The following is a 57,671-nucleotide window of genomic DNA, read 5'->3' as shown; positions in this document are numbered from 1 at the left end:
CCCGATTCCAACTATCTCGCCTTTGTGGAGACTGATGTTAACATTCTTTAATTTGTCGCCGTAATTGATATTCTTACCTTCTAATGCAACCTCTTCCTGAGAAGTAGCTTCGAAGTCAGTTCTGTAATAATCCCCCTGAAGCTCACGTCCGATCATGCTTGTTCGGATTAAATCGTCATCGAATTCTTCTTTTTCAAATGTTCTAATCAACTTACCATCACGAAGCACTGTCAATGTATCGCAAACAGTAGTGATTTCTTCTAAATCGTGGGAAATAAAAATAACTGATTTATTCTCTCTTTTAAGTCTTTTGATAAGTCCATACATCAATGTTCTTCCATCATGTGACAATGCTGTACTAGTCTCATCTATTACTAAAATGTCAGGCTTTTTCATCATGACTTTCGCAATTTCAACAAGCTTTCTTTCCTGGAAATCAAGACTTCCCATTAAGTCACTAGCCTTTACATTTTTGATTCCAATTTCCTGTAAAACTTTACCAGCTTCTTCATAAAGCTTTTTCTTATCAACAAGTCCAAACTTATTTTTAAAAAGCTTTAACTCTGCTAAGAAAATGTTTTCCGCTACAGTTATTCCAGCAATAGTACCGCTTTCCTGAACAACCATACCTATTCCACCCGTTAAGGCATCTATCATGCTCTCTGGATTCCACTCTTTGTTCTTGAAAATCATCTGTCCCTCATTTGCCTTCTGCATACCAGCAGCTATAGAGGATATAGTTGATTTTCCCGAACCGTTTTCTCCAATAAGACCTCTTACCTCACCTGGATAAACTGTAAGTGAAACATCATCAAGGGCTATAACGCTACCAAACCTTTTTGAAATATTTTTCATTTCAAGTATTGGTTCACTCATAATCATCAACACCTTTCTCCTTACTTAACTTGCAAGTTGATTATAGAATCATTTTTGCCCTTTAATAATTAACAATATTGTTCAACTATATTGACCTATTTTGATGTATATGAATTATATGAAATATATTTTTGATTTTTTTTGACATAGAACCCTTTTTGAGCTATCATCATCTTCATGGACGCAAAAGCATTAAGACAGCATATCTACGATATGACGGAAACAGAAAAATTCTATAAAGAATATTACTTAGCAAGAAGCAATCAGAAAGAACTTAACAAGTTTCTTGCTAATCTGAATATGGACGAGGTTTTCAAAAAGCATTTGTTGATTTTGGAAATAGAGGAAACCATTCCCGAAGTTTTCGAGGATTCATTTTTCTTTGACTTGTCAAATAACGACAGTATTGTTGTGCAGAAGCACGAAAGATATAGTCCTGCCATTGAACATAGTCATACTTTCTTTGAAATCACTTATATTTTTGATGGACAATGCACCCAGGAAATATCAGGAAGCACTATCAATATGCGAACAGGGGATTTTTGTATTATTCCTCCAGGTATTAAGCATTCTATTTCCATTTTTGACGACACAATTGCCATCAATATTATGCTTAGAAAAGATACTTTACACTCCATGTTTTATGGCTTTTTGAATACACCAAATATTCTTTCATCATTCTTTCTAAACAATATCTACGCTAAAAAAGCAAATGATTATATTATGTTTAGAACCGGAAGTGACGAGTCCTTAAATATATCTTTTATATGGATGTTGGCGGAAAGCACAAACAAACAAGAATACTACTATCAAGCAATAACCAATACTCTGCTATTAGATTTTTACATGATTATCAGAAACTACTCTGAATCAGTACAAATGCCCTTGTTCGACAGTAGAGTTGATGTTCAAAGATACGCTCTTATTCAATACATTCAGGAGAATTATAAAGAGATTACTCTTTCAGATTTGGCTAAGAAGTTCCATTACTCAAATGAATATACCTCGCGTTTGATAAAGGAATTGACTGGCATGAATTACACTGAGATTCTTAGAACTGTAAGAATAGAACACTCACAGGATTTGCTTGCAAACTCTACTATGTCTGTAGCAACAATAGCAGAGGCAATTGGATATGATACTGCCGAACACTATATTCGACAGTTTAAGAAACATACAGGCATGACGCCATCAGCATTCAGAAAACAATCTGCATCAACCAGAAATAGATAATTCGACTTAACAAGTTCTGGCTCAATTAGGTTGAACGATAGTCACTATTCTTCCAAGAACTTCTTTCAATTTCATTATTTTCTGATTACTGCCCTACTCTTTTCAAAAATCTTTTGTTTGAGATATGTTTCCTACTGAATCGGGTGCAGAAATTCTTAAATCAGTCGTGATGTTTGACATAACTAACTTCCTATGGTAAATTTCTTTCACATTGTTAGTTGATTCTAACTTTAGATAGATAAGATATGGAGGATTAATTTTAATGAAAAAACCATTACTAGCTTTATTGTTATCTACTTCGATTTTTGCATCATTTATTGGTTGCGGTTCTACATCACAGAAAGCAGAAACAGCTACTTCTGAGACAACAGCAGAAGCTGATACTCAGTTTCCACTTACTATTAAACACGCTTTTGGTGAGACAGTTATTGAAAGTAAGCCTGAACGAATTGTAAACCTTGGATGGGCTAATCAAGATACAACACTTGCACTTGGTGTAGTTCCAGTTGGTGTGTCTGCAGCAAATTATGGTCTTATGACTGAAAATAAACTTCATCCTTGGACTGATGATGCTTTCAAAAATTTAGGTGAAACTTCTCCAAATGTTTTCAATGATGAAACTGGTTGGGATTACGAAGCCATTGCTGCCTGTGAACCAGATGTTATCATTGCTTCTTACTCTGGATTCACCGAAGAGGAATATAATCTTCTTTCTGAAATCGCTCCAGTTGTTCCTTTCTTGGAAGTTGCATGGAAGACAAACTGGCGTGAACAAACTATTACAAACGCTACTGCAATGGGACTTAAAGAAGATGGTGAAAAGCTTGTAGAACAGACTGATGCATTGATTGCAGAAAAGCTTGCTGACTACCCTGACCTTGAAGGAAAAACTGCTGGTTACTTCTGGATATCACAAGATGATATGAGTACATTTTATGCATATCTTCCAAATGACCCACGAGCTTCTTATCTTAATGATTTAAGCTTGGCTACTCCAGAAAGCATTCTTTCTTTGGCAGAGACTTCTGATGATTTCTCGGTAACTATTTCACGAGAAAAAACAGATATGTTAAATGACGTAGATATTATGGTTGTGTATGGTGATAAAGGACTTTTGGAAGCACTTCAGGCCGACCCACTTATGAGCCAGATTCCTGCTGTAAAAAATGGTGCAGTTGTATTAATTGATTCAACAACAGCCTTAGCAGCAGCAACAACTCCATCAATTCTCTCTATACCATATGCAGTTGATGATTATCTTAAAGTATTAAATGAGGCAGCACAAAAAATTGAAGCAAAATAATAAGATTAAAACAATAACTTTAATAGGAATATTATTACTGTTTATATCAGTTATCTTGTCAATAACCTACGGAGCAAAATCCGTAGGTTTATCTGATGTTATAGATGCATTACTTGGCAGAAATCTTGAAGACTACAATGTGAATGTAGTTCAGGCACGACTACCTCGCACACTCTTTGGAATTATAGCTGGTGCGTCTCTTAGCATTTCTGGTGTATTGATGCAGTCTATTACCAGAAACCCAATAGCTGATCCAAGTATACTCGGAGTTAACACTGGTGCCTCCCTTTTTATAGTATTTGGAATATCATTTTTTAATATTCAATCCAAGCTATCATATATTGGACTTGCCTTTGTAGGGGCGCTCCTCACTTCCATATTTGTTTATCGTCTGGCAAGTCTTGGTTATAGTGGGGCCACGCCAATTAAGCTTGCTATTTCTGGGGCAGCTATTAGCACCGCTCTATCCAGTCTTATAAGCATAATTGTTATGCCAGATTCCAGTGTAATGACATCCTTCAGATTTTGGCAGATAGGCAGTATTGGCGGCACATCTACTGATGACATCTTATTGCTTCTCCCATTCACTGTTTTGGCTATCGTGGTGAGTTTTCTTCTATCAGACAATCTGGACACAATGCTTCTTTCAGAAGAAACTGCAATAGCTCTAGGACTAAACATTGGTCGTACTAGAATTTTGGCAGCTCTTTGTGGCGTATTATTATGTGCTTGCACCACAGCACTAGCAGGACCAATTAGCTTTATCGGTCTTATGATTCCTCATCTTATCCGCTCTTCTATTGGATCCAGCCACAAACCACTTATTATTCTAAGTGGAATATATGGTGGTGCTATTCTTATTATCTCAGATGTGCTTGGACGAATCCTTGGTGCTCCAGGTGAATTGGAGTCTGGAATAATGACAGCACTTATTGGAGCTCCAGTATTTATTTACATTATTAGAAAGGCGAAGCTTCAGAGCTTATGATAAAAAACGAAATCATTTTTCACGGAATAAAAAAAAGACAGAAACACTACCATATTGCAATCTTTATAATGTTTGTTATCCTTGCAATACTTGTTTGTCTCAATGTTACAATTGGCGAGAAAAACTATACTCTTGCCGAAGTAGTAAGCATCATTTTAAATGGTGAAAACAACTATATCATAATGAAGCTTAGGTTACCTCGAACTATAGCAGGTATTTTTTGCGGAATTGCCTTTGCCATTGCAGGAAACACATTTCAGACCCTTCTTGGCAATCCACTGGCAAGCCCTGATATTATCGGAGTTTCCTCTGGATCAACAGTAGCTGCAGTTTTCTGTATTTTATTTTTGAATCTAAACAGAGGGATTGTCTCTATCATCTCCGTTGTTGCCGGATTACTTGCAGCGTTTACAATCTACAAGCTATCCTGTAAAAATGGATTTTCTAACAGCAGGCTTATTCTCACAGGTATTGGGGCCCAGGCATTCTTTACAGCCCTTATAAACTGGATGGTAATGCGAGCTGCAGAATATGATGTTCCAACAGCCATGAGATGGATGGCAGGCAATCTCAACGGAATCACAACAGATACACTACCTCTCCTTGTGATTGTGGTAATCCTTGCTTTTGCGATAATGATTTATTGTAATCAAAGTATCCGGTCTCTGGAATTAGGCGAACGATATGCAACAATCCTAGGAGTAAATGTTAGTGTAGTTAGAACACTCCTCATGTTTTGCTCTGTTGTGTTGATTGCATTTGCTACCTCAATCTCTGGTCCAATTGCTTCAATTGCTTTTTTATCTGGACCAATTGCGACCCGTATATGTTCAAACAACCAAACCAACTACACGTCCTCAGCATTAATTGGAGCAATTCTTGTAATAGCAGGAGACTTTATTGGACAAAATCTTCTTCCAACTAGATATCCAGTTGGAATTGTTACTGGACTTCTAGGAGCTCCATACCTTGTATATCTTCTAATCAGACAAAATAAAGGAGGCGTAATTTAGTGAAAGCCCATTCTCTTAAAGCTGAAAATTTAGTTGCCGGATATGGCGACGATATCATATTAAACTCTGTGAATATGAAAATTCCAGAAAATAAAATCAGTGTCATTCTCGGTTCAAATGGAAGTGGCAAGTCTACTATGCTTAAAACCTTCTGCAGACTTTTGGCTCCAAAATCCGGCTCGATTCTCCTAGACGACAAGTCTATCAATTGCATTAGAAGCAAGGACATTGCCAAGTCCATAGGATTACTTCCACAGGATTCTATAGCACCAGCTGGAATCTCTGTAGCTGAGCTTGTTGCCAGAGGACGCTTCCCTTACAGGAAATTTATGGCACCTCTTACAAAAGAAGATTACATCGCAATTGAGGAAGCTATGGAAGCAATGAATATATGTATGCTTGCAGACAAAAGTGTAGATGAATTATCAGGCGGGCAACGTCAACGTGTCTTTATTGCCCTAGCACTTGCCCAACAGACAGATATCCTGTTTTTAGACGAACCTACAACTTACCTAGACATTGCTTACCAAATAGAAATACTTGATCTTTTAAAGGATTTAAACAAAAAGAAAAAGACCACCATTGTGATGGTCTTGCATGATATAAATCTTTCTAGCAAATATGCTGATTATATTTTCGCCATGAAAAATGGTCATCTTATCAAAGAAGGCGAACCAGCTGATATTATTACCCCTGAAACTATCAGGGAAATCTATGGACTTAAAAGTGTTGTTGTGACAGACCCTGTCTCCAACAGTCCTATGATTATCCCTATAAGCTCTCACGATGAGATTTCTGGAGTTTCTTAAAGGCTCCTGGGGATAAACCACACCATTTTTTAAATGCATTATAGAAAGCAGTTTGGCTATGATAGCCGACTGCTTTTGATATTTCTTCAAAGGTATCCGAATCGTTTAAAATGAGCCATGCCGCTCTACTCATCCTAATATTATTTTGAAAATCCCAAATAGTCTGTTTGTAATAATCTAAAAAACCATACTTCAGCTTTTGCTCACTTATACCCACTTCCTGCGCCAACATGGGAATAGTTTTAAATTCATATGCCGAAGACATAATTATCTCATGAACCTGATTTATCTTGCGCAAATCTTCTGAATTAATCTTTATGTCTCTGGCCCCAGCTTTGATAGTGCGCAGGCTTTTATCCCCTTCTGCGCTGAAAAGCTTTCGTGATGGTGGACTAAGAAGTAGTTCTACAAGCTCCACAGCCGCTGCCTGGGCTATATGCTCTGTCATAATCCTATTTTGCATATACCCTTCCAGTTTGGACAAAACGGCAGTAATCTCTGGTATCAAGATTGTATATCTGGTATTAATTCTAAAAAAATTAAACTCGGAAATGCTCCTGCCAATAGAAGGTAAAAGACTATTCACCAAATAATCATAGTTAATAGAAAATTCTATTCCTTTAAAATGTTGCTTTGCCCTCCATGCACCTATTCCTCTATCCATTTTTTCTAAGGACATAAATGACGATGGAATTGACTGAGCTATTATATCCCCATCTTTAACAGAGTACGTCACTCCTGCATAAATAATTCCAAAATGCAAAAACTGAGTGTCATACTGATATTCAATAGAAAAATCATCCTCTATTAAATAGTCACCAATCCCGCATTGGATTGTATCAGGATTTCCATAGCTTACTATCGTTCCCAATGAATCGTTTTTATAGATTGTAAAGCCATCTTCCTCGTTCACATATTTAATCCTTGCGAGCTTATGAAACAACTTCTGATATTCAGTTGATGAATGTGCGATTTCACTTTTCATTTCCATTAGCAACCTTTTCTTCCACTCTTGTGATCTTCTATTGAACAAGCATTAGCAGTGCCATATTCAATCAATCCTGCATCGGCAGGATCAATAGACACTCTACCATCCTCAAATACAAAAGCAGGAATACCAACATCGCCTATTTCTTTACAGTGATCAAAAACAGAATTGGTATCACGTAGTCTGGTGAACGCTCCCATATTTCTGATGTTCTCACCTATATTGATATATTCAAATTCTGACTCTCTACCCTTAATCTGCTCATGAATGTAATCACAATATGGACAAGTTGGCATTCCGTATATCTTAATCATAGGCTTTCCCCTCCATTTTCTATAATCTTCTTACCATAACCCGATTAAAATAACCTCTCCTCTAGAAATTCTTTTTCAAATTGATTTCTGTAGGTATGATTGGCCAAAGTATTATATCCATAGAAAGAATTGATGTCCTTTGGACCATGTTTCCACAAAAGCCATCCAAACAAAATCATAATACCTGGTATAAGCAATCCATTGATTAGCATAAACCACCAGAAAAACATAACAGCTCCTCCAAAGCAAATGCTTTTATTTGTACCCCTTCAACTGCTCTTCTATCTGTTAATTCTCATCTTCCATTGCAAGGAACCAAGGACTAACCTTGGTTGGATAATATTATTTATCTAAAAAGGAATCCAAGTGGATCTATATCAAAAAACATACAGGCAAAGACTAGCAACCAACAAATGGCAATGGTTCCAATAATCACTTTTATCAGTATGTCATTCCTAAGATGGTAAAACGGAATCTTTCCTAATCCTATAAGAAGAACCCAAGCACCAACTATGATGTGAATCCAAGGAAATAGATTAAAAAATAAGTTTCCAGTACCTAGTGAGCCTATAAAAATAAAGGTACCAACAAACAATAGTAATGCACCTACTAATCGTAAGTAATATCCTTGTCTCCAACCTATATAAGCATGGTTCCATACACCTAGTCGATAGGAAAACCCTTTATCTGTCAAATAATGCTCTATTATTGAAAAAAGCTTTTGCTCGTCGTGGTCAATAGTAGACCAGTCTTTAACATCCACCTTTTTCCTCCACTTCAGATTATCATTGGCAGTAACAGAATACACCCCTCTAGACTCTGCTGACATAGGTGGCTTGTACTCATCACAGTGGACTGTCATTTCCCCGCCATAAAATGTTCCGTCTGCACGGAGCTTATATTCTACAGAAAAGGGACGATAACTTTTTGAATTAGCACTTCCAGGAATCTCCTGAGTCTTCCATCTTCCAACAATAGTGTTTCCTTTAACCTCTATAACAAAAGGATATTCCTCTGCATTTAGATCTCTAAGAATGGCTTCTTTTAACTCATCACGTTCCATAACATTATTCACCTATTTCAAAATAGTCTTTTACATTAAAAGTCTCTCCAGTAGGCTCCTCCTCATCAGTAATGCCTGAAACATATTCTGTTATGTAGGTTTCTCCTGTGGCTGTATCAATGTAAAAACGAACACTCGCTGCAGTATAGGATCTAAATGCAACAACTATCTGCTTGTCAACACTAGACTCAATATTCCAGTAAACCTCATACTCTCCAGACTCTTCTAATTCTTTTACATCAGGATAATTCTCATAGCAGTAGTTTTTTATAGCATTTAAAGCCTCATCATCAGTAATTGAATCTGCACTGCTCTCATCATCTTTTGTTGAATCCGATTCTAAAATAATACTTGTAGGCTCATCTGCCCCACCAATTATCTCATCACTCTGCTTATTTCCACAGCCCACAAGCATACAAGCCAATAATAATGTAACTAACGTCTTTTTCATAAATAATCCCTTTGCTATATTTTTTCTTTCTAATATATCACAGAAGGGTATTTGATTATATCATTTACTTAGGATTCTTTATTTTATCCTGTACAATTCAGTAGTCGCAGATTGCCCCACCTATAGCCAATGTATAATCTCTATGTAAAACTCCATGTTTTACTTCCGTCATCCTTGTGGTCATTTTCAAAATTACTTACCATCCAACACAGCAAGTCGATTGTTGATATTCTTACCGACGATAGCAAATATTTTTAAAAGGACTTTTTAAGTCTATAGTCGCAACAATCATCACCTTCTGCGACTGATTTAGTCCTCTTGTAATCAACTCCTCTAAATCCATTCATATATTCCTTATCCATGCAACAAATCATCTGAATAGCGTTTGGTGTGCCTAGTTCAAGAGCCTTATCAGCCGATGGTTCTGCATCCTGTAGTTTGACAAATTCGGATTCAGCATTATTCCACATTTCTTTTGCCATGGCAGACCCATAGTTATCCTCTAATACCTTATAGAAATTCCTGAAAATAAAAGATTTGTTCAAATTATTGCCCATTCCTCTAATTCCCCACTCTCTTCTAGTTTTATACTACCACCTCTCGTTAGATGTGTCTAACTTAATTTTAAAAATATAGAAGCTCTCACACTCGAAAGCTCCTAAATATAAGATAGCAACTTTGCATGGCATTTTATTGGACGCCCTACTCCATTGATTTTAAAGGCAATTTTTTTATAAAAAAGACTACTGTTTTTTTACAGTAGTCTTTTCCATATACATTATTCTATCCACACTATTTCATAGGTACAACAGCTAGAGTCTTGCCCAAGGCTGCCAACAACTTAATTATTGTTTCAAGCTGCGGATTGCTGGTTCCATTTTCGATTCTTGCTATAACAGGCTGCTTAACACCGCTTAGTTCTTCTAATTTACGCTGAGATATTCCTTGTTCCTTACGAGCTTTAATTAACTCACCCATAAGAGCAACCCTTAAATCACTTTCCGCAATTTCTTCAGGTGTGAACAATTCACTTCTTACTTCATTCCATGTTTTACTCATATCTGTTCATTCCTTTCCAAATAATCCGCCAGCTCTCGCTTTGCTTGCTCTATCTCGCGCTTTGGTGTCTTTTGTGTTTTCTTAGGAAACTGGTGTAATAAAATAAACTTGCCATTTACCAATGCTGCAAATAAAATTCTATTACTTAGCGGTCTTAATTCCCATATTTCTCCGTCAAGATGCTTACAAACAGGTTCTCCTATATATGTACCATAGGTTGCTAATGATTGAATATAATCATTCACTTTATTTGCGTTAATTCGTGCAATATTTATTCCTCTTCCTAATGATAACTTATTCGTTATCTAAAGTTATGATAACTTATAGATTATCAATTGTCAATTGGAATATTCGCAAATCGTTCGCAAATCATCTTTTATAATCCGCTGATACATCAAAAAACGTCCGCACCCCTGAGATGTAATCGTCATAAGCTGTTTCTGCGTCTTTTCCATGAAACACTTTGCAAAGCCCACACATATCGCAATCTGCAATACATGGAAATCTTTGCTTTATATAATCGCGCCGTTCTTGTTCTGTTGAATTTATAATATCTGGAGCTTCTTTCATAAATATACCTATTTTATCTGCCTATCCTGACGGTACATAGACATATAATCCTTATTAATATCACTAATTTCCCGTTTACCATCTATATAGTCCTGATAAATATTCCACGGACTACCGCCACCAAGCCAACAAGAAGAACAGTTTTCACATCCGCCACCACAATCAAGAGATGCTTTTATAATCTCCTCGCGCTCCTCTCGTGTTGTATCTTTAATAAGGATTGATTTCATAGGCCTTTACCCCGCTAACATTTCCTTGTTAATAGTATCCTCACTAGCAGCCATTGCTTGCAATGTTTTATCTAACAAGTCATTAAGCTCCCAGCCAAGCTGATTTGCACCACGTTCTATAACCTCTCGTGAACATCCTGCAGCAAATCCTTTGCTTTTATATTTCTTCTTAAGAGATTTTAGTTCCATATCTTTAGTACTCTTAGATGGTCGCATCAGAGCCGCCGCCCAAATAAGTCCTGTCAACTCATCAGCTGCAAAGAGTACTTTTTCCATCTCTCTTATTGGCTCTACATCTATAGTTTCTCCGCAACCAACAGTAATACCGTATCCGTGTGAACATACTGCATGAATAATATCATCACTCACACCGCCCTCTTTTAATAATTCTGGAGCTTTTAAACAATGTTCATCTGGATACAATTCAAAATCTATATCATGTAAAAGTCCAACAATTCCCCAATATTCCTTTTCATCTGCATAACCAAGTTCATTTGCATACCATTTCATAACAGCTTCAACGGTTAATGCGTGTTGAATATGAAAAGAATCCTTGTTGTATTTTTTCAATAAGTCGAAGGCCTCATCTCTTGAAATCATTTGTATTATCCCCCTTCTCTTCTTTTTCTAAAAGCATACTCCTTTAGTAGGTAAATGGCAATCTCTATATTACATAGGAGAATGCCATCCTCAAACCCAGCAGACTTGATACAATTTGCCTTATCAGACACCGTTGCAGAACCTGTAAATTAGCATTCCTTTTTTAAGCAGTCTCGTTAATTTTGATAGAAACTTCTAGTTGAATAGTTGTGTGCGATATATTCTTATTTCTAATTTCTAATAACAATCTATACATGGCTTCGATGCCCAAAGAATATTTAGAATAATCGATTGAGGTTAATCGTGGAGCACCCATCACACCATTCAGTGAAAATACTCCAAGTATCAAAATATCTAAAAACCCTAGTCTTTCACTAGTCCTGAGATGATGAGGCTTTTTCGGATCTATGTAAACTGAGATTCTGTTCCATATCTATTTCTCCAATAAAAATATGAGGCGGACAAAAAGCCAGCCTCATCTCAAGTATTATTTACAAAGTTCAGCAACAATCATATTGATAGCTTTACCATCAGCCTTTCCCTTAAGAGCAGGCATAACTTCTTTCATGATTGAGCCCTTATTCTTAGTTGCTATAACGTCAGCGAATTTCTCCTGAAGGAATGCTCGAATCTCATCATCGCTCATCATTGCAGGCGCATATTCTTTAATAACATCATATCTAAACTGGTACTCTTCCTTTAAATCTGTTCTCTCAGCTGGACATGTATCAAGCTGCTCCTTGGCTGTCTTTAAAGACTTAAGAATAACCTGATCTACCAAATCATCCGCAATGTTATCTCTTGTTCCAGCATCAATGGCTGCCTTCTTAACATCAGATACAAGTGAAGAAATAGCATCTTTTCTAGCCTTGTCTCTAGCCTTCATTGCTGCAACCATGTCTTTTTGTAATGTTTCAAACTGCATTTTTCCATATCCTCCTCTTATTGTAACCAAAGGTCTAAATCTACATTACCTTTGATTCCCTTAACTGAACCTTTTTCTGAATACTGCCAAAGCTGATATTCATATGGCCAGTAAAATTCTTTGTTGTATCCTGCAAACCACTTTGGATACTCTGTAAGCTGTGTCAAATCGATAAGCATAGCGCCCATCTCAGTGTTATGGTAAATCATTCCATCATATCCAGCATTCTTGATTGAATTAAGGAATCCGATGGTAAGATTTGTTCTGTCTTCAACAGAAAGTGTATTTGTGCGGGCCTCGCTGTCGCTTACCTTTTCCACATCAAATACGATTGGAAGCTGAAGCTCATATCCTTTTAGCAGATCTATTACTGTAGAAGCTTCTTCTAAAACCTCATCCTTTGAAATAGCCTGTGAGAATACATAAACACCAACATCGATTCCGGCGGCCTGAGCGCCCTCGATGTTTTCGATGCATTTCTCATCTACAACAAGCTTTCCTGTGCCATAACCACGGTAAACTGCACGGATAAAAGCAAACTCAACGCCATCCTCAGCTACAGCCTGCCAATCGATATCTCCCTGATGAGAGGAAACATCTATACCAAACTTAGAAGTAACCTTACCATCTTCTACATAGCTGTATCGTCCAGTCTCCTCATCCTCAACAAGATTATCAATGTTAAAGGCACTCTTTGTAAGCTCCTCATTAATTGGAACAAAGTTGTACTTTTGATTTGCAGCTACAACGATATATTCAGGATAGAAAGATTTTAAAACAGAAATTATCGTATTTCCGTTTTCAAGAGATTCTCTCAAAGAATCAAGAACAGAAATCCTTCCCTCTTCCTTTGCCTCATCAACAAGAGCCTCCACCTCGGCAGAAGAATAAGTCTGTCCCTCTTCTACCTTGTCCACCTGAATGCGGCCCTTAGTATCAATCACTATGTAAATAACACCCACCGCTATTAGTGTCACTATTATCGAAATAATAGATATTAAAAAATATCTGATTGCTTTTCTCATCTTATATTCTAAGTGTCATATCATCAAGCGAACCAATCTGCTTGCGATACCACACTATTCCCTTCCATTTTCCAAATTTGTAACCGATATCTTTGAAATGCCCAACCTCTTCAAAGCCAAGTGCTTTGTGTAAGGCTATGCTAGGTTCATTATCGTCAGTAATAACACCGTACATGAATTTGTAGCCCATTGCGGAGAGTCTTTCCTCAAGAGCTGTATATAATTTGCTGCCGATTCCCTGACGCTTTGGAGCGTCGTTTGCAACATAGATAGTAGTCTCAACAGAAAATTTGTAAGCATCATGATGTCTAACCTGTCCGCCATATGCCATGCCAAGCACCTTACCAGACTCATCACAGGCTACTATGTAAGGATACGCCTTCTTCGTATCAATAATACTCTGTCTGTATTCCTCCACAGAAGGATTCTGTTCTGTAAAAGTAACTGCTGTGTTTTCAGCATAATATCCGTAAATATCATGAATAGCCTTAGCATCAGCTTCGACAGCATCACGTATAATAATATTCATAGCATTTCTCCGCAAAAACTAATATAAAAAAATGATAACAAAGCCACATGTATAATTCAAATAAAATAACAACTATTTGTCCATTAATTATACTATCACTCTTTACAAATCCCATAAATTCAACTATAACTGAGGATTAGAAATCAAAACATTTTTATAGGAGCTAAACATGAAATACGAAGCAATATTATTCGATTTGGACGGAACACTTTTATATACTCTGGAAGATTTGACTGATAGCATTAATTATATGCTGGCAAAATATGGTTTTCCTACCCATTCTATAGATGACGTTCGAAGATTTGTAGGCAATGGCCTTAGAAAGCTCGTGGAACGTGCTCTTCCTGAGGGAGCTAATTATGAACATTTTGAAGAATTCCTTAAAGAATTCATTGAATACTATAACTGCCATAATCTCATTAAGACAAAGCCTTACGATGGTGTTATGGAAACCACCGGAAAGCTTGTAGAAATGGGCAAAAAAATGGCTATCGTAACCAATAAAGGTCAGACAGCCAGTGATTCATTAATTGATGATTTTTTCGCGCCAAACATCACTATCGTGGTAGGCGATGATGGCATCCACAAAAGAAAGCCTGATCCAGAGCCAATCGAAATCGCTTTGAAAAAGCTCGGAATCAGTGATAAGTCAAAAGTACTCTATGTGGGTGATTCCGAAGTAGATGCAGCCACAGCAGAAAATGCAGGGCTTGATTACGTGCTTTGCACCTACGGCTTCCGCGATATGGATGTACTTCAGCAGTTCAATCCTATCGCATATGTGGATTCGTTCGATAAAATCATCGAACTTATTTAGCGTAAGTTTTATAAATATCTACATGATCATAGATACATCTCCATGAGGAGCTTGAGTGAGCGGTGCAGCATATATATTCTGTACCGCTTTCTGATATCATGGAGCTTACTGCACAGCTTCCCGATTCATCTACATATCCAGTCTTGGCACCCTCTATCTCACCACCAAATTCCTTATCCTCTATTCTACGCAAGAACCAGTTAGAAATGGTGATTCCTTCTGGATTAACGTTTGTAGCTGTAGAATTGTAAACCTTTGTAGTAATTACTTCCTTGCAAACCTCATTATCAAGGGCAGCCATCATAATAATTGCTATATCATAAGGGGTGCTATAGTGCTCCTTGCTATGGAAGCCTACCGGATTTGTGAAATGTGTAGTTTCACTAATACCAAGAGCTTTACACTCTTCATTCATCATTTTGACAAAGCTGTCGATATCACCTGCAACATAGATTGCAAGCTGAGCTGCAGCATCACCACCGGATGGAAGAATTGTTCCATAGAACAAATCTCTTACTGTAACTTCTTCATCCTCAACAAAGCCCGATGTGGAGCCACCTCCTGCATATGAATAGTCGATCGCCTCATGGCTCATAACGATCTTCTCATCAAGCTTTTCAGGTGAAATATGATTAGCTGCTACTAGAACAGTCATAACCTTTGTCATGGATGCAGGAACAATCTTTTCCTTGGCATTTCTAGTAGCAACAATTTCCTTTGTTTTATTATTTATAAGTACAGCGGACTGACTAACAACATCACCACCAATCTCAACCATCTCTTCTGATTCCTTGGCGGAATAATTGCCAGCTTTAGGTGTCGCTTCCTCTTCGATTTCTTTTGTCTCTTCAACATTTTCAGGCTCCTCCAATGTTTTTGAAGAAACCTTTAAGCCAGTTGCCTTTTCCTCAGAGGTTTCAGCCTCTGCCACAACCTTTTCCTCGGCAGCAACCTTTAAAGTACCATCATCTTTTCCTTTTATATGGGAAATAATAAGACAGCCTGTAACTATTATTGCAATAGCTATCAAAGCCATTTCAGAATAAACCTGAATTCTACGAATCAACTTCTTGCGTCTGCGATATGCTCTACGCTCGTCCTCAGACATATTTCTATTTCTAAAATTATTACTCATAACAATATACTCCATCTCCCCCATACCGATACAAAAAGTTTATCATTGATAAGTATCATAAACAATTCAGAACAAACTTTTCGTAACTATTGTCCAAATAAAAAAATCCAACCGAAGTTCAATACTTCGATTGGATTGATTTTAGTGGACTAGACGGGAGTCGAACCCGTGTCCAAAAGCCAATTCCCGGCCCTTCTACGAGTGTAGTTTGTATTTTTACATTCCCTCCACATAACTCCCACAAACAGGATTTATGCTTTAGTAGCTTCATAATACGCCCGCCATCTCAAAGCTTTGATAACGTCGTTTCCTACAAAGTCGAAGTCTGAGTCCTAAAGTGTAGGTGCTCTAGGTCAGACTGCCGCAACTAGGCAGCGTATGCTAAATTATCGTTAGCGTTTAATTTTAAGTTTGGCCATTTAACCCATCGCCGTGGGACTCGCTTCTTCCGCTGCATGACCCCTGTCGAAACCATGACTAGCCCAAAAACTAAATAAATGACTATACAGGTTTCTGATATTAAAAGCATTCATTTCATTCTGCTTTTAACATCACTATGTCGAAACCATGACTAGCCCTTATGAGCACTACACATTATATAGTACTCTGTATACTTTCGCAAGCGGTAATCCTACAACATTGTTGTAGTCTCCCTCAATGCCCTTAATCAATACTGCACCTAAGCCCTGGATTCCATAAGCACCAGCCTTATCCATAGGCTCCTTTGATGCGATGTAGCTTCTAATAGCCTCTGAAGAGTTCTCATACATTGTTACTTCTGTACACTCAGAGAAAGTCTTAACCTCTCCATTGGCTTCCACAATAGTAACTCCTGTATATACCTGATGCGCTCTTCCTGAAAGCTCTGTAAGCATTCTGAAAGCATCCTCTTCATCCTTTGGCTTACCAAGGATTTTATCGTCAAAAGCAACAACTGTATCAGCAGCAAGTACTGTCTCTCCCTGATGCTTTTTTGCTACTGCAAGAGCCTTCTGTCGGCTCAGGTTCTCAACAACCTTTGCTGGAAGTGTCTCCTCTGTAACCTCATCAATATCTGCTGGATCTACAACAAACTCAATACCAGCCTGTGATAATAATTCTTTTCTACGTGGTGATCCCGATGCAAGTACAATTTTCATTATCCTAAATTCCTTATCTTAAAGTCTCTCTCTGCCTCTCGCTTCATATCCTTCTTTTGAATATCAGCTCTCTTATCGTAAAGCTTCTTACCTTTTGCCAATGCAATCTTTACCTTTACAAGACCATTATTAAGGTAAACCTCCAAAGGAACGATGGTATATCCGCTTTCCTTAATCTTGCTTAAAAGTCTGTTGATTTCAGACTTGTGAAGAAGAAGCTTTCTTGGGCGAAGTGGATCTCTATTGAAGATGTTGCCCTTCTCATAAGGATTAACGTGCATCTGATAGATGAACATTTCACCGTTGTCAATTCTTACAAATGCCTCTTTGATTGAGCACTGACCCATTCTCATGGACTTTACTTCTGTTCCGTGAAGCTCAATACCTGCTTCATATTCCTCTTCCATAAAATACTCATGATAAGCCTTTTTATTATTAGCTATTAACTTTCTGCCTTCTTTATTCATGACTAAAACCTCTGAAACTCTTCTAGTATAAAATCTATCGTACGAGCCTGCTCGTCTACGCTATCGAGAACTACAGTGACAGGCTGACCAAGCTTGAAGGTACGTCCTGTACGCTCGCCAACAAGTGTAAGATTTTCCTCCACAAACTCATAATGGTCATCGTAGAGTGTAGATACGTGTACAAGTCCCTCCACAGTATTCTCAAGCTCTACATACATTCCCCAACCAGTGATTGAAGAAATGCTTCCCTCAAACTGCTGTCCGATGAATTCCTTCATGTACTGAACCATCTTAAGCTTATCTACCTCACGCTCACAATCTTCTGCTCTGCGCTCAAGCTTGCTAGTCTCGAGAGCTACCTCTGGCAAGATTGATTCGTAGTGAGAAAGCTTACGTTCGTTCATACGTCCACGCAAATGATCCTTAATGATTCTGTGAATCTGTAAATCAGGATATCTACGTATAGGCGAAGTGAAATGACAATAATACTGAGCAGCAAGACCAAAGTGTCCATTGCACTCTGTATCATATTTTGCCTGTTGCATACTGCGAAGAGTCATCTTTGTAATGACTGCTTCATCCTCATGCCCCTTCAAGGAATCAAGCATCTTCTGAATTTCCTTTGGATGGATACTGTCCTTATTACCCTTAAGAGAATAACCACAGGCTCCAAGGAACTTACCCAAGGTCTGCATCTTTTCTGGATCAGGCGCTCCATGAACACGATATACAAAAGGAGATTCCATAAGATTGAAATGCTCTGCAACTGTTTCATTAGCTGCAAGCATAAAATCTTCTATAAGCTTATGGGCATCATTTCTCTCGTAAGGAGCAAGACCAACCACCTTGCCATTCTCATCAATAAGAATGTGTGTCTCTGGAAAATCGAAATCGATAGAGCCTCTCTTCTTACGCTTAGCACGAAGAATCTTTGAAAGCTCATACATATTATCAATCATCTCCGCTACATCCGCGTACTTTTCACGCTCTTCAGCATCACCAGTCATTATGGCATAAACGCTTGTATATGTCATGCGGTGATTACTGTGGATTACAGATTCGCAAATCTCGTGATCCACAAGATTTCCCTTCTTATCAAAAGTCATGATGCAGGAAAGTGCAAGACGATCCTCGCCCTCGTTAAGGGAGCACATACCGTTTGATAAGGTGTGAGGAAGCATAGGTATAACTCTGTCTGCAAGATATACAGAAGTACCGCGCTTCAAAGCCTCAACATCAAGTGCTGAAGACTCCTGAACATAGTTAGTAACATCTGCAATATGTACGCCAAGGACATAATTATCCCCGTCCATAACAAGAGAAACACCGTCATCTATATCCTTTGTGTCCTCTCCATCAATAGTGACAACACACAAATCTCTAATATCATTTCTGCCTGCCATATCAGCCTCAGAAACAGGCTTTGCTACAGTGGATGCCTGCTTGATAACCTTGTCTGGGAACTCTGTAGTGATACCAAAAGCCTTTACAATTGAAAGGATGTCTACGCCCGGATCATTCTTGTGACCAAGAATCTCTGTGATGTGACCCTCTGGCTTGTGCTCGTCATCGCCATAATCATCTATATGACATACTACCTTATGTCCAGATACGGCACCCATACTCTTGCCTGATGGAATAAATATATCTCTAAGCATCTTCTGGCTGTCCGCAACAACAAAGCCAAAAGTACCGCTGTCTTCGTAAGTACCAACCACATCAGAAAAACCATGAGTGATAATTCTTACAACGCGTGCCTCCTGACGCTTACCTGGTGCTCCAAAAGTAAGAACAGCCGCGACTATATCATCCTGCATAGCGAAGCCTGTGTTATCTCTGCCGACGAAGTAATCTTCTTCCTGACCCTCCACCTCGATGAAGCCAAAGCCATCCTTATGGGAAATAAATCTTCCGATAATATCAGGCTCGATATTATCATCTGATGGTCGATTTGCACGCTTTGCCACCTGATTAAGAGACTGTTTCTTAGTGGCAGTCTCAGCCTTTGTTGACTTCTTTGACCTATGATCCTTTGTCTTAATGAACTTAGGGCGATTCTCTGGGATCTGATATTTGCCTCTTTTGGTAATCTCTACCTGTCCATCATCAACTAAATCCTGAAGTACCTCAGCAAATTCAGCCCTTTTGTTCTTCTCTACATCCAAAAGAATCTCAAGATCCTTCTTTTTCATAGGTATATAAGCCGGACTTTTAAAGACGTCCATTAAAAAATGTCTCTGTTTATCGAAATCTTTCATATTCCTCCTAAATAAAACTCTTATAACTAGAAAAGCCACCCATACGGGTGGCAATTAAAATCTTAATCCTAGAAGCTACCAATATTAAGAACAGCAGAAAGCACGAAGAAAAGGATAACACATACGCTTGTAAGCTTAACTAATAAGCCCTCGCGTGAACGACCCTTGTTACGGCTCCAGTATGAATCGAACTGCTGGCCTGATAAAGAACCAAGTCCGTTCTGCTTGCCCTCCTGGAAAAGAATGATAACTGTAAGTGCCACACAAATGACGATTAATAATATAATAAGAACATACTTTAATGCTTGCATAATTTCCTCCTAATTAAAAAGTGTTACGCTTCACGCAACAAATGAAGTATATCACAGGAACCCTATTATTTTCAATAGTTAATACACACTTTTATAAAAAAAGACTCCCATTAAACCTCTGCGTCGAAATTCATTCCTGCAAGCAATCCGCCATCTGCATTTTTTCTGTTTTTCTGATATGGATTTTCCTCATTAGGATACTTAATCTGAGTATGTGTTGTTCCGCCTGATACGTATGTCCTGCCACACTCTGGACATACTGCAGTATGGATGGATACAGTCGCATTGAGTACCTTTCCACCCTTCTCTTTAGCCTTGTCATAAGCATTGCTTACATGCTCTGCCTCGTGGCCTCTGACTCTGGCAGCCGCTGCCTGTGGAGATATATGCTGGGCAGACTTAAAAGAAACCTGCTCATCACTGCCATCCTGATACTTTCGGCTGGCACAGGTCTCACATTCAATAACCCCGGCTCTTTTAGCTGCACGCTCAGATGCATAATTCTTTGCTAAGTCAGTGCTTTTACCTTCGGCCTTTAATTCGTCTGCAACCTTTGAGGAACCATAATTAGATAAATCCAAAGATGGGCCATTTAGATATTGATTTTGCCCAACAGAATTAATACCTAACATAAAAACCACCACCCATAAAACTACATACCTATAGGTATTTGTATTTTAGCATTAAAATCGTAAATAACTATGAACAATCCCTATTATTCTTTAATTTTCTACTCACTTATCTTATACTAAAGTATCGGAGGGACAGAATAATGATTATCTGCAGATATTTTCTATATTTCATAATATATAGTTTCTTAGGTTGGATATACGAAACATGTTACTGTACCATTCATGAAAAGTCTTGGGAAAACAGAGGCTTTCTTTATGGGCCTTGCATTCCATTATATGGTGTAGGCGCCACTCTCGCTCAGATTCTATTTTTGGATTTACCTATACATTGCACCTCGTGCAAACCATCATATGTCACGATTTTTATAGGCTGTGCCGTTGGTTCCTTTTTCCTGGAATATGGAACTTCATACGTTTTGGAAAAAAGATTCCACGCCAGATGGTGGGATTATTCAGATTTTCCTTTAAATATAAACGGACGAGTTTGCCTTGTTTTCACTCTTTGTTTTGGTTTTGCGGGAATTCTGGTAACACAACTCATAGTGCCACCAATAGTTGAACTTATAGCCTTAATTCCTTCCGTTGTAATTGAGCTATTAGCCCTGATATTCATGTTTATCTTCGGTATGGATATGGCTCTAACAATATCGGCCCTTACCACTTTCGCCAAGGATTTCGAACGAATAAACGAGCAAATCAACAGTCAGATGGCTGAAAGAGTTGCTGCACTACAGACAAACTTAGAAGAATCAAAAATTGCTCGAATAGAAAAAGCTGCTGTTAAAAAAGAGGTAGCCCTTATGAAGAAAGAATTAAACGCAGAAAAACTAGCTGAAATAAAAGAACAGCTGTCTACTGAAGCAGTAAAACAATGGGTACTCAATGCTACGGAAACTCAACGTGGTCAGTTCCGTCACATTGCAAAATTTACACACCCTGTTGCCTCAACCAAAGCTTTGCTTGAGAAGGGCTCTGAATTCTTAAGACATAAAAAGAAAGAATAAAAAATAGGGATTTGGCAAAAGCCAAATCCCTATTTTAATTTTTTATTAATTATTTCTCTGTAGACTTAACAGCATCCTCAGGCTTCTCAACCTGTGCGATAGCGTTCTTAGTCATTGGAATACGGCAGTTCTTATTGCTTCCGAACTCTACGATTACTGTAGCGTCATCAGGAATAGCAATGATTACTCCGTAAAAACCGCTTGTTGTAAGTACTGTATCACCAACTGCAAGAGATGACATCATAGCAGTCTTTTCCTTCTGCTCCTTCTGCTGTGGGCGAATCATGAAGAAATACATGAATACGAAAAGAACCACTACCCAAATAATTAAGCTAATTGAACTATTCATTAAGTTATCCTCCTACTACGTGGCCTTTGCCACAAATCACTGACATTAATTTTATCTAAATTTTCCTTGTTAAGCAAGAAAAAAAGATTATTTAATGAAATTTTAAGATTAATTCTCTCCCTGAGCCATTGAATCAAGCTTACGTTTCTTATATGCAGCAAACTCACCTACATCAAGGGCATCTCTTATCTCTTCCATCATTGTGTTGTAGAAATAAAGATTGTGGAGAACACAAAGTCTCATTCCAAGCATTTCCTTTGCCTTAAGCAAATGACGAACATAGGCTCTTGAATAAGAACGGCAAGTAGGACATCCACAGCCTTCCTCGATTGGACGCATATCCTTCTCAAACTTCTGGTTGAAAAGATTGAGCTTGCCATGATTTGTATAAACATGACCATGACGTCCATTACGACTAGGATAAACACAATCAAAGAAATCTACGCCCCTGTCTACTGCCTCTAAAATGTTTGCAGGTGTGCCAACACCCATGAGATACGTAGGCTTGTTCTGAGGAAGGTAAGGTACTACGTGATCCAAAACATCATACATCTGCTCATGACTCTCACCTACAGCAAGGCCACCAACTGCATATCCAGGCAAATCAAGCTCAGAAATAATTTTCGCATGCTCAATTCTTATATCATTGAAAACAGCACCCTGATTAATACCAAAAAGAAGTTGCTCTTTATTGATTGTGTTCTCAAGACTATTAAGACGAGCCATCTCCTCCTTGCAACGATAAAGCCATCTGGTAGTACGTGCAACAGAATCCTCTACGTATTTACGTTCTGCAAGTGCTGGTGGACACTCATCAAAGGCCATTGCAATTGTAGAACCCAGATTAGACTGAATCTGCATAGATTCCTCTGGTCCCATGAAAATCTTGCGACCATCAATATGAGAATTAAAGGTAACGCCCTCTTCCTTAATCTTTCTGATTCCTGCTAAAGAGAATACCTGAAATCCGCCTGAATCAGTAAGGATTGGTCTATCCCAATTCATAAACTTGTGAAGACCACCAAGCTCCTTAATAAGCTTATCTCCAGTTCTAACATGAAGATGGTAAGTATTAGAAAGCTCAACCTGACATTTAATCTCACGCAAATCATCTGTAGAAACAGCACCCTTAATGGCTGCAACTGTTCCGACGTTCATAAACACAGGCGTCTCAATAACACCATGAACAGTGTGAAAACGTCCCCTTTTTGCTCTTCCCTCTGTCTTTAATAACTCGTACTTCAACTCTTATAAAACTCCTTAATATAATCAACTCTGTCAGTCATATGACTAAGCAAAGCATCACAAACTGTAATCGCACACATTGCCTCAACAACTACAACTGCTCTAGGAACAATTATAGGATCGTGGCGACCGTGAATCTCAATGTCTACCTCTTCTCCAGCTTCATTAACTGTATGCTGTGTCTTAGAAATAGATGGTGTAGGCTTTATAGCGGCTCTTAAGATGATATCGTCGCCATCGGAAATACCACCGATTATACCGCCACTGTGATTAGTAACCTTAACTACCTTTTCATTGTTTAATTCAAACTCATCGTTATTTAAACTTCCGACATTTTTGGAGGCCTTAAATCCATCACCAATCTCAACACCCTTAACAGCGCCGATTGAAACAACAGCCTGAGCAAGCTTTGCATCAAGCTTTTCAAATACTGGGTCTCCAATTCCGGCAGGAACACCTGTGATAACACATTCGATAACACCACCAGCACTATCGTTGTTAAGCATACATGCTGCCAGGTAATCAGCAGCTTCATCCGCAGCCTTTGAATCTGGCATGGCAAGCGGATTCTGGTCTCTATAGCCTAATTCAAAATCGGAAATAACAATATCTCCAATTGATTTCGTATATGCGAATACTTCTATTCCAAGCTCTCTTAAAAGCTTTGCACAAATTGCTCCTGCAGCAACTCGTCCAATAGTTTCTCTTCCAGAGGAACGTCCGCCTCCTCGGTAATCTCTTCTTCCAAATTTCTCATGGAAACCAAAATCAGCATGACCAGGTCTGTAAGTAGTAGCGATGTCACCGTAATCCTTAGACTGCTGATCTTTGTTTCTAACCATAAGCGAAATCGGAGTGCCTGTGGTACGACCTTCAAATACTCCCGAAAGAATCTCCACCTCATCACTTTCAGCACGTGCTGTAGTGAATTTTGACTGCCCTGGCTTTCTTCTATCCAAATACATCTGAATATCTGCAGCACAAAGCTTAAGACCAGCTGGAAAACCATCTATAACAACTCCAAGAGCTGCTCCGTGGGATTCTCCCCAAGTAGTGATTGAAATTCTATTACCAAATGTTGAACCTGCCATAATGATGCCCTCCTAAAAAGAAACCCTATATAGTAAAGAAAGGGGCTGCGCTTAACAGCCCCCGAACCACTCTTATTTAATCTTTACAACTATAATACTGTTTGGCTTAGCAATTTTGATTGGTGGATTCTGCATGAGAGAATGACCAGTCTTTTTATCAATTGTAAAGCTTCTGATTTCGTTTGTATCGTGATTGAGTGAAACGAAATATTTGTCCTTTGGAAGAACTGCAAAGCTCTTTGGATAATCACCACTGATAAAGTTGTGTGAGAAATATTCAATCTTTCCAGATCTAACATTTCTCTCGTACATGCAAACAGCATTAAGGCCATCTACGCTGGCGTATAAATATTTATCATCATCGCCAAACTTAACATTAGTTCCTGTAGAGATTTCCTCATCAACACCAACAAGTAATGATACTGTCTGGATGTTCTCGAAATCAGGACGATCTCCGATGATATGATAATCATAAACGAGAATCTCGTTTGACATCTCTGTGATAACGTAAGCATACTTTCCATCATGAGAGAACTTCATCTTAAGTGGAGCTGAACCCATTGGACATCTAACGATATCTGCAAGACGAAGCTTGCCTTCCTCATAATCTACCTCGTAGATTTTGATCTGATGAAGACCATTCTCAACAACGCAAAGGTACTTCTCCTCTGGTGTAAGCTCTACGCATGTACAGTGTGGATATAAAGGTCTGTCAGCAACTGACTTACCAATACCCTGGTGGAAAATACCATCAGCGATACCGCCAATGCTTCCATCCTCGTTAAGTTTCATCATTGTAACACGACCATCATGATAGCCTGCTACGAATAAATATCTGTTCTGAGAATCAACGCAGAGATTGCAGCCACGCATGCCTCCAACCCACTCCTGATTCATTTTCTCAAGGTCACCGTTCTCAAGAATCTTGAAAGCTGCAACACCTTCATCTGCAATCGAATAAAGGAATTTATTATCATGAGAATTAATAATATCCGAAGGATTATTAATTGGAGCAACGCTCTGCTCAGTAAGCAATCCTGTGTCAGGATTTACATCATAAACATAGATACCAACGCTTGTCTCGTGTGTATAGGTACCCACATAAGCAACATATTTTTCTGCCATTGTATTCTCCTTGTTTTAACTTATGCTTCTTCTTTTCTTCTAAGAATGTCGAACTCATCTGGTGTAGTGCTAAGCTTAATAAAGAGCTTCTGCTTTGGATGTGGACAACTCTCCATATCCTCACCATCTTCATTCTTAATTCCTAATACTTCTACTTCTACATTATCTCCGTTTGGCTTCATAATTTCAATAGTTTCGCCAACTGAAAATTTATTTCTCTGTTCAATCTCCACAAAGCCCTCACTATCAGGAGCTCCGCAGATACCGAGATATGTGTATCCAATATTGTAGGTATTATTATCATAAATCTGAGATTCCTCAGATGGTTTTCCATAATAGAAACCTGTTGTAAACTGACGATAAGTGCAGGCTGAAATCTGATCCTTATACCAGTCCATATTTGCCTCGTATTTCTCAGGTGATTCTTTGTAATCATCAATCGCTTTACGATATGTACGAGCAACAGTTGCAACATAAAGAGCAGTCTTCATACGACCTTCAATCTTAAAGCTGTCGATACCAGCATCAATTAAGTCAGGAATATGCTCAATCATACATAAGTCCTTTGAATTGAAGATGTAAGTTCCTCTCTCATTCTCATATACAGGGAAATACTCTCCTGGACGTTGCTCTTCAACAACAGCATACTTCCATCTGCAAGGATGTGTGCAAGCACCCTGATTTGCATCTCTACCTGTAAAATAGTTTGAAAGAAGGCATCTGCCTGAATACGAAATGCACATTGCGCCATGAATGAAAGATTCAATCTCTAAATCATCAGGAATGTTCGCTCTTATCTCTTTGATTTCGGCAAGTGAAAGCTCTCTGGCTGAAACAACTCTTGATGCACCTAAATCGTACCAGAACTTATAGGTACCATAGTTTGTGTTGTTGGCCTGTGTGCTGACATGACGCTCGATTTCAGGACAAATCTCTTTTGCCATCATAAAGATTGCTGGATCTGCAATAATAAGAGCATCAGGACCAATTTCCTTAAGTTCCTTTAAATACTCTCTAACGCCTTCAAGGTCATTATTATGAGCCAAAATATTAACAGTAACGTGAACCTTTACACCATGATCATGGGCAAACTTTACGCCCTCAATCATATCTTCCTTAGAAAAATTCTTTGCCTTAGCTCTAAGACCAAAAACTTCTCCACCAATAAAAACTGCATCTGCTCCGTAAATAACAGCAACCTTAAGTACCTCAAGACTGCTTGCAGGAACTAATAATTCTGTATTTCTCATTTCTTTCCTTTCACGCTGATACTAACGCCATCTCCCAAAGGAAGAATCGTAGTAGTAAAACCTTCATCGTGAGTCAACTCATAGAGATAATCTCTCATTCGCTTGTGTATAGTACGATTACGTCTTGTAATAGCGTACCTGGACTCAATTATATCCCCATCCTGTAATACATTATCAGTAACAATCAAACCATCATCGGCTATAAGTCTTTTAATCTCTGGCCAGAAATTAATGTACTGACCTTTTGCCGCATCCATAAAAATGAAATCATATGGTCCCTCAAGAGTAGGAAGAATCTCCATGGCATCTCCCTCTAAAAGAGTGATTTGCTTGTCTCTTCCTGTTCTCTTAAAATTCGCATTTGCGATAGGAATGCGAGGCTCATAATTCTCGATGGTGGTAATAGTAGCATCATCTCCTGCCGCTTCCGCAATTACGTTAGCAGAAAAACCAACGGCAGCTCCAACCTCTAAGATTCTTTTTGGTTTGTTCATCTTAACAAGAAGCTGAAGTAAATTAACGGTCTCCGGTCTAATAATTGGAACGAAGGTTTCTATTGCTTCTTTTTGAATCTCCTTTAAAACAGGGCTAAGCTCTGGATAAAGGCTGTTCAAATAAGTGGTATATCTCTCATCAACTATCATTTTATACTTCCATAATGATTGGAATAATCATTGGACGTCTCTGAGTCTCATGCCATACGAAATCAGAAAGGTTGTCCCTGATATCTGACTTAATCTTGTTCCAATCTGTAATATTCTTTTCCTCAAGAACCTCCATAGTCTCTGCAAGGACTGCACGAGCGCTTTCCATAAGATCCTCAGAATCTCTAACATAAACGAAACCGCGGGATACAATATCAGGACCAGCAAGAACTGTACCTGATGCGCTGTCTAAGGTAAGAACAACGATAATGATTCCATCCTCAGCAAGCTTCTGTCTGTCACGAAGTACGATGTTTCCAACATCACCTACACCAATACCATCAACCATGATAGCTCCAGTGTGAACATGTCCTGTAATCTTAGAGTAATTATCTCCAAGCTCTAACACATCACCTGAACGGATAATCTTAATGTGGTCATGATCCCAACCAAGGGACTCAGCAATACGAGCCTGAGCTGTAAGATGCTTGAACTCACCATGGACTGGAATAGAGAACTGTGGGCGTACAAGAGAATAAATAAGCTTAATTTCCTCTGCACAGGCATGTCCTGAAACGTGAACATCCTGCATAACAATCTGTGCGCCACGCATTGTTAAATCGTTAATAACATTTGAAACGGCCTTCTCATTACCAGGAATTGGGTGAGATGAAAATACAATCATATCACCTGGCTTAATCTGTACTTTCTTGTGAGTACCATTTGCCATTCTTGAAAGAGCTGCCATAGACTCACCCTGAGAACCTGTTGTAACAAGTACAATCTTCTCATCTGGGTATGCCTTAAGTGATTCGATATCAATGAGTGTATTGTCTGGAATGTGAAGGTAGCCAAGCTTTTGGGCTGTATCAATAGTATTAACCATTGAACGGCCTTCCACACAAACCTTACGTCCATATTTATCTGCCGAATTAATAATCTGCTGAACACGATCAACGTTAGATGCAAAAGTAGCAATAATAATACGGCTTGTTGTGTTGTCAGCAAAAATTGAATCGATAGTCTTACCAACTGTCTTTTCTGAAGCTGTAAAGCCTGGGCGCTCAGCATTTGTACTGTCACACATGAGCGCAAGAACACCCTTCTTGCCGATTTCACCGAGACGCTGTAAGTCGATTGGATCACCGTAAACAGGTGTGTAATCAACCTTGAAATCGCCTGTATGCACAACAATACCTGCTGGTGAATAAATAGCAAGTGCAGCTGCATCTTGAATACTATGATTTGTACGGATGAACTCTACTCTGAATTCACCTGCATTGATATGAGTGCCGTACTTAACAACCTTACGCTTAACCTTTGTGAGCATCTTGTGCTCCTCAAGCTTATGCTCGATAAGACCATTAGTAAGCTTAGTTGAATAAATAGGGCATACATTAAGCTCCTTAAAAACATAAGGAATCGCCCCAATGTGGTCCTCGTGACCATGGGTAATAAAGAATCCCTTTAGCTTATCCTGATTGTCTTTCAGATATGATATATCTGGAATAACCAGATCCACGCCCAACATATCATCCTCAGGAAATGAAAGTCCGCAATCCACAACAATAATACTGTCTCCATACTCGAAAGCAGTAATATTCATGCCGATTTGCTCAAGACCGCCAAGTGGAATAATCTTCAGCCTTTCAGCCTTCTGTTCAGTTTTCTTCTTCAAAAAAATAACCTCCTATTTCAAATCAAATAATAATCGTTCATTACATTTCAAGGTCGGCTTCGTCGCCAACTAATTCATCAAAAAGCTTGGCTACAGCATCAAACTCAACGTCGTCCTCTACAAACTCGTAGACAACATCGTCGCCTTCTACTGAAACCTCTTTTAAAATATAAGCGTCTGAGTCTTCCTCCTCATTGTCGCTTTCACATACTAATAAATATTTGATGCCTGATAACTGAGTCTCCTCAACAACAAATAATTTAATCTGATTACCATCTTCATCTGGCAAATAAATTGGTTCCATAATTAACTCCTATAATTATCCAAATAATCCTGTAAAATTATCGCCGCAGCAATCTGGTCGATTACTTTCTTGCGGTCCTTTTTCGCTACGCCTGATTCCTCAAGAATCTCATCCGCATATACGGTAGTGAGACGCTCATCAACGAGCTCTATCGGAATAGTAACTCTCTTTTCTAATAACTTTTTAAATTCAAGGGTATCTTCACAGCGGAACCCCTCAGTGTCGTCCATATTACGAGGATATCCTAATACAATCTTTTCTACCTGATACTCTTCGCAGATTTCCTTGATTCTAACTAACGTATGTCGAAGTGCACTGGCTCTTTCACGGGTGATTGTCTCAAATTCCTGCGCAGTCAAAAGTAAAGGGTCACTAATAGCGACCCCAACTGTTTTCGTCCCATAATCAAGACCAAGAATCCTGCTCATTATTTACTCCAGCTTTCACTAGCTATATATTCCTTAAGAAGCTCCTCTACGAGCTCATCACGTTCTACTTTCATAATAAGACTTCGTGCATTATTGTGACTGGTAATGTACGTAGGGTCTCCTGACATAATATATCCCACTATCTGATTCACAGGATTATAGCCCTTCTCCGAAAGTGCACTATATACCTGCTCGAGAACCTCTTTTACACCAACAGGATTTTCCTTCTGAACCTTAAAGTATTGTGTGTTACTTAACTCTGCCATATCTACCTCGTCTCTCAAAACCGTACCACAATAAAAACTATTTCAAGTTAATTGTAATATACAAACCTTTAAATTTCAACAATCAAGTATTGCTTATCCTTTGATAAAACAGTACCCTTTGCCACTAAAATCTGGTTTGTATAGTCCTTTGAATCCTCTGCTAAAATAGCACATTTAATGTACTCACGAGAGAATCCGATGAAGTATTCCTTACCATCAATTACCGCTTTTTCCTCAAAGAGAATATCAAGGTCTTTTCCGATAAAGGATTTTCTGTAAGCCTCTGTTGTTTCATTTCCAATAGAGATAAGCTTTGCACTTCTCTCCTTTTTTACAGCATTTGTAAGCTGACCTGACATTGTAGCAGCCTTAGTGCCTTTTCTCTTTGAATACGCAAATACGTGAAGCTCATAAAAAGCTATTTCCTTAACGTAATTTGCTGTAATATCAAATTCTTCTTCTGTTTCACCTGGGAAACCTACGATTATGTCAGTTGTAATAGCTGGATTATCGAAATACTTCCTAAGAATTTCTACTCCCCTAGTATACTCTTCAATTGTGTATTTTCTGTTCATTCGAACTAGAACAGAGTCACAACCTGACTGAAGAGAAAGATGAAAATGAGGACACATTTTGGAGAGAGCCGAAACTCTCTTTGCGAAATTCTCTGTAACGATCTGTGGCTCCAAAGAACCAAGACGAATACGTTCTACGCCGTCAATATTCTGAATAGCCTCCAACAAATCAGCAAGATTATAATCTGTGCCGCTTCCATAAGAGCTGAGGTGAATACCAGTAATGACAACTTCCTTGTAGCCATTTGCTGCAAGACCTGTAACCTCTTCTACAACATCATCGATGTCACGGCTTCTGATTCGACCTCTTGCAAAAGGAATGATGCAGTAACTACAAAACTGGTTGCAACCATCCTGTACTTTAACAAAGGCTCTGGTATGCTCTGAATCCTTTTCGATGTGCATATTTTCGTAAGAAACATTGCCATCATTTATATCAATCCAGTCCATAATTGGGCCATCGTTAGAATCTAAATTTCCAAAATAATCATGTATTCTTTCAACTAACTCATTCTTTTTGTTATTTCCAAGAATGATATCAGCACCAAGCTCATCAGCTACCTCGTTACCAAAGTTCTGAACATAACAGCCAGCAGCAACTACGCATGCATCTGGGTTGAGCTTTTTACATTTATGAATCATCTGGCGAGATTTTCTGTCAGCTATATTAGTAACTGAACATGTATTAATAACATACACATCAGCAATTTCATCAAATCCTACTATCGTAAATCCGTCTTTTTTGAGAAGCTCTTCCATGGCTTCTGTCTCATATGCGTTTACCTTACAACCAAGGTTGTGTAAAGCAGCTTTTTTCATTGTATTAAAAACCTTTCTGAATCATGTAAAAATCTAAGAGTTTGTTGACTTTTAGGCACCATTGCTATAGTATAAAAGCTGTATTCAAACATATTTTCACGGAGGAGGCACATAAGGAAATGAAAACAGTTCAAATTTCTCTTAATTCAATCGACAAGGTAAAGTCATTTGTAAATACTATTAGCCAGTTCGATTATGACTTTGATCTTGTTAGCGGACGTTATGTGATTGATGCTAAGTCTATCATGGGAATTTTCTCTCTTGATCTTTCTAAGCCAATCGATCTTACTGTTCACGCTGATGGCGATGCAGAAGATGTAATGTCTACATTAAAGGATTATATCGTTTAATCCTTTTTAACTTGAAAGAGTAATTCTAAAGACCAGACTTATGTCTGGCCTTTTTTATTGCTTTATTTTACTTTGATAATCTCTACTGACTCGATTGCCTGCTTCATAAGCTCATCAATCTTCTCGTCAAGATTGTGCTCGTGCTTCTCAATAGCCTCAAGCTTTGGCTTTGTAACAGGATGCTTTGCTACGAAAATTGTACAGCAATCCTCGTAAGGCAAGATTGAAGTCTCGTATGTATCAATCTTCTCAGAAATATCTACAATATCCTGCTTATCAAAAGCGATAAGTGGACGGTAAACAGGAAGTGAACATACAGCGTTTGTGCAGTTAAGTGACTGCATTGTCTGAGATGCTACCTGTCCAATAGACTCGCCTGTAACAAGTCCGAGGCAGTCATTCTCTTTAGCAAAATGCTCTGCTATTCTCATCATGTAACGACGCATAATGATAGTAAGCTCATCATGAGCGCACTGCTGATAAATATAGAGCTGAATATCTGTAAAGTTTACAATATGTAAATCGATAGGACCTGAATATTTTGCTACAAGCTTTGCAAGGTCAACAACCTTCTGCTTTGCCTGCTCTGATGTATAAGGTGGCGCATGGAAATATGTAGCTGAAAGTGTAACACCACGCTTTGAAATCATATAACCAGCAACTGGTGAATCGATACCACCAGAAAGAAGAAGCATGGCTTTTCCTGCTGTACCAACAGGCATTCCACATGGTCCTGGAATCTCTGTAGAGTAAATAGCAATATTCTCACGAACCTCTACATAGATAATCTTATCTGGATTATGTACATCTACATGCATCTCTGGGAATGCATCAAGAAGACGTGCTCCAACCTCAGCAGCAACCTCCATAGATGTCATAGGATACTGCTTATTTGCACGACGTCCCATAACCTTGAAGCTGAAATTCTTATCCTCGAACTCTTCCTCAACGTACTTTACAACAGCGTCTGCAAGAGCATCAAAGCCCTCATCTGGAACAACTACTGTTGGACAGATTGCGCTGATACCGAATACATGCTGAAGAGCCTTAACAGCCTCATCATAATCATAATCGCCTTCAACAGAGATGAAGATACGACCACTCTGCTTCTTAACGATAAATTTGCCATCAACCTCATAAAGAGATCTCTTAATCTGGCGTACAAGGGCGTCCTCAAAGATATAGCGATTCTTTCCCTTTACACCGATTTCTGAATACTTAATTAAAAATGCCTGGTATGTCATAATAACCTTTCTTGTATAAAAACTATAGTTGCATCATTGGTACTAATTCTGTAAGAGCTTTAATAGCTGTCTCCACTTCTTCCATTGTATTTTCTGGGCAGAAGCTGAAACGGATTGTTCGCTCTAATAAATCTTTTTCAAGTCCGATTGATTTTAATGTCTCACTGATTGCTGGCTTATTTGATGAACATGCAGAACCAGCTGATACGTATATACCATAATTATCCTGAAGAGCATTTAAAATAACCTGGGCTCTTGTGCGGTTTCCTTTGATAGAAACACTGACAATCTGAGGAGCACTGTTCTCATCAAGGTGACCATTTACTGATACACCCTCAATTGCAGAAACTCCTTCGATTAGACGATGTCTCATAGCATACAATCGTTTTTGATTCTCGTCAAGGTTTTCGTAGGCTTTTTTAGCTGCCATGCCAAGAGCTGCAATAGCAGGAACATTCTCTGTACCTGAGCGCATGCCTCTCTCATGACCGCCGCCGAGAATCTGAGGAACCATAATATTGTAGATTGCCTCATTAATATATATAAATCCAGAACCCTTAGGTCCGTGAATCTTATGTCCGCTGACTGTAAGAAGGTCAATTCCCATCTTCTTTGGCTGAATAGCAAGCTTTCCGAAAGCCTGAATAGCATCCACATGGAAAAGGATTTCTTTATTGAAGCTCTTAATAATCTTAGAAGCTTCCTCTATTGGCTGAAGTGCACCAATCTCATTGTTTACCATCATAATAGAAACAAAGATAGTGTCTTCACGGATTGCTGCCTTTAATTCCTCGAGACTGATAACGCCATACTCATCTGTGCCAAGATAGGTAACTTCGAAGCCTTCTTTCTTTTCAAGATACTTAATTGGGTTAAGCACTGATGCGTGCTCAATCTTTGTAGTGATGATGTGATTGCCACGGCGTTTCTTTGCTGCAACGCCGCCCTTTATAGCTAAGTTATTACTTTCAGTACCACCTGAAGTAAAATAAATTTCCTTTGGCTGAGCCTTTAAGATGCCAGCGATTATTTCTCTGGATTCTTTTAAATAATCCTTACCTTTTGCTCCCATCCCGTGGAGAGATGAAGGATTTCCAAAATCCTCTAAAAGGCATTTATTCATTAAAGCAACTGCGTCTTCATCGCATTTAGTAGTAGCTGAGTTGTCAAAATATATCATTTCTAAAATTCCTCACATTTAAGCATCAACATACTGAGTGAGCATATTGCTGCTGTATCCGTTCTAAGTATTCGGTGGCCCAAAGAAATCAGCTTAACGCTTCCTTCAACCATTTCTATCTCATTTGGAGCAAAGCCTCCTTCAGGTCCAATAAATACGCCAATGCTCTGTCCTTTCTTTAATTCTGAAAGACAGTCATATGTATCCTTCATTCCATTCTTACTCTCAAAAGGAAGTAACAACACATCAAGAGACTTGGCATATTCAAATGCCTCCTTGAAGGTCATAACGGAATGAATATTAGGGATGATAGAGCGCTTTGACTGTTCTGCCGCAGATTTGGCTATTGCCTGATAACGCTCTACTTTGGATTTCTTCTTTTTATCATCCAGCTTCACGATGCAGTTTTTCATCTCCACTGGGATAATTTCGTAGGCACCAAGCTCCACGCATTTTTCGATGATAGTCTCCATTCTATCACCCTTTGGGAGAGCCTGAAAGAGATAAATCTTGTTTGGAAGCTCTGTAGATGGAACCTCTTCCACAACTGTTGCTACCAAATCCTTATCTACGTAGTCCGAAACCTCACAAATGTAATTGGTACCGTCTGCTACAGAAACACGAATGCGTTCTCCGGGACGAAGACGAACTACCTTTGTAAGATGGTGTGCATCCTGACCAGTAATATTAAATTTGCCATCAATAGGCCCAGCATTTACAAATACCTGTTGCATATTAGTTCTCTTTTAATTCTTCTTTGCGGTGATGTTTACCCATTCACCCTGATGATTGATTTCTACTATCTCTAGACCAACTGCCTCAAGAGCATTCTTAACTTCATCTTCTTTGAAATTGATAATTCCAGAAGAGATGAAATATGCACCTGACTTCATTGTAGGCGGAATAGCTGGTGCCATAGCAATGATAATGTCTGCCAAAATATTAGCTACAACAACATCATACTTATCGTAACCAACCTTATCCTGCAAATCCTTATCATCAATAAGATTTCCTACATAAAAATCTCCTGCATCCTTTGAGATGTGATTAACCTCAAAGTTCTCGTATGTAGATGCAATACAGTCGTCATCTATATCTGTACCAACAAGATGGCACTTACCATCTAAAAGCTTGTTGGCAATGATTGAAAGAATTCCTGAGCCACAGCCGATATCAAGGATTTCGTCCCCAGCCTTTAAGTATTTCTTGAGCTGACGGATGCAAAGCTGTGTAGTCTCATGCTTTCCTGTTCCGAAAGAAACTCCTGGATCAATCTCAACAAAAATCTTGCCCTTATCCTCTGGAGAAATCTCTTCCCAGGTAGGCTTGATGAGAATATCATCTATATAGAAGGATTTGAAAAACTGCTTCCAGTTATTAATCCAGTCCTCCTGCTTAGTAACAGATGTATCGATTGTACCCTGACCAATATCCATAGTCTCTTTAAGCTCCTCGAGAGCTGCCTTAACCTGAAGAAGGAGTGATTCATGATCCTCTTCCTCTCCAAGATAAAAGCTCACCTTTGATAAGCCCTCATCCTCTGGAAGATCTGGCTGAAGTTCCTCGTACTCGCCGCCCTGCTTTTCTCCGGATACAGGTACATTGTTTTCAATCTCGATTGAAACAATACCAAGCTCCATAAGAGTAGCGCCAACGATATCCTCAGCTTCTGTAGTTGTATTAATGGAATATTTAATCCAATTCATAGTCTACCTCTATACATTTTAAGACCACATATCGAAATGATATGTGGTCCATAAGTCTTTATAATTATTGATTTTCTGCCGCTGCTGCTTTTTCCGCCGCAACCTTTGCTGTAATCTCGTCTTTAAGATCAACACATTTATCCTTAAGCTTTCGAGATGTGCTAGGTGACTGGATAAGTCTAGCAACAAGCTTCATGGCTGCATCATATTTCTTGTAATACATAGACATATTAGCAAGCATGAAATCTACTGCTTCGGAAGCCATTCCACAATAAGGAGGTGTCTCAGAAGAAATAGCCTTCATAAAGCCCTCATAGGCCTGACTATAAAAGCCATCGTATTCCTTCTTAATCATTTCCACTACCTTTGGATCAGCTTCTTTATTTCCTTCAAGCTCCTTTAACTGAGCACGTCTGAGCCATGCAATCTTAAGACATACATACGCCTTTTCAGACATCTTTGCCTTTTTCTTCATGGTGCAGATAAGTGCAAGCTTGAATTTTTCAATTGAATATTCGTAAGAATAAGTCTCTGGAAGCGGCTCATTTGGCTGTGGCTTAAAGCTTGGACAGAACTCTGCTCTGATAAGCTTCACACGAGCTGTATCAATCTTAGAGAAGGTGGTGTCAAGAGCCGAAAAACCGCAATTAGGGCAAGACAAGAAATCATATTTTATCTTGTCTATGTGCTCATAGTTAGGTCTCAAGTCAAAATCTGGCTCAAGTCTCTTGAGCTTTGTAGCAAGGACTGCCTTAATAGGAAATTCCTTGTCACATACAGGACAGCGAACTTTCTTGTCGATAACAAAGTCCGTCTCCTGCTTAACAACAGGTGCTGCGGCCTTTGCGCCAGCAGCGTCGCCTTTCTTTGGCTTTTCTTCTGCCAAAATATCCAGTTCCCCATCCATTGAGAAACCGAACTTTTCCATTCCAGAAAGTAAATTCATAACTCGTCCTCTTCTTTGTGAGTAAACAATTAGTTATTTGTAGGTAACTTAAAAGAACTCTTTAAAGACACGATTCTGTTAAATACTAAAGCATCTTCCTTAGAATCCTTAGCATCTACACAGAAGAATCCCTGTCTTACAAATTGAAAACTGTCGTATGCCTTTGCATCCTTTAAAGATGGCTCCACAAGACAGTTTTTAAGAACTGTAAGTGAGTTTGGATTGAGATTCAAACTACCATCTTCATTATACACTCCTTTTTCCTCGTCTACAATATTTTCGTAGAGACGAACTTCTGCATTAAGAGCAGTCTTAGCTGCAACCCAGTGGATTGTACCCTTTACCTTACGGCCATCTGGAGCATCTCCACCCTTTGTAGCTGGGTCGTATGTACAGTGAATGCAAGTAACATTGCCGTTTTCATCAGTCTCATATGAAGTACATGTAACAAAATAAGCATTCATGAGACGTACTTCATTTCCTGGATAAAGTCTGAAGTATTTCTTTGGAGGCTCAATCATGAAATCCTCTCTATCGATGTAAAGTTCCTTACCAAATGGAACCTTACGGCTACCAAGCTCAGGATTCTCAAGGTTATTTGGAGCCTCAAGCCACTCTACTTCATCACTCTCATAGTTATCAATAACAAGCTTAACTGGATCAAGGACTGCCATTACACGGCTACGGCTTGTCTTAAGATCCTCACGGATACAGTACTCAAGCATAGCATAATCAGATGATGAATTAGCCTTTGATACACCAGAAAGCTCTACGAACTTTCTTAATGACTCTGGTGTGAAGCCACGACGACGAAGAGCTGCGATAGATACTAGACGTGGATCATCCCATCCATCAACAATTCCGTCCTCAACAAGCTTCTTGATATAACGCTTACCTGTAACAACGTTTGTAAGGTACATCTTTGCGAACTCAATCTGACGAGGTGGATTAGCAAAGCCAGCTGACTTAACTACCCAGTCATAAAGAGGTCTGTGATCTTCAAACTCTAGTGTACAAATAGAATGTGTAATATTTTCGAACGCATCCTCAAGTGGATGAGCAAAATCATACATTGGATAGATGCACCACTTGTCACCTGTGTTGTGATGTGTCATATGAGCAACTCTGTAAAGGATTGGATCACGCATGTTGATGTTAGGTGAAGCCATATCAATCTTTGCACGAAGTGTGTGGCTTCCATCCTCATACTTACCGTTCTTCATATCCTCAAACATCTGAAGGTTCTCTTCGATTGAACGATTTCTGTTTGGATCTTCCTTACCTGGGTGCTCAAAATCACCACGGTACTCTCTCATTTCCTCTGCTGTAAGGTCTGAAACATAAGCAAGGCCCTTCTTGATAAGGTCAACAGCAACCTCATACATTTTATCGAAATAATTTGATGCAAAATAAAGGTGCTCGCCCCAATCTGCACCAAGCCACTGAATATCAGCCTTGATAGAATCAACGAACTCTACCTTTTCTTTTGTAGGGTTTGTGTCATCAAATCTCATGTGGAACTCGCCATTGTACTTCTTAGCAAGACCGTAATTTAAGATAATTGATTTTGCATGTCCTATATGTAAATATCCATTAGGCTCTGGAGGGAAACGTGTACAAACGTGGTCGTAAACTCCTTCCCTTAAGTCCTTATCGATCTCAAGCTCGATAAAATTTTTGCTTACTACTTCTTCACTCATTATTTATATAGTCCCTTCTATAAATTACTTTTTAATTAATGCTGAATGTGCTGGTGAGTAAATAAATGCTCACTGCAATACTCATAATTTCCATTACACTTACTGCAGAATCTGAATTCCAACTCTGGGTTTGAAATCTCAGTGCGTCCGCAAACTGCACACTTGTGACGCGCGATAGGTGTGCCATCTCTGTACTGTGTACGAGGCGGTGTGGCCTGACGTCTAAACTCAGCTCTACGATGAATGTCCTTTGGATTGTAGCGCTGGAGATTTCTGGTCATCATAAAGAAAATAAACCAGTTTAAAAGCGATGCAATAATAGGCATAGCTGCAAATAAATAGCCTGCCATAAGATAGCTGACGATTGAATATCCAACTATAACAAGATAGAAAATCGACATCCATTTCATCTTCACTGGAATGATGAAATATAACATAACCTGCATATCTGGAAAACAAGTAGAAAATGCAAGGAATATAGATAAGTTAATGTAATAAGTGCTGATAAACTGGCCAATTGGTACTGTAGGCCCATAAATGGCATATGTAATAAAAGCACCTATTATTGTAAAGAGCATTCCTCCAAAAATGTAAACATTAAAACGGAAGGACCCCCATGTGTTTTCAAGGCTTGATCCCAGCTGATAATACAGCATAAACATGATAATAGCCCAAATAAAGGAAGTGTCTGGTGGAATAATAATCCATGACACTAGTCTCCAAATCTGGCCTCTAAGAATATAGTGTGGCTCCAATGTCAAATAGTTGAGATATGGAACCCCTGTATACTTCTGACCAAACTGAAGCAAATATCCAATCACATAGCCAATAAGCAAGTAAACTATGAGATTTGGAATGGCATATTTACCAAATTTTTTTTCTAATTTATCTAGCAATGTAAACCTCCGCAATTTATATTTAGACATAATAATAGACTTTAAAGATTATAACCCTTTAAAGCCTATGTTAGCAATATTATTTTTATCTATCTTTTGATATGGAACATAATAATATTTGTTATTGTAAAGGGAAATATCAGCAGGAACTTTTCCGTAAACCCCAAGTCCTACAGCCATTTTAGCAATAATATGCCCTTTTTCAGCAGAATCATTTAATACTGTACCCTCCATTAGACCTTCCTGAATCATATCAAGTGCCTCTTCCTGACCATTAACGCCCACAATCATCGGAAAAGTCTGAACACCGTAATTTTTAAGTGCATCCAAAGCACCAAGCGCCATATTATCATCATTTGCAAGAATCAACTCTATATGACGAGGATATCCTGCCAAAAGAGAGGTAACTTTAGTCTGAGCCTGCTGTCTGTCCCAGTTTGCAATTTCGTCTCCCAGACGTTCAAGCTGAATTCCAGCACCCGTAATAGTATCCACTGAAACTCTGCTTCGAACAATGGCATCCTGATGTCCAGGCTCTCCCTCCAGCATCACATACTGAATCACACCATCATGATTCAAATCTACCTCATCCATCTTCTCATTTACTGCATCAATAACAATCTGTCCCTGGATTTTTCCACTTTCCTCTGGATGCGCCCCCACATAATAAAGCTTATTAAAGCGTTTTAAATCATCTTCTACAAGCTCTCTGTTAAAAAAGATGATAGGAATATCAGCGGCTTTTGCAGCTTCTATTATCACTGAAGGATCAGTACGGTCCACCAGATTGACGCATATTACATCATAACCCTTATCAATAAAATCCTGAACCTGATCATTCTGAAGGAGCTGATTCTTGCCTGCATAGGACACCGTTGATGTGATCTCCACTCCATATTCTTCCTGGTATTTTATTAAATTGTCCTCAATGTTATGCCTGATATCCTCAGTAAATGGGTCAAACTCATTGTACATTGTTATGCCCACCTTGATGCTGTCTTTCTTCTCATTTTCGTCAGAATTGGTACAACCCACAAAACTTGTAAGCATCAATGCTGATATCAATACTATTAAAATTCTTTTCATGTAAATCTCCAACTACTTAACAAACGGAAACAAAACCTTTTCCAACTTATCTGAATGGATGGTCTCCTTGTCTGAAATATAATAAAGCTTTTCATCTGCCTCTATTTTATTTCGCAAATTGCCAGTCAGCGCTTCCTTAACAGCCAAGAACCCCATAGAATAATCATCTTTAAAAGCAAGGGCATTTATCAAATTTGAATCCAAATAGTAAACTGCCTCCTTGCTATTATCGATAGAATAAACCTCCACCTTATTTTTCAGCTTAGACTGTGCCTTCGCCGCTGCTTCGAGAGTCTCAAAATCCAAAGTGATAAAACCATCGAAAAAACCGGATTGTCCTAGATTATACATACTCTGATTGATAGTACCAGAGGTAGCTGATAATAATCTGTACTCAAGTTTTATATTCGAATCCGAAAGTGCACTCTCTATTTCCTCCCTTAATGTATCGGTATTGACATCCTCTCTAGTGGAAACCAATAGCAATTTGGAAGCCTTTGAATTTTCAAGTATATAGTCTACAAAATTTCCAGCAAGCTCCCTGTCATCTACCATTATTGAATTTTTCAAATCACCATAGCTTCCATTTTTAACAAAGAGTACCTTTCCAGAGATGTTAGCCTTTTTAACATATTCTTTCATGGCTTCATAGTCGCTTGAAACCGTCACTATGTAATCCGTGCCTTCAGTCAATTGACGCTCTATTAAGTCTATTTCCCCATCAACTCCATACTCCGTTGGTGAATTAATGAAATCTACAAAACAATCCTCATCCATGGCAGCTGTTTCTGCCCCAGCTATCATATTCTCATAATTATCAAGGTTATCCCCTGTTACCACAAAGGTGATTTTTGTCTGATGCCGCTGTTGTCTGCTATTGTTAATGTAGATATATGACTCTACTGCAAGAAGGAGAATAACAGCTACTATAAATCCTGTAATAAGCTTTTTATTTCTCATTGCCTTCACCTCCCAAATATTCTTCCATGGTAAGCTTTGGCAAACGAATAACCGCTCTGGTACCTTCGTCCAGCTCGCTGTACATAGCCAGACCATAATCTTCCTTGAAATAAAGATTAATTCGCTGATTAATATTCCATAAGCCGATTCCAGAGCCCTTACCCTTAGATTCGGTCTTTTCCGTAAGTAAATTATCTAATACCTCCTGAGGAATACCCATGCCATTGTCGATTACCTCGATGTAGATATCTCCATCCTTCTGATAGCCCTTTATATCGATTAAACCATCATCCTCCATCTCGCCAACTGCATGATAGATTGCATTTTCAATAAGTGGTTGGATGATAAGCTTAATGGTTACACAGTTTTCAATTTCTGGATCAATATCAATGTTTGCTTCGAAACGATTTTTATAGCGTACCTTTTGGATGGCCAGATAATTTCTTGCATGAGTTATTTCATCCTTGATGGTGATGATATTATTTCCCTTGCTAAGACTTATTCTGAATAAAGAAGCAAGGCTTTTTATCATAGAAATTGCCTCAGGATATTTTTCAGCTTCAATCATCCAAATAACAGAATCCAAAGTGTTATATAGAAAATGCGGATTAATCTGAGCCTGAAGAGCATTCAATTCGGATTTACGTTTTTCCTTCTGTTCTTTTACTCTTTCATCCATCAGTTTGTGCATCTGACCAACAAGAGATTTTATGGTTCGTCCTAGATGCCTGATTTCATGGGAACCACCTATATAAATATTTGACTCATCAAATTTTCCATCCTCAATATAATTTAAAGAATCTTCCAGCCTTCTTATAGGATCTGTTACAATCTTTGAAATAAAAATGTTTCCAAAAACAATAAGGAAAATTGTAACGGTAATAATAATAAGCATGAAAGCTCTCAGCTGGTTATATGGTGCCGCCAAATCTTTGATTGGAACAACAGAAACTATTTTCCAGCCAGTATATCCTACCGTCTTTACGATAATAGAACGCTCTTTTCCCTCGAATCTTTCAATATGATTTCCATCCTCATAGGTGGCAGCCAAGGTGTTGTTTTCATTTACAAGACCTGTATAAATCGCCTTCTGCTTTGGATGATAAATAATCTCTCCTTCGGAATCTATTAGATAAACGTATCCTGTTCCCCCTTCATTGACTCTTGAAAACATCTGCTCTATTGCAGAGTAGTTCATATCAACCAAAAGGATTCCACGCCTGTTATAGCCCATGTAATTAAGATCTATACTTCGGCTAAGAGAAACAACCCAGTAATAGCGATAATTACTGCTTTCAAACATATTTTGTACGTGAGGAGTTGAGAAATGGAAGTTTTCTATGCGCTCCTCTGTACTGTAAAACCAAGCCTGATCTGTAAAATCCACACCAGCCTTACGGGTGGCAATTGGAGCAGCAGAAATAAGAGCACCATCCTGAGAAATGCAGGCAATACTGATAAGATTATCCTTGTTTGCCTCATAGAGAAGATCCATCTCATTGTTCATGGTGTCGCTTGTCAGGTCTAGGTCTTTTATTACGTTGTAATACATACTGTCCGAAATTCTCATCATATTCTTAAGATATGAATTGAGATTCCAGCTAATCTGCTCTATGACCTGCTTATTATTTTCTATAGCTGTAGCTTTTGCTGTATTTATATAATTGGTATAAAAGGCAAAGGTCATAAAGGCCATACTTAAGATTGAAACAATGGTAAATGATAAAGAAATAATCAACTGAATGCTTCTTCTCTTAGACGCTCTTTTAACACGGTGCAATTGCCTTTTAACGTCTAGTTCTTTCATTTATTGTTCCTTTTTTAATCTATACTTTGATGGCGAAATTCCATATGCCTTTTTGAACACGTAGCTGAAATAGTTTGGTTCTTCTATACCTACAAGCCCTGCAATGATGTAGGCTTTTTCATCTGTATTATCAAGTAACCACTTAGCTTTTTCCATTCTGAGATTTGTAAGATAAGTCACGAATGTATAGCCTGTCTTTTTTCTAAACAAAGAAGAAAAATAATTAGGAGTAACATTCAGATAATTAGACAAAGTATCAACAGACAAATCACTCTCATTAAAATGTTCAGCAATATAAACCTTGGCTTTTTCAACAAGGTCATGGGTATTGATATCTTTAAATTGTGCAAAAGTTTCCTGGTAATACTTCTCTAGATTTTCAAGATTACGTCTCTGTTCCTCTTCGTAATCAAGACGAACCTTAAGACGTGAAAAAAGCTGATATAGCTCATCAGAATTAACAGGCTTAAGAACATATTCCACCACGGCAAGCTCTATAGCTTCCTTGGCGTATTCAAATTCATCATAACCTGTCAGAATAACAAATTTTGTAGTTGGAAGCTCTGCCTTCAACTGCTTGGAAAACTCCAGTCCATTCATGAAAGGCATATTAATATCGGTCATCACCACATCTGGACGACGCTCCAAGGCCATATCAAGAGCCTCATAGCCATTCTCCGCTGTGCCAACCACCTTGAACCCCAACTCTTCCCAATTAATCTTTTTTTCAATGGCGAGGCGCACTTCTTCCTCGTCATCAACTAACATCACATTATACATACATTATTCCCCCGAATACGTTGTATGTATATTATAGCAAAAGGGGTGCCTTGCGACACCCCTAAAAATCATTAATTCTTCTTACGTTTTGACATTACATCTACTGTTACGGCACCAAGAAGAACCGCACCTTTTACGATTTTCTGGATATCAGTTGACCATCCAAAAAGTGACATACCATTGTTAAGTACACCCATTACGAAAGCACCGACAACAGCTCCAAGAATTGTACCAGAACCACCGGCTACAGCAGCACCACCAATGTAGCATGATGCAATGGCATCCATCTCAAAACCATCACCAGCTTTTGGTGTAGATGAACCGTTTCTTGCTGAAAGTACGATACCAGCGATAGCTGATAAAACACCCATGTTAGTGTATACCCAGAAGAAAACCTTATTAGTATCAATACCTGAAAGGTTTGCTGCTTTTCTGTTACCACCAAGAGCATAAATCTGACGACCAGCTACTGTCTTTGTTGTAACGAAAGCATAAATTGCAATGAGAACAACCATGATAAGAAGTACAAATGGTAGTCCGTTGTAACGAGCAAGCTTGTAAAGGAAGAACCAAAGAATGAAAAGCTCGATTGCAACCTTTAATATTGTCTGCCAAGCTGGAGCAAGTGCAAAGTTGTACTTTTTCTTTGTCTTAATTTCTTTAAGCTCTGACCAGATAAGTGCTGCAGAAGCAATAATAGCAACTGCAATTGAAACTAAATCAAGAATTCCATCTCCAAAGAAAATCTTGTAGGTTGGAAGGAAGCCTGCTCCAATAAAGTTGTACTCTGTTGGAAGTGGTCCTTTTGTCTGAGCCTGTAAAAGTGTATAGGTAAGGCCACGACCCATAAGCATGGTAGCAAGTGTTACTACGAATGGTGGAATGCTGAGGTAAGCAATGAAGAAACCAGCAAACATACCAACCAAAAGACCAATTACGAGAGCTGCTAAAATGGCAACCCACATATTCATCTTTAAGTCCATCATCATGATACCAGCTGTGGCACCACAAAGAGCAACTACCGAACCAACACCAAGATCTACATTACCAGTTAATACACAAAGCAACATACCTATCGCAAGAATGACTACATAGCCGTTCTGCATAACAAGGTTGTTAATGTTCATTGGTGTAAGGTTTTTGCCCCCTGTAAGAAGGGCGAATATCAAATAAATAACAATAAGAGCAATGAACATGCCATATTGTTTCATGTCTAAATTAACTCTCTTATTTTCCATTTCCATCATCCTTTCTATTGTGGGCCATTACGCATTGCATGATTTTCTCCTGCGATACATTTTCTTTTGAAAGCTCGCCCGCAATCTCTCCCTCATTAATGACATAGATTCTATCGCAGGTACCAATAATTTCAGGCATTTCTGATGAAATTACAATTACCGCCTTTCCCTGCTTTGCAAGTTCATTAATGACGCAGTATATTTCGTATTTAGCACCTACATCGATGCCTCGTGTTGGCTCATCCAAAATCAAAACATCTGGCTGAGTAAGCATCCACTTTGCAAGCACAACCTTTTGCTGGTTACCACCAGAAAGTGAACCAACCACCTGATTGATGGAATTCGCTTTTACGTTAATTTTCTTTTTATATTCTTCTGCAGCTAAAATCTCCTCATTTCCATTGATAACACCGCGCTTTGCGAAGAACTTTGGACGGGCTGCAATTGTCATATTTTCCTTGATATCACCAATCAGGATAAGTCCATTTGTTTTTCTATCTTCAGTAACGTAAGCAAGCTTGTTATCAATAGCATCTTTAACAGTATGAAGATTAACTTCCTTTCCATTAATCTTTACTGTACCTGAGATTTTCTGTCCGTAGCTGTGTCCAAAAACACTCATGGCAAACTCTGTTCTACCAGCACCCATAAGTCCTGCCAGACCAACTACCTCTCCTGCCTTAACTTCAATGTTAATGTCTTTAAGAACCTGACGATTTGCATCATCTGGATGATAAACATTCCAGTTCTTAACCTCAAAAATTGTATCACCAATTGTGACACCCTCTCGTACAGGATATCTGTTTGTAAGCTCACGACCTACCATGGCCTTGATAACTCTATCCTCAGAGAAATCATCAACTCCCTTTACAAGAGTCTCAATAGTTTTACCATCACGAATGATAGTAACTGCATCTGCAACATAGCTTATCTCATTAAGCTTATGAGAAATGATAATGCAGGTAATTCCCTGTTTCTTAAGCTCCAACATAATATCCAGAAGCTTTCTGGATTCTTCATCATTAAGGGCTGCTGTTGGCTCATCCAAAATGAGAAGCTCTACCTTTTTTGCCATAGCCTTTGCAATTTCAATCAGCTGCTGTTTTCCAACACCGAGTGAATTTACAGGGGCATTTACATTTTCATTTTCCAGTCCAACCTTAGCAAGCATTTCCTGGGCACGCTGTCTTGTCTTTGTCCAGTCTATAACACCCTTCATGGAAAGCTGTTCATTACCTAAGAATACGTTTTCTGCAATGGAAAGAAGGGGACTTAATGCAAGCTCCTGATGAATAATAACAATACCCTTGGCTTCTGAATCCCTAAGGTTATGGAATTTACAAACCTCACCATGATACTCAACGTCACCCTCATAGGTACCGTAAGGATACACTCCAGAAAGTACATTCATCAGTGTAGACTTACCAGCTCCATTTTCTCCACAAAGAGCATGGATTTCTCCCTTTTTCACCTGCAGATTTACATCATCAAGAGCCTTCACCCCAGAAAACTCTTTTGTGATATGCTTCATTTCCAAGATGTAATCTGACATATTAACTTCTCCTTCTTATAAATAGTGGCGACTTATAATAAGCCGCCACTACAATTAATCAACTAACTAATTTGCTAACTGCTCTTCAGTATAGTAACCACCATCTACAATGATTTCCTTGTAGTTATCCTTGTCAACTGCAACAGGTGTGCAGAGGTATGAAGGAACAACAAGCTTTCCATTGTCATACTGCTCTGTATCGTTGATCTCTGGCTCTGAGCCTTCAAGAACTGCCTGAACCATTGTTACACACTTGTCAGCAAGGAGACGTGTATCCTTGTAGATAGACATTGTCTGAGAACCAGCGATGATGTTCTTTGTAGCCATAAGCTCAGCATCCTGACCTGTGATAAGTGGCCAATCCTCGCCTACCTTGTAGCCTGCTCCCTCAAGAGCTGCCTTACATCCATAAGCGAAACCATCAAAAGCTGTAGCGCAGATATCTAACTTGTCATTAGCATAGAAACCTGTAAGGTAATCTTCACAGTTCTTCTGAGCACCTTCCTGAGACCATCTAAGAATACATGTATCCTCGAAAGATGTTCTTCCTGACTTACATACTAATGTGCCATTATCAAGATATGGCTGAAGAACTTCCATAAGTCCGTTGTAAAGCATTACAGCGTTGTTATCATCTGGAGAACCCATGAAGAACTCAATTGTATAAGAATCCTTTGCATTCTTAAGGTCCTTAGACTCTTCAATGTACTTACCGATTGCTGTACCAACACCCTTGTTATCGAACGTTGCATAGTAGCTTACAGCATCAGTGTCCATAAGAAGACGATCATAAGCGATGATAGGAATACCAGCTTCCTTTGCCTGTGCCTCTACATTTACAAGAGCTGATGAATCAACTGCTGCGATAACTAAGCAATCTGCACCAGCAGCAATCATGTTCTCAATCTGAGAAACCTGAGCCTGTACATCATCCTCAGCATACTGAAGGTCAACTTCATAGCCAAGCGCCTCAAGCTTTTCCTTCATGTTGCTACCATCATTAATCCATCTCTCAGAAGACTGTGTAGGCATTGCCACTGCAACCTTCTTGCCACCAGCTAATGGTGTCTCTGAATCTTCCACTGTTTCGCTAGCAGTGTCTGTTGCTGCATCAGGAGCTGCTCCTGTATCAGCAGGTCCACATCCAACTGCAAGCCCCATAGTCATGAGTGCTGTGAGCATTAAACTTAGAACTCTTTTTTTCATTTCCTTCTCCTCCTAAAATTGATGTTAGCAGCCCCCCGGCTGCATACCTCTTTTATCTACATAAATATTATCAGTTCACAGTTTAGACATAAATATAAAATTCTATTATAAAGCTTTAAATTTCTACACAGTGTTATCTTTTACTAAATAAAAACGGCCCAGCCATTAAGCTGGACCTGCAATTCCTTACTAACATAAAACAAGTTCACATATAAAAACAACAGCACAACATATACATGCTACCCTAAAAAGTGACTGATTAAGCCATGCTGCTATTGTTCCACAAATCAACGCCAGGATGCCTGCGATTTTATTTTGGGTGGCATCGATGATGGCAGGGAAAGTCATTACTGCAAGTGTGACATATGGTACATAGTAAAGAAATGACCTTACAAATCGGTTTTTAATTGGCTTTCGAAAAACAGTGACTGGCAAAACCCTAATCAGGGTGCTGACAACTGCAGCCACCAATATATACATATAGGTATTAGTCATCGTCTTCTACCTCCGGATGGGGAAATAAAATAGCAGCCACAGAAGCTATCACAACTGTGAGAATAATAGTTTTCGTGCCAGCAGAAATGCTAGCAAATACAGATAATCTGGAAGCAATGTAACTTAAAACAAAGGAAATCAGAATCAAAACTGCCACTATTCTATGCTTTCTAGCTTCTGGCATAATGCAGGCTAAAAACATTCCATACAAAGCAACCGATAATGCACTAACAAGTCTAACTGGCATAAGCTCTCCTGCCACAATTCCACAGGAAGTTCCAGCAGACCAACATACCGCCGCAATAAGAAATGCACCGTAATTATATATTGGCTCGATGAACCCTGGGCGCTTTATCGTAATTGCGAATAATTCATCTGTAACAGTAAAACCAACCAATATTCTATCCAGCATTGATGTGGACTCATCAAACTTCTGGCTGAGTGCTGTGGACATAAGCAAATATCTTGCGTTGACCACAAGGGTCATAATAGCCATCTCTATAAATCCAGAGGCAGCTGCAGCAACAGTATAAACTGCATACTCCCCCGCACTGGCGTGATTCAAAAAGGAATTTATAAAGCCCTGAAGAGGTGTAAAGCTTGCGTTTCTAGCTAGTATTCCAAGAGAAAACGCCACTGCGAAATATCCAAGTCCTATTGGAATACCATCTTTAAAGCCCTCTCTAAAGGCTTGTTTTTTAGAATTTGTCATCAAATTTTTCATAGAATTTTAATACTTTCACTTTCGCAAAAGGGTAAAATAATAATAGTCATAAAAAAGGAGGCAAACGATGAAGCCTGGCGTTTATGAAGCAACACGAAAAAATGGTACTTCCTACTACCGTGGAAACATTACCTATAACGGAAAGCACATCAGCATCGGAAGTTATAACACTGAAGCTCAGTGCAACCGCGCTTACAAGGAAGCCTGGAAGCTTCTAAAGGATAATAAAATCACCTTGCTCTCCTATCAAAACGTAATAAAAGATTTACCTTTCGATAAGGTGGTCACTCTTATAAATTATAGAGATAATAAGATTTATATTAAGAATCCTATCTATCTTCAAAGAAATTATTTTGTATACTATTTGGATGCGTCCACTGTTCTTAAATTTGATAATGATGATTTGTTCTACTACTCAACTCACAAAATTCAAAACCGCGGTGGGCACATGTTTGTAAGTGACTACGGAATGCAATACAACATTCTTGGTCGCTATGGAATAAAACCTTACAGTGTAAAGGATCGTGATTACAAATTTGCCAACGGAGATGATACGGATTTACGATATTCCAACATCATACTTGTAAATAAATATCACGGGGTCTCAAAAGAAGAAAAAAAAGGCAAAGTAAAGTACGTTGCCAAAATTCATCTAAATGGAGACTTCATAGTAGGACGATACTCCAGCGAAGCAAAGGCTGCCATAGCCTACAACAAGGCCGTAGACCTGTGTCGTTCGCGTGGCATGAAGAGGAAGTTCCCCACAAACTTTGTTTCTGAATACTCACCTAGAGAGTACGCAGATATATATACTGAAATAAAAATATCATCTCACTTATATAAATTTTTCAGAAACAAAAATTATAGAGAAGCATAATATTATGGGGTAATATCAATAAATGATATTACCCCTTTTTTCTAAGGACAGTCAGCCCCATTTTTAAAAATTGCCTACGGCAATTTGGGGCTTCCAGTATAACTTTTTCTATTCCTTTGGAATAGAAAACAGTTATAATTAGTTGTTAATGAACTTATCTTCTTCATTATTCCAGCTATAAAGCTTTCTAACTTCTTCGCCGACCTTCTCAGATGGGTGCTCAGCTGCAAGCTTTCTCATAGCCTGGAAATGAACCTGACGTCCAGCAGGTGACATATCAAGAAGGAATTCCTTAGCAAATGTACCATCCTGGATATCTGAAAGAATCTTCTTCATAGCCTTCTTTGTCTCGTCTGTGATGATCTTAGGACCTGTTACATAATCACCATACTCAGCTGTATTTGAAATAGAATATCTCATTCCTGCAAAGCCTGACTGATAGATAAGGTCTACAATAAGCTTCATCTCATGGATACACTCAAAATATGCATTTCTTGGATCATAGCCTGCCTCAACAAGAGTCTCGAAACCTGCCTGCATAAGAGCGCAAACACCACCACAAAGAACTGCCTGCTCACCAAAGAGGTCTGTCTCTGTCTCTGTTCTGAATGTAGTCTCAAGAACACCAGCGCGAGCACCGCCGATACCAAGCGCATATGCAAGTGCAAGGTCAAGAGCCTTACCTGTAGCATCCTGCTCTACAGCAACAAGACAAGGAACCCCCTTACCTGCAAGGTACTCAGAACGAACTGTGTGGCCTGGTCCCTTAGGAGCAATCATAGTAACATCAACATCAGCTGGTGGCTTGATGCAGCCAAAGTGGATGTTGAAACCATGAGCAAACATAAGCATGTTACCAGCCTCAAGGTTTGGCTCGATGTCCTTCTTGTACATATCAGCCTGCTTCTCATCGTTGATAAGAATCATAATGATATCAGCCTTCTTAGCTGCTTCTGCTGCTGTGTAAACTGTAAGTCCCTGCTTCTCAGCCTTAGCCCATGACTTAGAGCCTTCGTAAAGACCGATAATGACATCACATCCACTCTCCTTAAGGTTGAGTGCGTGTGCGTGACCCTGGCTACCATAACCGATAATAGCTATTGTCTTACCTTTCAATAATGAAAGATTGCAATCTTCCTGATAATAGATCTTTGCTTCCTGTGACATTCTTTTATCCTCCTACTTTTGTTTGTATTATAAAATTACAACATCATCGGAGCCTCTTGTAAGACCTGTAACTCCAGTTCTCGCGAGCTCCAAAATATCGTAATCCGCAAGCATATCTAAAAATGCTGCCAACTTATCCTGATTTCCAGTAACCTCAAGAATCATTGAATCATGTGTAACATCAACAACCTTGCCATGGAAAATCTCAACTATTGTAAGCACATCCTGTCTGTCTGTATTTCTAGCAGAAATCTTTACAAGCATAAGTTCTCTCTTAACAGACATACCATGTTCCAAAACCTTCAAATCAACAACATCTGTAAGCTTTGAAACCTGCTTTTCAATCTGATCAAGAACCTGCTCATCACCATGAGTAACAATTGTAACTCTGGTGTATCTAGGGTCAGCTGTGACTCCAGATGAAAAACTATCAATATTGTAACCTCTGCGTGAGAATAAGCCAGAAATTCGGCTTGCCAGACCTGGTGTGTTTTCAACTAATATTGAAAGAACTTTTGTAGATTCCATAAATTATACTCCTTTTCCACTTCACTACTGTGAAGCATGAAACTAAATAGAATTCTATCACAAACCATCTATATGTCAATACGAACTTGAATATTTATTAAATAATAATATAAAAAAGGAAGTACCCCAAAGGTTATTTAGTAGTACTTCCCGTCATACGGATTATATAGACCCATCTGAATAGGCTGTCTTTTGTCTTCATAGCAAAGGGTGATGTAATAATCCCTAAACTCGAAGCCTTGTTTTGTCCATTCCACATTGCCCTTTTCGCAGTCACAGTATTCACTGTAATCTACCCACTGTAGTACCTGCATCAACGGCCTGTCCATCATCTTGCAGGTGGCCTCTTTAAAGGTCCATACCTCAGTGAATTTCTTATTAACCTCCGCCTTCTTTACCGACTCTAAAAGTTCTAAATCATACTTCGTAAAAAAGCGTTTTACCAAATCTGGATCATAAGGCCTTATTCTTTCTACATCGATTCCAACTGGCTTATCAGATATAGCCGCTACCGCAAAAAAATCTGCATGGCTTATACTGAAGTCCACGTTCTTTGGCTGTAGAAAAATAGGTTTGCCCTGTGAAGTGTTTGAATAAACGTAAGGTCTTTGAATGTGGTTTTCCCACAATAGCTTTTCCAAAAGATGGGACGCGCCGAGTCTCTCGCACTTTCCCTTGAGGGTCTTGGCTTCATCCACGTGAGCCCTGCGCTGAGGGCTAATCATATCGTAGACTTCGTCAAAAATAAATGGATTTTGTAGTGGTTCGCAATTATACGCAGCCGCTTTAATCATAGATTCCCCTTTCTCTTCTTAATACAAAGTATATCATAGTGAGTAAAAAGTATGTTAAAATTTGGTTAAACATAGGGGGTGAGATTATGAACTTTTTGATTTTCGAAATGAAAACCGTCTGTTACAATTCCTATCTCTATTTCGGAGACTCTCTCGGTGCTGCTTTGACAAAATTAGGGCATAATGTTGAATATTTCAAGGTAGACGAAAATACCCTCGATGATTTAGAGCAATATGTAGGAAAGCACTATGACGCTCTTATTGATTTCAATTCTGACCTGCCTAGAGCTCTTATGGATGACGATTCCCATTTTCTGGATCATGTTGATGCACCATTTTTTGATGTAATTTTAGATCATCCTTTATATCACCACGATTCACTAAAACATAAGCTGACCAACTTTCATGTTGTTTGCCTGGATGATAATCACAAGAAATATATTGAAAAATACTATCCTCACATAAAATCTGTTACCGTCACCCCTATGACCGGTGAACTAGCTTTTGGTAAAGATAATATTGACTGGGAGGATTTTGAAAACCGTAAATACGATATTCTTTTTTCAGGCACATATACTGCGCCAGAAAGGCTTGAAACAGCTATCAATAAAATGCCAGCACCTGTAGCAGAAACCGTCTATGAGCTTATAGAAATGTTAAAAGCAGACAGTGACCTTACTATAGAAGAAGCCGTAGATACATTATCTGAGACAGAAATCTACGACTATATAAATCTAGATAAACCACTTCACACGCAAACCTTTTATCTTGCAGATGCCTACGTGCGCTGTCTAAACAGAAAAAAGCTGGTGGAAGCACTGGATAAATGTGAACACCCTCTTCATCTTTTTGGAGCTCTTTGGGAAGAGCTTCCGCTTAAGCACGCCACAATCCACAGAGAAATCCCTTTTAATCTTACCTTTACCGTATTTACGAAGGCTAAAATCTCTGTAAATATCATGCCAAATTTCAAGTCTGGAAGTCATGATCGAGTATTCTCTTCCCAGCTTAATGGTGCTGTCACTCTCACAGACCCTACAACTCTGCTTGAAAAAGAATATAAAGACGGTCAGAACATTTTATTCTATGACCTAAAAGATATTGATGAAGCTGCATTTATAGTAGATGAAAACCTAAAAGACTTGGATAAGCTCAAAAAAATAGCCCAGGAAGGCTATGAAGTAGCTTCAAAAAACCATACCTGGACTGAAATAGCAAAAAAGCTATTAAGCGCACTATAAATTATTAATCTAAATTAAGCATCTCCTGGTAGAAAGCAAAGTAATCCTTTCTGCCCTGCTTAGTAAACTCTATAGCAGTTCTAGGATGCTGATTTAAAAGACCTGTTGTAAGATACTGCATATCGTAGCCCCATACAACTCCCTGCTCTTTTAGAGGAAGCATAAAGTCCTCTACAAACTTGATGGCATATCTTTCTTTATACTTAGGATTCTTTAAAAATCCTAAAAGTAGCTCCATGGCACAATTTCCTGCACCACGTCCCATGCTGCAATATGTAGCATCAAGATAATCAACATTATCTCCAACAGCCTCTATAGTATTTGCGAATGCAAGCTTCTGATTGTCGTGAGCATGCATACCAACCTTCTTACCATATTTAGCGGCTGCGTTGCAGTAAACATCTGCGATACGCTCAATCTGTTCTGGATAGAGTGAACCGTAGCTATCTACAATATAAATGCAGGAAATTGGAGTCTGGCAAACAATATCAAGAGCAGCCTTTACATCCTCCATTGATGCAGTAGAGATAGCCATAATATTACAGGTTGTCTCGTAGCCCTTCTTGTCAGCATCTTCTATCATTTCGATAGCACCTGGTAACTGGTGAAGATAGGTTGCCACACGAATCAAATCAACCGGGCTTTCAGCCTTTGGGTGAATATCCTCCTTGTAGTTGCAACGGCCAACATCAGCCATGATAGCAAGCTTTAAGTCAGTATTATTATCTCCAACTATTTTTCTAATATAGTCATCAGATGAAAACTTCCATGGTCCAAACTTCGACTCATCGAACTGCTCCTTATCAGCACGATAGCCCATTTCCATGTAGTCAACTCCCGCCTTAACATTAGTCAAATAAAGAGCCTTTGCAAACTCATCAGTGAAATAGAAATCATTTACAAGACCTCCATCTCTCAAAGTTGCATCAACTACACGTACGCTTTCTCGCACAGCAAGAAGCTTTGAAACCTCTTTCATCTTTCGTATCCTCCTAAGTATGTCGTTCCGCTTTAGCAATTAAAAGTGGTAAAGTAATTATAATCGTACAACAATGCAAAGTCAATCGATTAACCAAAGCGTAGCCATAAACTAAGCCGCAAGTAACTATCAATCCCTCTTGTAGGTATCAAGCTCTTTGGTTTCTCATTGAGACATGTAGTCGAACAGAGAAACCTAAGGCTTGTAGCCGTAGCAAGAGTCTTAATGCCTAGGATTGAGAGTGTAACTTGCGGCGTAAATTTATGACTTCTTGTGGGCTACTTAAGGAAAAAGCCCACAAGAACTTGGCTTTGCCAAGCAATATTTTCTTTCAGAAAATATTGGTCCATGTCCGGTTCTTGATTTTCTGAGGAAAATCAAAAACCTATACTATCTCGAATTTCTGAGTTGATGCATTGAGCTGCTTTGTAACTTCATTGTTTTGATCCATAGCCTCTGTAATGCCTTGGATTTCCCCAACAATCTCAGTTGCTGAAGCTGCACTCATTCCAATCGCACTTGAGCTTTCCTGTACAGAACTTGAAATACTCTCAATTCTGTCAGCCATCTCATTCATTACAAAATTTAGATTATCAGCCTTCTCAGAGAAGGTTCCAAGCATCTCCTCTATCATTGTAGCAGTGTTCTCATACTTAACACCAGTGTCAACAAAGGCATCGTAGTCAGCCAATACATTTTCATTAATGAAGTCAATAACCTGAATAGCGTTATCCGAAAGGGACTTAACTGCAGAAGTAACCTTAGAAGAAATCTCCTGAATGTTACCAGCTGTATCGCGGGAATTTGCTGCAAGAGCACTAATCTCATCTGCAACTACAGCGAAGCCCTTACCAGCTTCACCTGCACGAGCGGCCTCGATTGAAGCATTAAGCGCAAGAAGATTTGTCTGGCTGGCAATATCAAGAATTTCATTTGTAAGGTCGCCAATCTGATTAACCTGTTCAGATTCCTTAACAGAAGCTTCAAGAACCTTCGACAGCTCTTCCATCTTCTTTCCAGTATTATCCTTCTTACTGTTGGCTTCCTTCTTAATTGAATCAGCCGCATCTTTGATTTCATTAGCCTTTTCAGCACCTGCTTTAGCCTCTGCGTCAATTGCATCTGTTGCCTCTCGAACCTGAAGAACCTTATCATTCAAATCCTCTGCTGTTGCAGATACACTTTCCATAGATGCTGCCAGCTCTTCCATTGCTGCAGATGTGTTAGTTACATTATCACTAGCACTTTGGATCTTTACAATAACACTATCTGCAGATGATGTAAGAACTGTTGCTCCATCCTTAACATCTCTGATTACACCCTGCAATGTTCCTAAGAACTGATTGATACAATCAGATATAAGTGCAAGCTCTGTTTTTGTTTTTGTGTTTATTCGGGCAGTTAAATCGCCCTTGCCCTTATTGATATTATTAATGATAGCTTGCAATTCATATGAAATACCAAGTATAGTCTTATTAATTCTAACAAATGAAAGTACAAAGCTAAGTATAATCAAGACAACAACCATTGCCATGACTATATATCCCTTTACAGAAACCTGGGCAATGTACCCATCCAAATAAGCGCCAAAGCCCACGCTTAGAGAATTAATTCCCTCATCAATAGCATCTAAAGCATCATTTGTTGCAACAAGGCTTGTTCCGTAATCACCAGATACACAGCCAATTGCTCCCGTAAAATCACCTGATATGATAAAGTTTTCCATAGCACCAGCTGCAGCAACTAATGCCTCTGCGCTAGCTCTGAGATTATCAACTCTCTCCTGCCCATCTGGTAGGTTTCCAACCAGTATACTAGCATCCAAATAATCAAGATGAGAGCCAATATCATTCATATAACCTTCCATATCCGCAAATTCTTCAGCTGGCATTTCCTTGCCTGCCTCAAGTTGTCCTAATGTACGATTAATTTCAGCTGAAATATGAACTACATCTTGACGTAATGCAGCCGATTCCTGTGCGCAAATAAGTTCGTTTTCACTTGCTACTAAAACCAGTGACTTTAAGCTTTGCATATCTGAGTTGGAAATCACTGCATATATTATAAATGCCGCAAGTATAGCAACATTTACAATTATGTTTTGAAAAGAAATTGATTGGAAAAAGTTGCCTTTATTATTTTCAACAACCTTTCCAACAGCTTTAAGATTTTCCTTTTGCTCAGCTGTAAGATTTTTATCAAGCCTCTGTTTTATTTTCTCTTGCCTTTCTTCTGTTCCCATTGCGCACCCCCCATTTAAATTAATGGCTAATAATTCCGTTTAAAAAATTATATACCCATACGTTTTAATTGGTTAAGAGGTTTCACAAAAAAAACATATGATGTTTAAAAAATGTACAATTTCTATGGATTTTTATGAGATAAAACATTTGATTAATCTCATTTTAAAAAATCGAGTAGGAGGGAGATTTAATTAATCTCCCGACCTCTCAGTCGAGTAAGTAGGAGGATTTTCACCTCAAACTTCTCACAGAACCGTACGTGAAGGTCTCCCTTCATACGGCTCTTATCATCTAACAATACGAATACATTTTGCTCCAGTGTGCAAACAATCTCGGCTCTCGTTTTCTTACAGACGTGAGCCATTTTTCTGCCCGTCTTCTATGACCACGAAGGTTCTTATATTTACACATTGCCCATTTTACTAGCCTACGTTCTATACATTGAAGTGTATATTTCAT

Annotated in this window: 62 protein-coding genes and 1 other RNA gene (1 of these 63 running past the window's edge); 10 read left to right on the top strand and 53 right to left on the bottom strand. The window is 38.8% G+C overall.

Going from position 1 to position 57,671, the window contains the following annotated elements; translation table 11 throughout:
- Positions 1 to 882 carry the 5' portion of a sugar ABC transporter ATP-binding protein gene (locus BMZ41_RS00325; protein ID WP_090526304.1) on the bottom strand. It extends 627 nt beyond the left edge of the window, so the window shows 882 of its 1,509 coding nt (coding positions 1-882); the start codon lies at positions 880 to 882; the stop codon falls past the left edge of the window.
- A 171-nt stretch (positions 883 to 1,053) separates the two neighbouring features.
- On the opposite strand from BMZ41_RS00325, the gene BMZ41_RS00320 reads away from it, so the two are divergent.
- From BMZ41_RS00320 to BMZ41_RS00300, 5 genes are all read left to right on the top strand, one after another.
- The gene (locus BMZ41_RS00320) at positions 1,054 to 2,109 is read left to right on the top strand and encodes an AraC family transcriptional regulator (RefSeq protein WP_028247880.1); all 1,056 of its coding nucleotides are present in this window, start codon (positions 1,054 to 1,056) and stop codon (positions 2,107 to 2,109) included.
- A gap of 262 nt (positions 2,110 to 2,371) precedes the next feature.
- Positions 2,372 to 3,412: an iron-siderophore ABC transporter substrate-binding protein gene (locus BMZ41_RS00315; protein WP_090526302.1), complete on the top strand. Its 1,041-nt coding sequence runs from the start codon at positions 2,372 to 2,374 to the stop codon at positions 3,410 to 3,412.
- Positions 3,399 to 4,400: a FecCD family ABC transporter permease gene (locus BMZ41_RS00310; RefSeq protein ID WP_028247882.1), complete on the top strand. Its 1,002-nt coding sequence runs from the start codon at positions 3,399 to 3,401 to the stop codon at positions 4,398 to 4,400. The genes BMZ41_RS00315 and BMZ41_RS00310 overlap by 14 nt, the downstream gene beginning before the upstream one ends.
- Positions 4,397 to 5,413: a FecCD family ABC transporter permease gene (locus BMZ41_RS00305; RefSeq protein ID WP_028247883.1), complete on the top strand. Its 1,017-nt coding sequence runs from the start codon at positions 4,397 to 4,399 to the stop codon at positions 5,411 to 5,413. Before BMZ41_RS00310 ends, BMZ41_RS00305 begins: the two co-directional genes overlap by 4 nt.
- On the top strand, positions 5,413 to 6,222 hold the full coding sequence (locus BMZ41_RS00300) for an ABC transporter ATP-binding protein (protein WP_090526300.1): 810 nt from the start codon (positions 5,413 to 5,415) through the stop codon (positions 6,220 to 6,222). The genes BMZ41_RS00305 and BMZ41_RS00300 overlap by 1 nt, the downstream gene beginning before the upstream one ends.
- Here the strand turns inward: BMZ41_RS00300 and BMZ41_RS00295 are convergent.
- From BMZ41_RS00295 to BMZ41_RS00230, 13 genes are all read right to left on the bottom strand, one after another.
- A complete protein-coding gene (locus tag BMZ41_RS00295; protein WP_090526298.1) occupies positions 6,185 to 7,213 on the bottom strand; it encodes a helix-turn-helix domain-containing protein in 1,029 nt (342 codons plus the stop codon). The genes BMZ41_RS00300 and BMZ41_RS00295 overlap by 38 nt on opposite strands.
- Complete coding sequence (locus BMZ41_RS00290) at positions 7,213 to 7,524, bottom strand: hypothetical protein (protein WP_028247887.1); 312 nt, start codon at positions 7,522 to 7,524, stop codon at positions 7,213 to 7,215. The genes BMZ41_RS00295 and BMZ41_RS00290 overlap by 1 nt, the downstream gene beginning before the upstream one ends.
- Positions 7,525 to 7,568: 44 nt before the next feature.
- Positions 7,569 to 7,754, bottom strand: a complete 186-nt coding sequence (locus BMZ41_RS15750) for a hypothetical protein (RefSeq protein WP_028247888.1) — start codon at positions 7,752 to 7,754, stop codon at positions 7,569 to 7,571.
- Positions 7,755 to 7,870: 116 nt separating this feature from the next.
- Positions 7,871 to 8,587 (bottom strand): hypothetical protein, encoded by a 717-nt coding sequence (locus BMZ41_RS00280; protein ID WP_143071311.1) that lies wholly within the window; start codon positions 8,585 to 8,587, stop codon positions 7,871 to 7,873.
- A gap of 4 nt (positions 8,588 to 8,591) precedes the next feature.
- Positions 8,592 to 9,038: a hypothetical protein gene (locus tag BMZ41_RS00275; protein WP_090526294.1), complete on the bottom strand. Its 447-nt coding sequence runs from the start codon at positions 9,036 to 9,038 to the stop codon at positions 8,592 to 8,594.
- A gap of 254 nt (positions 9,039 to 9,292) precedes the next feature.
- Complete coding sequence (locus BMZ41_RS00270) at positions 9,293 to 9,595, bottom strand: L-2-amino-thiazoline-4-carboxylic acid hydrolase (RefSeq protein ID WP_090166716.1); 303 nt, start codon at positions 9,593 to 9,595, stop codon at positions 9,293 to 9,295.
- A gap of 235 nt (positions 9,596 to 9,830) precedes the next feature.
- Complete coding sequence (locus BMZ41_RS00265) at positions 9,831 to 10,097, bottom strand: helix-turn-helix domain-containing protein (protein WP_072912308.1); 267 nt, start codon at positions 10,095 to 10,097, stop codon at positions 9,831 to 9,833.
- The gene (locus BMZ41_RS16075; RefSeq protein WP_242870715.1) at positions 10,094 to 10,342 is read right to left on the bottom strand and encodes a type II toxin-antitoxin system RelE/ParE family toxin; all 249 of its coding nucleotides are present in this window, start codon (positions 10,340 to 10,342) and stop codon (positions 10,094 to 10,096) included. Before BMZ41_RS16075 ends, BMZ41_RS00265 begins: the two co-directional genes overlap by 4 nt.
- Positions 10,343 to 10,675: 333 nt before the next feature.
- Positions 10,676 to 10,897 (bottom strand): hypothetical protein, encoded by a 222-nt coding sequence (locus BMZ41_RS00250; RefSeq protein ID WP_090526292.1) that lies wholly within the window; start codon positions 10,895 to 10,897, stop codon positions 10,676 to 10,678.
- A gap of 6 nt (positions 10,898 to 10,903) precedes the next feature.
- Entirely contained in the window at positions 10,904 to 11,497 is a 594-nt protein-coding gene (locus BMZ41_RS00245; protein WP_330386171.1) for an HD domain-containing protein, read from the bottom strand.
- Positions 11,498 to 11,984: 487 nt separating this feature from the next.
- A complete protein-coding gene (locus BMZ41_RS00240) occupies positions 11,985 to 12,422 on the bottom strand; it encodes a GatB/YqeY domain-containing protein (protein ID WP_090526290.1) in 438 nt (145 codons plus the stop codon).
- Positions 12,423 to 12,439: 17 nt separating this feature from the next.
- Positions 12,440 to 13,366, bottom strand: a complete 927-nt coding sequence (locus tag BMZ41_RS00235) for a glycoside hydrolase family 25 protein (RefSeq protein ID WP_176754577.1) — start codon at positions 13,364 to 13,366, stop codon at positions 12,440 to 12,442.
- Positions 13,367 to 13,448: 82 nt separating this feature from the next.
- A complete protein-coding gene (locus BMZ41_RS00230) occupies positions 13,449 to 13,976 on the bottom strand; it encodes a GNAT family N-acetyltransferase (protein ID WP_090526288.1) in 528 nt (175 codons plus the stop codon).
- Between the two features lie 169 nt (positions 13,977 to 14,145).
- Between BMZ41_RS00230 and BMZ41_RS00225 the strand changes: the two genes are divergently transcribed.
- Positions 14,146 to 14,793, top strand: coding sequence for an HAD family hydrolase (locus BMZ41_RS00225; protein WP_090526286.1), 648 nt, complete (start codon positions 14,146 to 14,148; stop codon positions 14,791 to 14,793).
- On the opposite strand, the gene BMZ41_RS00220 is transcribed toward BMZ41_RS00225, so the two are convergent.
- The 7 genes from BMZ41_RS00220 to BMZ41_RS00190 form a co-directional block, all read right to left on the bottom strand.
- Complete coding sequence (locus tag BMZ41_RS00220; RefSeq protein WP_177184124.1) at positions 14,786 to 15,928, bottom strand: D-alanyl-D-alanine carboxypeptidase family protein; 1,143 nt, start codon at positions 15,926 to 15,928, stop codon at positions 14,786 to 14,788. The two genes, BMZ41_RS00225 and BMZ41_RS00220, sit on opposite strands and share 8 nt — an antisense overlap.
- 142 nt (positions 15,929 to 16,070) lie before the next feature.
- Positions 16,071 to 16,412: a transfer-messenger RNA gene (ssrA, locus tag BMZ41_RS00215) on the bottom strand.
- 103 nt (positions 16,413 to 16,515) lie between these two features.
- Entirely contained in the window at positions 16,516 to 17,070 is a 555-nt protein-coding gene (locus BMZ41_RS00210; protein WP_090526282.1) for a Maf family protein, read from the bottom strand.
- The gene (gene smpB, locus BMZ41_RS00205; protein WP_028247901.1) at positions 17,067 to 17,534 is read right to left on the bottom strand and encodes an SsrA-binding protein SmpB; all 468 of its coding nucleotides are present in this window, start codon (positions 17,532 to 17,534) and stop codon (positions 17,067 to 17,069) included. The genes BMZ41_RS00210 and smpB overlap by 4 nt, the downstream gene beginning before the upstream one ends.
- Positions 17,535 to 17,536: 2 nt before the next feature.
- Positions 17,537 to 19,792 (bottom strand): ribonuclease R, encoded by a 2,256-nt coding sequence (gene rnr, locus BMZ41_RS00200; RefSeq protein WP_090526280.1) that lies wholly within the window; start codon positions 19,790 to 19,792, stop codon positions 17,537 to 17,539.
- 68 nt (positions 19,793 to 19,860) lie between these two features.
- Positions 19,861 to 20,103, bottom strand: a complete 243-nt coding sequence (gene secG, locus BMZ41_RS00195; protein WP_015549579.1) for a preprotein translocase subunit SecG — start codon at positions 20,101 to 20,103, stop codon at positions 19,861 to 19,863.
- A 110-nt stretch (positions 20,104 to 20,213) separates the two neighbouring features.
- The gene (locus tag BMZ41_RS00190) at positions 20,214 to 20,735 is read right to left on the bottom strand and encodes a hypothetical protein (RefSeq protein ID WP_090526278.1); all 522 of its coding nucleotides are present in this window, start codon (positions 20,733 to 20,735) and stop codon (positions 20,214 to 20,216) included.
- A 140-nt stretch (positions 20,736 to 20,875) separates the two neighbouring features.
- Here BMZ41_RS00190 and BMZ41_RS00185 point away from each other — a divergent pair, with 140 nt between their 5' ends.
- Complete coding sequence (locus tag BMZ41_RS00185; RefSeq protein ID WP_090170644.1) at positions 20,876 to 21,739, top strand: putative ABC transporter permease; 864 nt, start codon at positions 20,876 to 20,878, stop codon at positions 21,737 to 21,739.
- A gap of 49 nt (positions 21,740 to 21,788) precedes the next feature.
- On the opposite strand, the gene yajC is transcribed toward BMZ41_RS00185, so the two are convergent.
- The 11 genes from yajC to mtaB form a co-directional block, all read right to left on the bottom strand.
- Complete coding sequence (gene yajC / locus BMZ41_RS00180; RefSeq protein WP_090170641.1) at positions 21,789 to 22,088, bottom strand: preprotein translocase subunit YajC; 300 nt, start codon at positions 22,086 to 22,088, stop codon at positions 21,789 to 21,791.
- A 108-nt stretch (positions 22,089 to 22,196) separates the two neighbouring features.
- Complete coding sequence (gene tgt, locus BMZ41_RS00175; protein WP_090526276.1) at positions 22,197 to 23,333, bottom strand: tRNA guanosine(34) transglycosylase Tgt; 1,137 nt, start codon at positions 23,331 to 23,333, stop codon at positions 22,197 to 22,199.
- Positions 23,330 to 24,424, bottom strand: a complete 1,095-nt coding sequence (gene aroC, locus BMZ41_RS00170) for a chorismate synthase (protein WP_090170637.1) — start codon at positions 24,422 to 24,424, stop codon at positions 23,330 to 23,332. The genes tgt and aroC overlap by 4 nt, the downstream gene beginning before the upstream one ends.
- Positions 24,425 to 24,496: 72 nt before the next feature.
- Entirely contained in the window at positions 24,497 to 25,549 is a 1,053-nt protein-coding gene (locus tag BMZ41_RS00165; protein ID WP_090170633.1) for a lactonase family protein, read from the bottom strand.
- 20 nt (positions 25,550 to 25,569) lie between these two features.
- Entirely contained in the window at positions 25,570 to 26,799 is a 1,230-nt protein-coding gene (locus BMZ41_RS00160) for a peptidase U32 family protein (RefSeq protein ID WP_090170632.1), read from the bottom strand.
- Complete coding sequence (locus tag BMZ41_RS00155) at positions 26,796 to 27,443, bottom strand: O-methyltransferase (protein WP_090526275.1); 648 nt, start codon at positions 27,441 to 27,443, stop codon at positions 26,796 to 26,798. The genes BMZ41_RS00160 and BMZ41_RS00155 overlap by 4 nt, the downstream gene beginning before the upstream one ends.
- Position 27,444: 1 nt before the next feature.
- On the bottom strand, positions 27,445 to 29,121 hold the full coding sequence (locus BMZ41_RS00150) for a ribonuclease J (protein WP_090170628.1): 1,677 nt from the start codon (positions 29,119 to 29,121) through the stop codon (positions 27,445 to 27,447).
- 40 nt (positions 29,122 to 29,161) lie between these two features.
- Positions 29,162 to 29,425, bottom strand: coding sequence for a DUF1292 domain-containing protein (locus BMZ41_RS00145; protein WP_090170625.1), 264 nt, complete (start codon positions 29,423 to 29,425; stop codon positions 29,162 to 29,164).
- A 2-nt stretch (positions 29,426 to 29,427) separates the two neighbouring features.
- Entirely contained in the window at positions 29,428 to 29,853 is a 426-nt protein-coding gene (ruvX, locus tag BMZ41_RS00140) for a Holliday junction resolvase RuvX (protein ID WP_090170617.1), read from the bottom strand.
- Positions 29,853 to 30,119 carry an IreB family regulatory phosphoprotein gene (locus tag BMZ41_RS00135; protein ID WP_028247913.1) on the bottom strand — a complete coding sequence of 89 codons (267 nt, stop codon included), beginning with the start codon at positions 30,117 to 30,119 and terminating at the stop codon, positions 29,853 to 29,855. Before BMZ41_RS00135 ends, ruvX begins: the two co-directional genes overlap by 1 nt.
- 68 nt (positions 30,120 to 30,187) lie before the next feature.
- Positions 30,188 to 31,513, bottom strand: coding sequence for a tRNA (N(6)-L-threonylcarbamoyladenosine(37)-C(2))-methylthiotransferase MtaB (gene mtaB / locus BMZ41_RS00130; protein WP_090526273.1), 1,326 nt, complete (start codon positions 31,511 to 31,513; stop codon positions 30,188 to 30,190).
- Positions 31,514 to 31,632: 119 nt separating this feature from the next.
- Here mtaB and BMZ41_RS00125 point away from each other — a divergent pair, with 119 nt between their 5' ends.
- On the top strand, positions 31,633 to 31,863 hold the full coding sequence (locus tag BMZ41_RS00125; protein ID WP_015549566.1) for an HPr family phosphocarrier protein: 231 nt from the start codon (positions 31,633 to 31,635) through the stop codon (positions 31,861 to 31,863).
- A 62-nt stretch (positions 31,864 to 31,925) separates the two neighbouring features.
- Here the strand turns inward: BMZ41_RS00125 and thiI are convergent, their stop codons facing one another.
- From thiI to BMZ41_RS00045, 16 genes are all read right to left on the bottom strand, one after another.
- On the bottom strand, positions 31,926 to 33,107 hold the full coding sequence (gene thiI / locus BMZ41_RS00120) for a tRNA uracil 4-sulfurtransferase ThiI (protein WP_090170610.1): 1,182 nt from the start codon (positions 33,105 to 33,107) through the stop codon (positions 31,926 to 31,928).
- Between the two features lie 22 nt (positions 33,108 to 33,129).
- Positions 33,130 to 34,287 (bottom strand): cysteine desulfurase family protein, encoded by a 1,158-nt coding sequence (locus tag BMZ41_RS00115; protein WP_090526272.1) that lies wholly within the window; start codon positions 34,285 to 34,287, stop codon positions 33,130 to 33,132.
- Positions 34,288 to 34,289: 2 nt separating this feature from the next.
- Positions 34,290 to 35,021: an RsmE family RNA methyltransferase gene (locus BMZ41_RS00110; RefSeq protein ID WP_090526271.1), complete on the bottom strand. Its 732-nt coding sequence runs from the start codon at positions 35,019 to 35,021 to the stop codon at positions 34,290 to 34,292.
- Between the two features lie 12 nt (positions 35,022 to 35,033).
- Positions 35,034 to 35,993 carry a 50S ribosomal protein L11 methyltransferase gene (prmA, locus tag BMZ41_RS00105; RefSeq protein ID WP_090526270.1) on the bottom strand — a complete coding sequence of 320 codons (960 nt, stop codon included), beginning with the start codon at positions 35,991 to 35,993 and terminating at the stop codon, positions 35,034 to 35,036.
- A 64-nt stretch (positions 35,994 to 36,057) separates the two neighbouring features.
- Positions 36,058 to 36,939, bottom strand: coding sequence for a DUF2225 domain-containing protein (locus tag BMZ41_RS00100; RefSeq protein WP_090170603.1), 882 nt, complete (start codon positions 36,937 to 36,939; stop codon positions 36,058 to 36,060).
- Positions 36,940 to 36,968: 29 nt separating this feature from the next.
- Positions 36,969 to 38,639, bottom strand: a complete 1,671-nt coding sequence (locus tag BMZ41_RS00095; protein WP_090526269.1) for a glutamine--tRNA ligase/YqeY domain fusion protein — start codon at positions 38,637 to 38,639, stop codon at positions 36,969 to 36,971.
- A 35-nt stretch (positions 38,640 to 38,674) separates the two neighbouring features.
- Positions 38,675 to 39,565, bottom strand: coding sequence for a cation-translocating P-type ATPase (locus BMZ41_RS00090; protein WP_090526268.1), 891 nt, complete (start codon positions 39,563 to 39,565; stop codon positions 38,675 to 38,677).
- An 18-nt stretch (positions 39,566 to 39,583) separates the two neighbouring features.
- Positions 39,584 to 40,621 (bottom strand): galactose ABC transporter substrate-binding protein, encoded by a 1,038-nt coding sequence (locus BMZ41_RS00085; RefSeq protein ID WP_090526267.1) that lies wholly within the window; start codon positions 40,619 to 40,621, stop codon positions 39,584 to 39,586.
- Positions 40,622 to 40,633: 12 nt separating this feature from the next.
- Entirely contained in the window at positions 40,634 to 41,581 is a 948-nt protein-coding gene (locus BMZ41_RS00080; protein WP_177184123.1) for a substrate-binding domain-containing protein, read from the bottom strand.
- Positions 41,571 to 43,388, bottom strand: coding sequence for a sensor histidine kinase (locus tag BMZ41_RS00075; protein ID WP_090526265.1), 1,818 nt, complete (start codon positions 43,386 to 43,388; stop codon positions 41,571 to 41,573). The genes BMZ41_RS00080 and BMZ41_RS00075 overlap by 11 nt, the downstream gene beginning before the upstream one ends.
- Entirely contained in the window at positions 43,389 to 44,168 is a 780-nt protein-coding gene (locus tag BMZ41_RS00070; RefSeq protein WP_090526264.1) for a response regulator transcription factor, read from the bottom strand.
- A 71-nt stretch (positions 44,169 to 44,239) separates the two neighbouring features.
- Positions 44,240 to 45,406, bottom strand: a complete 1,167-nt coding sequence (gene mmsB, locus BMZ41_RS00065) for a multiple monosaccharide ABC transporter permease (RefSeq protein WP_090526262.1) — start codon at positions 45,404 to 45,406, stop codon at positions 44,240 to 44,242.
- Positions 45,396 to 46,958 carry a multiple monosaccharide ABC transporter ATP-binding protein gene (gene mmsA / locus BMZ41_RS00060; protein WP_090170586.1) on the bottom strand — a complete coding sequence of 521 codons (1,563 nt, stop codon included), beginning with the start codon at positions 46,956 to 46,958 and terminating at the stop codon, positions 45,396 to 45,398. The genes mmsB and mmsA overlap by 11 nt, the downstream gene beginning before the upstream one ends.
- 66 nt (positions 46,959 to 47,024) lie before the next feature.
- Complete coding sequence (gene chvE, locus BMZ41_RS00055) at positions 47,025 to 48,164, bottom strand: multiple monosaccharide ABC transporter substrate-binding protein (RefSeq protein ID WP_090526260.1); 1,140 nt, start codon at positions 48,162 to 48,164, stop codon at positions 47,025 to 47,027.
- 189 nt (positions 48,165 to 48,353) lie between these two features.
- Positions 48,354 to 48,659, bottom strand: a complete 306-nt coding sequence (locus BMZ41_RS00050; protein WP_090170582.1) for an AzlD domain-containing protein — start codon at positions 48,657 to 48,659, stop codon at positions 48,354 to 48,356.
- Complete coding sequence (locus tag BMZ41_RS00045) at positions 48,652 to 49,383, bottom strand: AzlC family ABC transporter permease (RefSeq protein WP_090170580.1); 732 nt, start codon at positions 49,381 to 49,383, stop codon at positions 48,652 to 48,654. The genes BMZ41_RS00050 and BMZ41_RS00045 overlap by 8 nt, the downstream gene beginning before the upstream one ends.
- 67 nt (positions 49,384 to 49,450) lie before the next feature.
- Between BMZ41_RS00045 and BMZ41_RS00040 the strand changes: the two genes are divergently transcribed.
- Complete coding sequence (locus BMZ41_RS00040; protein WP_090170578.1) at positions 49,451 to 50,260, top strand: hypothetical protein; 810 nt, start codon at positions 49,451 to 49,453, stop codon at positions 50,258 to 50,260.
- A gap of 138 nt (positions 50,261 to 50,398) precedes the next feature.
- On the opposite strand, the gene ilvC is transcribed toward BMZ41_RS00040, so the two are convergent.
- From ilvC to BMZ41_RS00025, 3 genes are all read right to left on the bottom strand, one after another.
- A complete protein-coding gene (gene ilvC, locus BMZ41_RS00035) occupies positions 50,399 to 51,427 on the bottom strand; it encodes a ketol-acid reductoisomerase (RefSeq protein WP_090170576.1) in 1,029 nt (342 codons plus the stop codon).
- 27 nt (positions 51,428 to 51,454) lie between these two features.
- The gene (gene ilvN, locus BMZ41_RS00030) at positions 51,455 to 51,955 is read right to left on the bottom strand and encodes an acetolactate synthase small subunit (protein ID WP_090170574.1); all 501 of its coding nucleotides are present in this window, start codon (positions 51,953 to 51,955) and stop codon (positions 51,455 to 51,457) included.
- A 137-nt stretch (positions 51,956 to 52,092) separates the two neighbouring features.
- Positions 52,093 to 52,680, bottom strand: a complete 588-nt coding sequence (locus tag BMZ41_RS00025) for a 4'-phosphopantetheinyl transferase family protein (RefSeq protein ID WP_177184122.1) — start codon at positions 52,678 to 52,680, stop codon at positions 52,093 to 52,095.
- 155 nt (positions 52,681 to 52,835) lie between these two features.
- Here BMZ41_RS00025 and BMZ41_RS00020 point away from each other — a divergent pair, with 155 nt between their 5' ends.
- Complete coding sequence (locus tag BMZ41_RS00020) at positions 52,836 to 53,990, top strand: glycosyltransferase (protein ID WP_090526259.1); 1,155 nt, start codon at positions 52,836 to 52,838, stop codon at positions 53,988 to 53,990.
- 4 nt (positions 53,991 to 53,994) lie between these two features.
- On the opposite strand, the gene BMZ41_RS00015 is transcribed toward BMZ41_RS00020, so the two are convergent.
- Both BMZ41_RS00015 and BMZ41_RS00010 read right to left on the bottom strand, forming a co-directional pair.
- Positions 53,995 to 54,969, bottom strand: a complete 975-nt coding sequence (locus BMZ41_RS00015; RefSeq protein ID WP_090526257.1) for an aldolase catalytic domain-containing protein — start codon at positions 54,967 to 54,969, stop codon at positions 53,995 to 53,997.
- A 385-nt stretch (positions 54,970 to 55,354) separates the two neighbouring features.
- Positions 55,355 to 57,211, bottom strand: coding sequence for a methyl-accepting chemotaxis protein (locus BMZ41_RS00010; protein WP_090526255.1), 1,857 nt, complete (start codon positions 57,209 to 57,211; stop codon positions 55,355 to 55,357).
- Positions 57,212 to 57,671: the final 460 nt, after the last annotated feature.

Origin of the sequence: Pseudobutyrivibrio sp. UC1225, from assembly GCF_900115215.1 — a bacterium.
Lineage (GTDB): Bacteria > Bacillota > Clostridia > Lachnospirales > Lachnospiraceae > Pseudobutyrivibrio.
This window is presented reverse-complemented; position numbering and strand designations above follow the sequence as displayed.

What these genes read in the sequence shown, in the direction of transcription:
- BMZ41_RS00165 (WP_090170633.1), bottom strand. Translation starts at nt 25,549, where the DNA reads ATGGCAGAAAAATATGTTGCTTATGTGGGTACCTATACACACGAGACA.
- rnr (WP_090526280.1), bottom strand. Translation starts at nt 19,792, where the DNA reads ATGAAAGATTTCGATAAACAGAGACATTTTTTAATGGACGTCTTTAAA.
- BMZ41_RS00040 (WP_090170578.1), top strand. Translation starts at nt 49,451, where the DNA reads ATGAAGCCTGGCGTTTATGAAGCAACACGAAAAAATGGTACTTCCTAC.
- smpB (WP_028247901.1), bottom strand. Translation starts at nt 17,534, where the DNA reads ATGAATAAAGAAGGCAGAAAGTTAATAGCTAATAATAAAAAGGCTTAT.
- BMZ41_RS00110 (WP_090526271.1), bottom strand. Translation starts at nt 35,021, where the DNA reads ATGCAACAGGTATTTGTAAATGCTGGGCCTATTGATGGCAAATTTAAT.
- prmA (WP_090526270.1), bottom strand. Translation starts at nt 35,993, where the DNA reads ATGAATTGGATTAAATATTCCATTAATACAACTACAGAAGCTGAGGAT.
- BMZ41_RS00045 (WP_090170580.1), bottom strand. Translation starts at nt 49,383, where the DNA reads ATGAAAAATTTGATGACAAATTCTAAAAAACAAGCCTTTAGAGAGGGC.
- mmsA (WP_090170586.1), bottom strand. Translation starts at nt 46,958, where the DNA reads ATGTCAGATTACATCTTGGAAATGAAGCATATCACAAAAGAGTTTTCT.
- BMZ41_RS00115 (WP_090526272.1), bottom strand. Translation starts at nt 34,287, where the DNA reads ATGATATATTTTGACAACTCAGCTACTACTAAATGCGATGAAGACGCA.
- BMZ41_RS00160 (WP_090170632.1), bottom strand. Translation starts at nt 26,799, where the DNA reads ATGAGAAATACAGAATTATTAGTTCCTGCAAGCAGTCTTGAGGTACTT.
- BMZ41_RS00135 (WP_028247913.1), bottom strand. Translation starts at nt 30,119, where the DNA reads ATGGCAGAGTTAAGTAACACACAATACTTTAAGGTTCAGAAGGAAAAT.
- BMZ41_RS00010 (WP_090526255.1), bottom strand. Translation starts at nt 57,211, where the DNA reads ATGGGAACAGAAGAAAGGCAAGAGAAAATAAAACAGAGGCTTGATAAA.
- ilvC (WP_090170576.1), bottom strand. Translation starts at nt 51,427, where the DNA reads ATGTCACAGGAAGCAAAGATCTATTATCAGGAAGATTGCAATCTTTCA.
- BMZ41_RS00025 (WP_177184122.1), bottom strand. Translation starts at nt 52,680, where the DNA reads ATGATTAGCCCTCAGCGCAGGGCTCACGTGGATGAAGCCAAGACCCTC.
- BMZ41_RS00190 (WP_090526278.1), bottom strand. Translation starts at nt 20,735, where the DNA reads ATGTTAGGTATTAATTCTGTTGGGCAAAATCAATATCTAAATGGCCCA.
- BMZ41_RS00225 (WP_090526286.1), top strand. Translation starts at nt 14,146, where the DNA reads ATGAAATACGAAGCAATATTATTCGATTTGGACGGAACACTTTTATAT.
- BMZ41_RS00050 (WP_090170582.1), bottom strand. Translation starts at nt 48,659, where the DNA reads ATGACTAATACCTATATGTATATATTGGTGGCTGCAGTTGTCAGCACC.
- BMZ41_RS00220 (WP_177184124.1), bottom strand. Translation starts at nt 15,928, where the DNA reads ATGAGTAATAATTTTAGAAATAGAAATATGTCTGAGGACGAGCGTAGA.
- BMZ41_RS00265 (WP_072912308.1), bottom strand. Translation starts at nt 10,097, where the DNA reads ATGAGTAAAACATGGAATGAAGTAAGAAGTGAATTGTTCACACCTGAA.
- BMZ41_RS00020 (WP_090526259.1), top strand. Translation starts at nt 52,836, where the DNA reads ATGAACTTTTTGATTTTCGAAATGAAAACCGTCTGTTACAATTCCTAT.
- BMZ41_RS00125 (WP_015549566.1), top strand. Translation starts at nt 31,633, where the DNA reads ATGAAAACAGTTCAAATTTCTCTTAATTCAATCGACAAGGTAAAGTCA.
- secG (WP_015549579.1), bottom strand. Translation starts at nt 20,103, where the DNA reads ATGCAAGCATTAAAGTATGTTCTTATTATATTATTAATCGTCATTTGT.
- BMZ41_RS00100 (WP_090170603.1), bottom strand. Translation starts at nt 36,939, where the DNA reads ATGAATTTACTTTCTGGAATGGAAAAGTTCGGTTTCTCAATGGATGGG.
- BMZ41_RS00085 (WP_090526267.1), bottom strand. Translation starts at nt 40,621, where the DNA reads ATGAAAAGAATTTTAATAGTATTGATATCAGCATTGATGCTTACAAGT.
- BMZ41_RS00075 (WP_090526265.1), bottom strand. Translation starts at nt 43,388, where the DNA reads ATGAAAGAACTAGACGTTAAAAGGCAATTGCACCGTGTTAAAAGAGCG.
- BMZ41_RS00245 (WP_330386171.1), bottom strand. Translation starts at nt 11,497, where the DNA reads ATGATTTCAAGAGATGAGGCCTTCGACTTATTGAAAAAATACAACAAG.
- BMZ41_RS00070 (WP_090526264.1), bottom strand. Translation starts at nt 44,168, where the DNA reads ATGTATAATGTGATGTTAGTTGATGACGAGGAAGAAGTGCGCCTCGCC.
- BMZ41_RS00275 (WP_090526294.1), bottom strand. Translation starts at nt 9,038, where the DNA reads ATGAAAAAGACGTTAGTTACATTATTATTGGCTTGTATGCTTGTGGGC.
- ilvN (WP_090170574.1), bottom strand. Translation starts at nt 51,955, where the DNA reads ATGGAATCTACAAAAGTTCTTTCAATATTAGTTGAAAACACACCAGGT.
- BMZ41_RS00315 (WP_090526302.1), top strand. Translation starts at nt 2,372, where the DNA reads ATGAAAAAACCATTACTAGCTTTATTGTTATCTACTTCGATTTTTGCA.
- BMZ41_RS00145 (WP_090170625.1), bottom strand. Translation starts at nt 29,425, where the DNA reads ATGGAACCAATTTATTTGCCAGATGAAGATGGTAATCAGATTAAATTA.
- BMZ41_RS00230 (WP_090526288.1), bottom strand. Translation starts at nt 13,976, where the DNA reads ATGAATATTATTATACGTGATGCTGTCGAAGCTGATGCTAAGGCTATT.
- BMZ41_RS00280 (WP_143071311.1), bottom strand. Translation starts at nt 8,587, where the DNA reads ATGGAACGTGATGAGTTAAAAGAAGCCATTCTTAGAGATCTAAATGCA.
- ruvX (WP_090170617.1), bottom strand. Translation starts at nt 29,853, where the DNA reads ATGAGCAGGATTCTTGGTCTTGATTATGGGACGAAAACAGTTGGGGTC.
- chvE (WP_090526260.1), bottom strand. Translation starts at nt 48,164, where the DNA reads ATGAAAAAAAGAGTTCTAAGTTTAATGCTCACAGCACTCATGACTATG.
- BMZ41_RS00295 (WP_090526298.1), bottom strand. Translation starts at nt 7,213, where the DNA reads ATGGAAATGAAAAGTGAAATCGCACATTCATCAACTGAATATCAGAAG.
- BMZ41_RS00015 (WP_090526257.1), bottom strand. Translation starts at nt 54,969, where the DNA reads ATGAAAGAGGTTTCAAAGCTTCTTGCTGTGCGAGAAAGCGTACGTGTA.
- BMZ41_RS00250 (WP_090526292.1), bottom strand. Translation starts at nt 10,897, where the DNA reads ATGAAATCAATCCTTATTAAAGATACAACACGAGAGGAGCGCGAGGAG.
- BMZ41_RS00080 (WP_177184123.1), bottom strand. Translation starts at nt 41,581, where the DNA reads ATGAGAAATAAAAAGCTTATTACAGGATTTATAGTAGCTGTTATTCTC.
- BMZ41_RS00270 (WP_090166716.1), bottom strand. Translation starts at nt 9,595, where the DNA reads ATGGGCAATAATTTGAACAAATCTTTTATTTTCAGGAATTTCTATAAG.
- mtaB (WP_090526273.1), bottom strand. Translation starts at nt 31,513, where the DNA reads ATGAAAAAAGCTGCTTTACACAACCTTGGTTGTAAGGTAAACGCATAT.
- aroC (WP_090170637.1), bottom strand. Translation starts at nt 24,424, where the DNA reads ATGGCAGGTTCAACATTTGGTAATAGAATTTCAATCACTACTTGGGGA.
- yajC (WP_090170641.1), bottom strand. Translation starts at nt 22,088, where the DNA reads ATGAATAGTTCAATTAGCTTAATTATTTGGGTAGTGGTTCTTTTCGTA.
- BMZ41_RS00240 (WP_090526290.1), bottom strand. Translation starts at nt 12,422, where the DNA reads ATGCAGTTTGAAACATTACAAAAAGACATGGTTGCAGCAATGAAGGCT.
- mmsB (WP_090526262.1), bottom strand. Translation starts at nt 45,406, where the DNA reads ATGGAAAATAAGAGAGTTAATTTAGACATGAAACAATATGGCATGTTC.
- BMZ41_RS00185 (WP_090170644.1), top strand. Translation starts at nt 20,876, where the DNA reads ATGATTATCTGCAGATATTTTCTATATTTCATAATATATAGTTTCTTA.
- BMZ41_RS00090 (WP_090526268.1), bottom strand. Translation starts at nt 39,565, where the DNA reads ATGTCTAAATATAAATTGCGGAGGTTTACATTGCTAGATAAATTAGAA.
- thiI (WP_090170610.1), bottom strand. Translation starts at nt 33,107, where the DNA reads ATGACATACCAGGCATTTTTAATTAAGTATTCAGAAATCGGTGTAAAG.
- BMZ41_RS00095 (WP_090526269.1), bottom strand. Translation starts at nt 38,639, where the DNA reads ATGAGTGAAGAAGTAGTAAGCAAAAATTTTATCGAGCTTGAGATCGAT.
- BMZ41_RS00320 (WP_028247880.1), top strand. Translation starts at nt 1,054, where the DNA reads ATGGACGCAAAAGCATTAAGACAGCATATCTACGATATGACGGAAACA.
- BMZ41_RS15750 (WP_028247888.1), bottom strand. Translation starts at nt 7,754, where the DNA reads ATGTTTTTCTGGTGGTTTATGCTAATCAATGGATTGCTTATACCAGGT.
- BMZ41_RS00290 (WP_028247887.1), bottom strand. Translation starts at nt 7,524, where the DNA reads ATGATTAAGATATACGGAATGCCAACTTGTCCATATTGTGATTACATT.
- BMZ41_RS00305 (WP_028247883.1), top strand. Translation starts at nt 4,397, where the DNA reads ATGATAAAAAACGAAATCATTTTTCACGGAATAAAAAAAAGACAGAAA.
- BMZ41_RS00155 (WP_090526275.1), bottom strand. Translation starts at nt 27,443, where the DNA reads ATGATAGTTGATGAGAGATATACCACTTATTTGAACAGCCTTTATCCA.